45 protein-coding genes, 2 tRNA genes, 1 pseudogene and 1 riboswitch (2 of these 49 running past the window's edge) are annotated in these 57,671 nt (G+C 57.6%); of the genes and pseudogenes, 23 read left to right on the forward strand and 25 right to left on the reverse strand.

What is annotated here, in order from left to right; all coding sequences use genetic code 11:
• On the forward strand, positions 1 to 2,564 hold the 3' portion of the coding sequence (locus GSQ91_RS05355; RefSeq protein WP_158820229.1) for a TonB-dependent receptor domain-containing protein. 1,027 nt of this gene lie to the left of the window's left edge; the window shows 2,564 of its 3,591 coding nt (coding positions 1,028-3,591); its start codon lies off the left edge, out of view; the stop codon is at positions 2,562 to 2,564.
• An 84-nt stretch (positions 2,565 to 2,648) separates the two neighbouring features.
• Here GSQ91_RS05355 and GSQ91_RS05360 read toward each other — a convergent pair whose 3' ends face one another.
• Positions 2,649 to 3,365, reverse strand: a complete 717-nt coding sequence (locus GSQ91_RS05360) for a siderophore-interacting protein (RefSeq protein WP_158820230.1) — start codon at positions 3,363 to 3,365, stop codon at positions 2,649 to 2,651.
• Positions 3,366 to 3,658: 293 nt separating this feature from the next.
• On the opposite strand from GSQ91_RS05360, the gene GSQ91_RS05365 reads away from it, so the two are divergent.
• Together GSQ91_RS05365 and GSQ91_RS25660 are read left to right on the forward strand one after the other, a co-directional pair.
• Positions 3,659 to 4,381, forward strand: coding sequence for a ferredoxin--NADP reductase (locus GSQ91_RS05365; RefSeq protein WP_158820231.1), 723 nt, complete (start codon positions 3,659 to 3,661; stop codon positions 4,379 to 4,381).
• A 575-nt stretch (positions 4,382 to 4,956) separates the two neighbouring features.
• Complete coding sequence (locus tag GSQ91_RS25660; protein ID WP_216845067.1) at positions 4,957 to 5,121, forward strand: hypothetical protein; 165 nt, start codon at positions 4,957 to 4,959, stop codon at positions 5,119 to 5,121.
• A gap of 49 nt (positions 5,122 to 5,170) precedes the next feature.
• On the opposite strand, the gene GSQ91_RS05375 is transcribed toward GSQ91_RS25660, so the two are convergent.
• From GSQ91_RS05375 to GSQ91_RS05385, 3 genes are all read right to left on the reverse strand, one after another.
• Positions 5,171 to 5,246: transfer RNA gene (locus GSQ91_RS05375), tRNA-Lys, on the reverse strand.
• Between the two features lie 236 nt (positions 5,247 to 5,482).
• The gene (locus GSQ91_RS05380; RefSeq protein ID WP_158820232.1) at positions 5,483 to 6,337 is read right to left on the reverse strand and encodes a menaquinone biosynthesis family protein; all 855 of its coding nucleotides are present in this window, start codon (positions 6,335 to 6,337) and stop codon (positions 5,483 to 5,485) included.
• A gap of 71 nt (positions 6,338 to 6,408) precedes the next feature.
• On the reverse strand, positions 6,409 to 7,002 hold the full coding sequence (locus GSQ91_RS05385; protein WP_158820233.1) for a biotin transporter BioY: 594 nt from the start codon (positions 7,000 to 7,002) through the stop codon (positions 6,409 to 6,411).
• A gap of 467 nt (positions 7,003 to 7,469) precedes the next feature.
• On the opposite strand from GSQ91_RS05385, the gene GSQ91_RS05390 reads away from it, so the two are divergent.
• From GSQ91_RS05390 to GSQ91_RS26185, 5 genes are all read left to right on the forward strand, one after another.
• Entirely contained in the window at positions 7,470 to 7,865 is a 396-nt protein-coding gene (locus tag GSQ91_RS05390) for a septum formation initiator family protein (protein WP_158820234.1), read from the forward strand.
• 454 nt (positions 7,866 to 8,319) lie between these two features.
• Positions 8,320 to 11,952 (forward strand): carboxypeptidase regulatory-like domain-containing protein, encoded by a 3,633-nt coding sequence (locus GSQ91_RS05395; protein ID WP_158820235.1) that lies wholly within the window; start codon positions 8,320 to 8,322, stop codon positions 11,950 to 11,952.
• A gap of 256 nt (positions 11,953 to 12,208) precedes the next feature.
• Complete coding sequence (locus GSQ91_RS05400) at positions 12,209 to 15,469, forward strand: carboxypeptidase-like regulatory domain-containing protein (protein ID WP_158820236.1); 3,261 nt, start codon at positions 12,209 to 12,211, stop codon at positions 15,467 to 15,469.
• A gap of 56 nt (positions 15,470 to 15,525) precedes the next feature.
• Positions 15,526 to 16,752: a DUF3472 domain-containing protein gene (locus tag GSQ91_RS05405; RefSeq protein WP_158820237.1), complete on the forward strand. Its 1,227-nt coding sequence runs from the start codon at positions 15,526 to 15,528 to the stop codon at positions 16,750 to 16,752.
• Between the two features lie 35 nt (positions 16,753 to 16,787).
• Complete coding sequence (locus tag GSQ91_RS26185; protein WP_371417087.1) at positions 16,788 to 16,838, forward strand: hypothetical protein; 51 nt, start codon at positions 16,788 to 16,790, stop codon at positions 16,836 to 16,838.
• A gap of 52 nt (positions 16,839 to 16,890) precedes the next feature.
• Here the strand turns inward: GSQ91_RS26185 and GSQ91_RS05410 are convergent.
• Positions 16,891 to 17,553 (reverse strand): annotated as a pseudogene (locus tag GSQ91_RS05410) (ABC transporter substrate-binding protein); the annotation flags it as partial.
• A 263-nt stretch (positions 17,554 to 17,816) separates the two neighbouring features.
• On the opposite strand from GSQ91_RS05410, the gene GSQ91_RS05415 reads away from it, so the two are divergent.
• Positions 17,817 to 18,548 carry an alpha/beta fold hydrolase gene (locus tag GSQ91_RS05415; protein ID WP_158820239.1) on the forward strand — a complete coding sequence of 244 codons (732 nt, stop codon included), beginning with the start codon at positions 17,817 to 17,819 and terminating at the stop codon, positions 18,546 to 18,548.
• Between the two features lie 197 nt (positions 18,549 to 18,745).
• Here GSQ91_RS05415 and GSQ91_RS05420 read toward each other — a convergent pair whose 3' ends face one another.
• The gene (locus GSQ91_RS05420; RefSeq protein WP_254064368.1) at positions 18,746 to 20,533 is read right to left on the reverse strand and encodes a voltage-gated chloride channel family protein; all 1,788 of its coding nucleotides are present in this window, start codon (positions 20,531 to 20,533) and stop codon (positions 18,746 to 18,748) included.
• A 14-nt stretch (positions 20,534 to 20,547) separates the two neighbouring features.
• A riboswitch (Fluoride riboswitch) is annotated at positions 20,548 to 20,612 on the reverse strand.
• Between the two features lie 648 nt (positions 20,613 to 21,260).
• Between GSQ91_RS05420 and GSQ91_RS05425 the strand changes: the two genes are divergently transcribed.
• Positions 21,261 to 23,123 carry an ABC transporter ATP-binding protein gene (locus tag GSQ91_RS05425; protein ID WP_254064369.1) on the forward strand — a complete coding sequence of 621 codons (1,863 nt, stop codon included), beginning with the start codon at positions 21,261 to 21,263 and terminating at the stop codon, positions 23,121 to 23,123.
• Between the two features lie 15 nt (positions 23,124 to 23,138).
• On the opposite strand, the gene GSQ91_RS05430 is transcribed toward GSQ91_RS05425, so the two are convergent.
• From GSQ91_RS05430 to GSQ91_RS05465, 8 genes are all read right to left on the reverse strand, one after another.
• Complete coding sequence (locus GSQ91_RS05430; protein ID WP_158820240.1) at positions 23,139 to 24,020, reverse strand: alpha/beta hydrolase; 882 nt, start codon at positions 24,018 to 24,020, stop codon at positions 23,139 to 23,141.
• Between the two features lie 86 nt (positions 24,021 to 24,106).
• Positions 24,107 to 24,436, reverse strand: coding sequence for a DUF190 domain-containing protein (locus GSQ91_RS05435; RefSeq protein ID WP_158820241.1), 330 nt, complete (start codon positions 24,434 to 24,436; stop codon positions 24,107 to 24,109).
• A gap of 21 nt (positions 24,437 to 24,457) precedes the next feature.
• Positions 24,458 to 24,841, reverse strand: a complete 384-nt coding sequence (crcB, locus tag GSQ91_RS05440) for a fluoride efflux transporter CrcB (RefSeq protein WP_254064370.1) — start codon at positions 24,839 to 24,841, stop codon at positions 24,458 to 24,460.
• Between the two features lie 42 nt (positions 24,842 to 24,883).
• Positions 24,884 to 25,852 (reverse strand): UDP-glucose 4-epimerase GalE, encoded by a 969-nt coding sequence (gene galE, locus GSQ91_RS05445; protein WP_158820242.1) that lies wholly within the window; start codon positions 25,850 to 25,852, stop codon positions 24,884 to 24,886.
• 15 nt (positions 25,853 to 25,867) lie between these two features.
• Positions 25,868 to 26,908 (reverse strand): UDP-glucose--hexose-1-phosphate uridylyltransferase, encoded by a 1,041-nt coding sequence (locus GSQ91_RS05450; RefSeq protein ID WP_158820243.1) that lies wholly within the window; start codon positions 26,906 to 26,908, stop codon positions 25,868 to 25,870.
• The gene (gene galK, locus GSQ91_RS05455; protein ID WP_254064371.1) at positions 26,905 to 28,008 is read right to left on the reverse strand and encodes a galactokinase; all 1,104 of its coding nucleotides are present in this window, start codon (positions 28,006 to 28,008) and stop codon (positions 26,905 to 26,907) included. Before galK ends, GSQ91_RS05450 begins: the two co-directional genes overlap by 4 nt.
• Positions 28,009 to 28,102: 94 nt before the next feature.
• Positions 28,103 to 28,294: a hypothetical protein gene (locus GSQ91_RS05460; protein ID WP_158820244.1), complete on the reverse strand. Its 192-nt coding sequence runs from the start codon at positions 28,292 to 28,294 to the stop codon at positions 28,103 to 28,105.
• Between the two features lie 83 nt (positions 28,295 to 28,377).
• Complete coding sequence (locus tag GSQ91_RS05465; protein WP_158820245.1) at positions 28,378 to 30,177, reverse strand: sodium:solute symporter family protein; 1,800 nt, start codon at positions 30,175 to 30,177, stop codon at positions 28,378 to 28,380.
• 197 nt (positions 30,178 to 30,374) lie between these two features.
• Between GSQ91_RS05465 and GSQ91_RS05470 the strand changes: the two genes are divergently transcribed.
• The 3 genes from GSQ91_RS05470 to GSQ91_RS05480 all read left to right on the forward strand — a co-directional run bounded on the left by GSQ91_RS05470 (position 30,375) and on the right by GSQ91_RS05480 (position 32,078).
• Entirely contained in the window at positions 30,375 to 31,331 is a 957-nt protein-coding gene (locus GSQ91_RS05470; protein ID WP_158820246.1) for a ring-cleaving dioxygenase, read from the forward strand.
• Entirely contained in the window at positions 31,328 to 31,975 is a 648-nt protein-coding gene (locus GSQ91_RS05475; RefSeq protein ID WP_158820247.1) for an alpha/beta hydrolase, read from the forward strand. Before GSQ91_RS05470 ends, GSQ91_RS05475 begins: the two co-directional genes overlap by 4 nt.
• A 27-nt stretch (positions 31,976 to 32,002) precedes the next feature.
• Positions 32,003 to 32,078, forward strand: a tRNA-Glu gene (locus GSQ91_RS05480).
• A 14-nt stretch (positions 32,079 to 32,092) separates the two neighbouring features.
• Here GSQ91_RS05480 and GSQ91_RS05485 read toward each other — a convergent pair.
• A complete protein-coding gene (locus GSQ91_RS05485) occupies positions 32,093 to 32,878 on the reverse strand; it encodes an SDR family oxidoreductase (protein ID WP_158820248.1) in 786 nt (261 codons plus the stop codon).
• Positions 32,879 to 32,899: 21 nt separating this feature from the next.
• Positions 32,900 to 33,667: an SDR family NAD(P)-dependent oxidoreductase gene (locus GSQ91_RS05490; RefSeq protein WP_158820249.1), complete on the reverse strand. Its 768-nt coding sequence runs from the start codon at positions 33,665 to 33,667 to the stop codon at positions 32,900 to 32,902.
• A 536-nt stretch (positions 33,668 to 34,203) separates the two neighbouring features.
• Here GSQ91_RS05490 and GSQ91_RS05495 point away from each other — a divergent pair.
• Both GSQ91_RS05495 and fucP read left to right on the forward strand, forming a co-directional pair.
• Positions 34,204 to 35,508 (forward strand): L-fuconate dehydratase, encoded by a 1,305-nt coding sequence (locus GSQ91_RS05495; protein ID WP_158820250.1) that lies wholly within the window; start codon positions 34,204 to 34,206, stop codon positions 35,506 to 35,508.
• Between the two features lie 58 nt (positions 35,509 to 35,566).
• On the forward strand, positions 35,567 to 36,907 hold the full coding sequence (gene fucP, locus GSQ91_RS05500; protein ID WP_158820251.1) for an L-fucose:H+ symporter permease: 1,341 nt from the start codon (positions 35,567 to 35,569) through the stop codon (positions 36,905 to 36,907).
• 275 nt (positions 36,908 to 37,182) lie between these two features.
• On the opposite strand, the gene GSQ91_RS05505 is transcribed toward fucP, so the two are convergent.
• A complete protein-coding gene (locus GSQ91_RS05505; protein ID WP_158820252.1) occupies positions 37,183 to 39,717 on the reverse strand; it encodes a fibronectin type III domain-containing protein in 2,535 nt (844 codons plus the stop codon).
• Positions 39,718 to 39,944: 227 nt separating this feature from the next.
• Positions 39,945 to 41,567 (reverse strand): DUF4955 domain-containing protein, encoded by a 1,623-nt coding sequence (locus GSQ91_RS05510; protein ID WP_158820253.1) that lies wholly within the window; start codon positions 41,565 to 41,567, stop codon positions 39,945 to 39,947.
• 220 nt (positions 41,568 to 41,787) lie between these two features.
• Here GSQ91_RS05510 and GSQ91_RS05515 point away from each other — a divergent pair, with 220 nt between their 5' ends.
• The 6 genes from GSQ91_RS05515 (at position 41,788) to GSQ91_RS05540 (ending at position 48,027) form a co-directional block, all read left to right on the forward strand.
• Positions 41,788 to 43,800, forward strand: coding sequence for a TonB family protein (locus GSQ91_RS05515; protein ID WP_158820254.1), 2,013 nt, complete (start codon positions 41,788 to 41,790; stop codon positions 43,798 to 43,800).
• A gap of 168 nt (positions 43,801 to 43,968) precedes the next feature.
• Positions 43,969 to 44,655 (forward strand): response regulator transcription factor, encoded by a 687-nt coding sequence (locus tag GSQ91_RS05520; RefSeq protein ID WP_158820255.1) that lies wholly within the window; start codon positions 43,969 to 43,971, stop codon positions 44,653 to 44,655.
• Complete coding sequence (locus GSQ91_RS05525) at positions 44,652 to 46,052, forward strand: cell wall metabolism sensor histidine kinase WalK (RefSeq protein ID WP_158820256.1); 1,401 nt, start codon at positions 44,652 to 44,654, stop codon at positions 46,050 to 46,052. The genes GSQ91_RS05520 and GSQ91_RS05525 overlap by 4 nt, the downstream gene beginning before the upstream one ends.
• 123 nt (positions 46,053 to 46,175) lie before the next feature.
• Complete coding sequence (locus GSQ91_RS05530; protein WP_158820257.1) at positions 46,176 to 47,210, forward strand: YncE family protein; 1,035 nt, start codon at positions 46,176 to 46,178, stop codon at positions 47,208 to 47,210.
• Positions 47,211 to 47,519: 309 nt separating this feature from the next.
• Positions 47,520 to 47,753 carry a BrnT family toxin gene (locus GSQ91_RS26190; protein WP_254064375.1) on the forward strand — a complete coding sequence of 78 codons (234 nt, stop codon included), beginning with the start codon at positions 47,520 to 47,522 and terminating at the stop codon, positions 47,751 to 47,753.
• Positions 47,668 to 48,027: a BrnA antitoxin family protein gene (locus GSQ91_RS05540; protein ID WP_158820258.1), complete on the forward strand. Its 360-nt coding sequence runs from the start codon at positions 47,668 to 47,670 to the stop codon at positions 48,025 to 48,027. The genes GSQ91_RS26190 and GSQ91_RS05540 overlap by 86 nt, the downstream gene beginning before the upstream one ends.
• 6 nt (positions 48,028 to 48,033) lie before the next feature.
• On the opposite strand, the gene GSQ91_RS05545 is transcribed toward GSQ91_RS05540, so the two are convergent.
• The 7 genes from GSQ91_RS05545 to GSQ91_RS05575 form a co-directional block, all read right to left on the reverse strand.
• Positions 48,034 to 51,129: an efflux RND transporter permease subunit gene (locus tag GSQ91_RS05545; protein WP_158820259.1), complete on the reverse strand. Its 3,096-nt coding sequence runs from the start codon at positions 51,127 to 51,129 to the stop codon at positions 48,034 to 48,036.
• Positions 51,129 to 52,397, reverse strand: a complete 1,269-nt coding sequence (locus tag GSQ91_RS05550) for an efflux RND transporter periplasmic adaptor subunit (RefSeq protein ID WP_254064372.1) — start codon at positions 52,395 to 52,397, stop codon at positions 51,129 to 51,131. The genes GSQ91_RS05545 and GSQ91_RS05550 overlap by 1 nt, the downstream gene beginning before the upstream one ends.
• Before the next feature lie 3 nt (positions 52,398 to 52,400).
• Positions 52,401 to 53,762 (reverse strand): TolC family protein, encoded by a 1,362-nt coding sequence (locus GSQ91_RS05555; RefSeq protein WP_254064373.1) that lies wholly within the window; start codon positions 53,760 to 53,762, stop codon positions 52,401 to 52,403.
• Between the two features lie 200 nt (positions 53,763 to 53,962).
• A complete protein-coding gene (locus GSQ91_RS05560) occupies positions 53,963 to 54,409 on the reverse strand; it encodes a hypothetical protein (RefSeq protein WP_158820260.1) in 447 nt (148 codons plus the stop codon).
• A gap of 159 nt (positions 54,410 to 54,568) precedes the next feature.
• A complete protein-coding gene (locus GSQ91_RS05565) occupies positions 54,569 to 55,024 on the reverse strand; it encodes a PDZ domain-containing protein (protein WP_158820261.1) in 456 nt (151 codons plus the stop codon).
• 13 nt (positions 55,025 to 55,037) lie between these two features.
• Entirely contained in the window at positions 55,038 to 55,736 is a 699-nt protein-coding gene (locus GSQ91_RS05570; RefSeq protein WP_158820262.1) for a retropepsin-like aspartic protease, read from the reverse strand.
• Between the two features lie 111 nt (positions 55,737 to 55,847).
• Positions 55,848 to 56,276, reverse strand: a complete 429-nt coding sequence (locus tag GSQ91_RS05575; RefSeq protein WP_158820263.1) for a MarR family winged helix-turn-helix transcriptional regulator — start codon at positions 56,274 to 56,276, stop codon at positions 55,848 to 55,850.
• A 56-nt stretch (positions 56,277 to 56,332) separates the two neighbouring features.
• On the opposite strand from GSQ91_RS05575, the gene GSQ91_RS05580 reads away from it, so the two are divergent.
• Positions 56,333 to 57,115, forward strand: a complete 783-nt coding sequence (locus tag GSQ91_RS05580) for an alpha/beta fold hydrolase (protein ID WP_158820264.1) — start codon at positions 56,333 to 56,335, stop codon at positions 57,113 to 57,115.
• 508 nt (positions 57,116 to 57,623) lie between these two features.
• Positions 57,624 to 57,671: the beginning of a type IV toxin-antitoxin system AbiEi family antitoxin gene (locus tag GSQ91_RS05585; RefSeq protein WP_158820265.1), read on the forward strand. 807 nt of this gene lie beyond the right edge of the window; only the first 48 of its 855 coding nucleotides appear in the window; the start codon lies at positions 57,624 to 57,626; its stop codon lies beyond the right edge, outside the window.

The following is a 57,671-nucleotide window of genomic DNA, read 5'->3' on the forward strand; positions in this document are numbered from 1 at the left end:
TGACAAATTATCTAGCGAACACCAGTGGACACAATATCTATGATCCTCTGACAACACACTGCGTCGTCCCAGGTCAGAATCCATGTGAGAGTTACGCGAGGAATCCGTTCCCAAACAATACGATTCCGGCGAACAGAATCAGTCAGATCGGCCTCAATATCTTGAAGCTCTGGCCTCATCCCAATGTTCCGGGTAATACCTATAGCAACAACTATATTGGGGATAATCCCGGCCGGTTCCAGTACAACCAGCCGATCGTTCGCGTTGACTATGCGTTCAGCGACAGAACCCGCATGTATGGGATGTTCGCGTGGTGGTCAGGTACATCAGACAGTAATTCGTCCGGTCTGCCAGGTGGAATTGCGCAGGGAAATATCAATAACTACAAGTCGAGCTTGACACAGGTCCTCGATTTGACTCATACGTTTACGTCAACGCTCTTCGGAGACATTCGCGCTTCCTATAATCGAGCATTGAATACCAGCTACGACGGCGCGCTTGCTGCTGGTCTCGATAACAGTCTTACAGCGGAGAGTCTAGGGCTAAGCATGCCCCAGATTCCGACGACATCCAACCGATATGCTCCGGAGATTGGTATCTCCAACTGTTGCACTGCGAACATTATCGGAAATACCGTCAATCCAAATATGTATGAGACCTATGAATTGGCGCCTTCTGTGAATCAGGTGTTAGGGCGCCACAACTTGCATTACGGCGCAGATTTTATGCTATTCCACGACATACCTGGGGGCGACGGACAACCCAACGGGAACTTCTCCTTCGCGAGCCAATACACGCAAAAGGATCCATTCAACAATGTTGGAGACGGAGACGGTATAGCGGAACTCCTACTAGGGGTACCTGACAGCGGCTCTGTGGACGACTTCCTGACCGCTTACGAGAGCTACAACTACTATGCAGCCTACGCACAAGATGATTGGAAGATTCTTCACAACCTGACGATCAATCTCGGTCTGCGATGGGAGACTGAGAGTTCGCCGCGTGACCGCAATAATCGCTTGACGGCAGGTTTCTGTACGACATGCGTCAATCCGGTTAGTAATCAACTGGATTACTCTGGTGCTGCTGCCTCTCTCCCTAATCCGATTTTGGGAGGATTACAGTTTGCGAATGGTAACTTCACTGCTTACCAAAACTACTGGGGTAGCCTGCTGCCCAAGGTTGGCGTGTCGTACGCTTTGGGGGACAAGCTAGTTGTACGTGGCGGCTGGGGGCTGAGTTCAGCACTCGGCGTCGAACTAGGCGCACAGTCTACCTGGCAAGAAACAACAGGCTATACTGCCTCCCTTAACGGTGGCCTGACGCCAAGTGGTTATTTCGGCACGGGTAATCCGTATCCTAACGGCTTTACGCCTCCTCCGGGCAATTCCCAGGGGTTGGAATCGGGTATTGGGAATGGGGTTCAATATGATCAGCGCGATCGGAGGATTCCTCGCGTGCAGTCGTATTCCTTTGGGTTCCAAGGGGCGGGCCCATTTCAGTCTGTGTGGGACCTTGAATATGTCGGAGCCCATACGACTCGGCTTCGCTCCACCATCCAGTTGAACTCCATTACCCCTGCAGAGTTCGCGGATGCGCATGTGAACCCAGGCAAATACAATGCTCAGGTTCAGAATCCTTTTTACGGTATTGCGGGACCAGCCACCACGCTCGGTAGCAGCCAGACGATTTCGGCCGTAAGGCTACTAGTTCCATTTCCCGAGTTCGACTATGTCGCCGACTATGCCGATCCGCAGGGATACAGCAACTACAACTCGTTGCAGGCGAAATTTGAGAAGCGCCTCACGAACTCAAACGTTCTGATGAAGGGTCTGAGCGTTCTAGCTTCGTTCACTTGGTCCAAGATGATGACGGCGACGGACAGGCTCAACGATAGTCAGGATAGCTTGGTAGACGTCAATCCGACGTACCATATTGACCCCTACGACCGCGGTTGGGACTTTTCCTTCAGCGGTCTCTACACCTTGCCCATCGGCAAGGATGGTCTCATTGCCAGCAACGCTCATGGCCTTTTGGGACAGGCTCTCGACAGTTGGCAGTTGGACTGGATATTTCAGAACGATGGTGGCCAGCCAATCGGTTATCCCAATACCTATGTCTACAACTGTGGCGGACCCTACAATATTCGTCCTGCACATAAGACCTATTACAGCTATCTGAATAACTCTGATAACTATAACGCCTTTACGAATGGCACTCAGCCGAGTTGCTTCACACCCTTAGCCCAGTACACCGCCATAACGGCGATGCCTAACACTGGTGTGGTCCGCACCCCCTGGGCTCAACAAACGTCCTTGGGCGTGGAAAAGCGTTTCAATATCACCAACGACATAAAGCTTCAATTCAAAGCAGAGGCTTTCAATCTTACGAATACACCTATCTTCGGCGGGCCCAACACAGGGAATGTCACCGACCCGTTGACGCGGAATAATAATGTCGCAGATCCAAATGCTCCGGGCGCTTGGTCGGGATACGGGACGGTGGGTGCAAATCAGCAGAACAGCCCTCGACAGATACAGCTTTCATTAAAAGCTCTTTTCTGATCGGGACGATCCATCTTCGCCGAAATGGGCCCTCATAGGCTGCTACGTGAGCTATGGGGGCCATTCGAGAGTTTGAGCTGCGTATCAATCCATGCCGGTTTTTCCCGGAGACCAGTAGGCCCTCACCTTACTATTTGAAGGTTCGATGCCTGCCGCTCTTAAGCGCTTTCGAATGCTTTGAATTGACCGCGCCTGCCCAGTAAAGACCCACTGCGGCGACCCCAGCGTGGATGCATCCTCGACCAGCCTCGTAACGATCTTCTCCAGGTGAGAGCCGTCGTGGGTTTTTTCAAATAGCGCAATATTCTCAAGCCCCAACTTCGCCGTCGCAATCTCCACCTCTGGCGGAGAGGTGACTTCTAATAGGAATCTCAAAGCATTCTTCGTGCAGCGGTGAAAGGCTTGAGCGGCCGCTAGAGAAGTCTCATCACCAAAGAACAGTACTGGCTCTTTGAATGCCGTGAAATCGAGTGAATCTTTTGGCCGCATCACCTGGCAGATATCGCCAGTTTTGAGAGTTGCGGCCCATGCAGAGCCTGGTCCTCCGCCATGTAGATAGAAGAGAAAGCGAGCAGATCCCGCCTCAGGGTCCAAATCCATAGGAGTGTAGGCCCGCTTCGTCAAATTCCCGAGGTATATCTGTACGGCTTGTCCCGGCGTCCACCGCACGCCCTTGAATTTCTCCCCTTGCATGCGTATCAGCCTAAAACGGCTGCCGATAACTTCGGATTCGGTGACCATCATTGGATGAAAGAGGAATTTTTCTATTGCGCTCGAAAGGAAACTGGATAGTCCGGACATGGATCCCCTATGCGCTTGATGGAAGCCGCTACAAGTGTTAACGGATGACGGCGATGAATATTGTGTATGCCTGGATCGCTCGGCAGTTGAGTGTCGGCCTTCACTTCGGCGGACCCTACGCGCCGCTGACAGTACCAGTAGGCGAATTTCAGAGTTTCTCGGCTAACGACAGACATTCATACCTGCAGACACCCTCGTCTGCTATATCCCGATTAGCCGATTCGTGAAGACTGCCGATCATCCATTGGACCGCATCCAAGGGAGATAGCGTTCTCTCCGCGTGGAGGTTTTCGATGCCGGGGCACAGAATCAAGCTCACAAAAGCCGAAGAAGTTGCGGAAGGAACGATGGCGTTTCACTTCACCCGGCCTGCCGCATTTGAGTTCCAAGCGGGACAGACCATAGATATCACCCTGATTGACCCGCCAGAAACAGACGCGGAAGGCAATGTCAGAACGTTTTCGATCGCAAGTTCACCCTTTGATGATCAGCTCATGATTGCCACGCGTATGAGAGACACGGCATTCAAACGCATATTGCGCAAGGCACGCCCCGGCTTGGAGGTTGACATCGTAGGCCCGGACGGATCGCTGACGCTCCACAAGGATGCAACCAGGCCGGCAGTCTTCCTTACCGGTGGTATCGGGATTACACCTTTTCTGAGCATCGTTCGCCAGGCGGTGAACGACAAATCGAAGCGCGAGATCTATCTGATCAATTCCAACCGCAGACCGGAGGATGCTCCATTTCTCGACCTCCTGAAAGAATTGGGTGCGCAATACCCGCACTTTCATTTCATAGCCACTATGACCAAGATGGAGACGTCCCATCAAACATGGGCCGGAGAGACAGGGTTGGTCGATGCAGCAATGCTATCGCGGCATCTTCCCCACACGATAAGACCTGTCTATTACGTCGCGGGACCACCGGAGATGGTGACTTCCATGCGAAAGCTGCTGTTGACCGCCAAGGTAGATGAAGAGGACCTTCGTACAGAGGAATTCTCGGGTTATTAAGAGCGGGTTGAGGCGGTTATACGTCAAGTTGTCGCTCCTGCAGATGTGGGCATAATCGTTTCAAATATTGGTATTACGCCTGATTTATCGGCAATCTACACACCGAACGGAGAAGTAAGTTCGTTGCAGAATCTCATTTTCCATCTTCCACTATCCAAGAAACCTGATGGACTGTCTGGTCAATTGACGGAGATGACGGAAACAACGGATCATACAAACCAAAGTCCCGCGGTTGCCGTCTGACTTGGTGGAAGGGCGTTCAGATGACAGCAAATCGAAATCGTACTGGTCCTGAGGGTCCAAACTCTCCTTGGCTTGGATTTGTAAAGCTCCTGTTAGTTGTCGTCTTGACGGCGATGCTTTTTCTGCTCGCCAGGAGTATGGTGCGTCACCACTTTTTCGACGGCGGCCAGATGAACCGGCATGACGCCGCTAGACCATAGCAGCGCTTGAAGCCAACGGGAGAGACTTGGAATTTTCCCAGATTCCACATAGCACCAATCCATCCCCGGGTGACGACGTTTATCGAATCACGCGACTACGAGGAATCTCTCGCCCCGTCCGAGAAGCCGCCCATGCATCTTCTGCACATCCTCCCGACTGACAAGATGAAAGCAACACTCGTCGATACCACACCCATCACCAACCAGCAGCGGAAGGCGCACCAGGAAATGGAACCACTGCGGACTGCGATCAACCAGCGAAAAAAGGTCGATCAGGTTTTGGAAAACGCATCGTAGGAGCAAACAAACCGGTAACGGTAAGTGCTTCAGAGATTGGGGAAAAAAGTGGTGGACGCGGTAGGGATCGAACCTACGACCAGTCGATTAAGAGTCGAATGCTCTACCAGCTGAGCTACGCGTCCAAGCCTTGAACTTCACTCCGGGAGAGTGAAGAGCGAACATTTTGGCTCGCTAAGGAATGCGCGGGAGAACATCACCGCACGAAGAAAAGTATATCACGATCCGGCGCGATATTTTGCGTTTTCGATTGTGTGGAAAGAGATGCAGCCACTTGCTTTGATTGAAGGGCAGTTGCTTCGGATTTCCAAGTTCGAGTTACGAGTTGCGAGCCTTCTGGCTCGCAACTCGTACACGAAAATTAGCCGACGAAGTCTACGTTGGACTTGTGCGGAATGATGCCGCGCTCGTAGCCCATGTCGAGGATCTTGCGAATGGCCTCGCGGCCGTCTTCGCCGTAGTTCAGCGTCCGCTCGTTGACGTACATGCCTACGAAGCGGTTGGCCAGCGCGGGATCGAGATCGCGGGCGAACTGCATGGCGTATTCGAGCGCTGCTTCGCGGTGGTCGAGCGCGTGCTGAATGCTGTCGCGCAGGGCATTGGTTGTGATGAGCTGAACCTCTGTGCCCAGAGAGCGGCGGATAGCATTACCGCCTAAGGGCAAGGGGAGACCTGTCTGCTCGCGCCACCAGACGCCGAGGTCGAGGATCTTCTTGAGGCCGTCGCGCGTGTAGGTGAGCTGGCCCTCATGGATGATGAGGCCGGCGTCGAACTCGCCTGCCACCACGGCGGGAATGATCTTGTCGAAGTCGACGGTGACGGTTTCAATCTCGGGGGCGAATAGCTTGAGCGTGAGATAGGCCGTGGTCAGTGTGCCGGGAACGGCGATGCGAAGCTTCTTGACCTCGTCGAGCGTGTAGGCCTTTGAGGCGACGATCATGGGGCCGTAGTTCTCGCCGACAGAGCCGCCGCAAGCCATCAGGGTGTAGTGCTCCTGCAGGTAGGGATAGGCGTGGAAGCTGATGGCGGTGACGTCGTAGAACTGCTCGTTCATCGCCTTGCGATTGAGCGTCTCGATGTCGGTGAGAGTGTGGTTGAAGCGATAGCCGGGGACGCGCACTTTGTTGGTTGCGAGTCCGTAAAACATGAACGCGTCGTCGGAGTCGGGGCTATGGGCGATGCTGATGTCGTGAATTGCAGTTGATGCGGAGGTCATTCTGTCCTTGCTGATGGTGAGGTCGATCGTAACGGATCCCTCGGGTGATGCTGTCGAAGGAGCCGGAAGAATCAGTTGCGTGATGTGCGAGCGAGAGCACTGTAGATGCTGGCTGCTGCCAGAATCTTAATGGCTTCGCCAGAAAGGAAGGGCGCGATACCCGCTGCCCAACCCTGATTGAGAGAAAGATGCGCTAACACCATCAGCCAGCCCGCGCCGGAGGCGTAGAGCAGGGCGACGGCGGCAGAGCAGCCGACCACGGCGGCGAGAAAGCGCGGCGTCCTGGTGGAGAGCAGGCGCGTGAGGCCACCCGCGATTGCAGCGACAAAGGGATACGCGAGCAGGTAGCCGCCCGTGGGGCCGAAGAGCTGTGCGACGCCGCCGAGGCCGGTGGGGCTGAAGACAGGAAGTCCGAGGGCGCCCTCAGCCAGGTAGGCCAGCATGGCAAAGAATCCGGCGACGGGCCCCAGCGCGAGGCCAACTCCCAGAACCGCGAGCGGCTGCAGGGTCAGCGGAACCGGCGTGAAGGGCAGAGGGATTGACATGTGCGACGCAGCGGCTACGACGGTTGCCGCCGCGAGCCCGATCAATAGCTTGCCGGGCAGGGTCGCCGCAAAACCGGAGAGCGAGTGGGACGCTGTGGGCTGGGTGAGTGCGGTTTGCATAGGATTAGTCCTCTCTGTAGTGCTCTGGGCTATGGTCTTGCGTGGCCGGAGGTGTGCTGTCTACCAGGCGTCCTGGGCGCCGGCGGAGACCTGTCCGACGGATGTACTGTGCGATCGAAATGGTGGCCCACAAAAGAGCTATCAACGCCAGGATCGAGATGGCAAAGAGGACATGCATGAGCCTTGCTAAGGATAACAAAGACGGGGACGCTGGGCCGGTGTATCGGTTTTTGCTTTTCCTTCCATTGCCTCTTCCGATCGCTAAGGGATGTTCCTTCGGAAGGATTTCCTGGAGGCTTTTCGGTGGCCGTCGAGGGTGACGAGAGGCTTCAAGGCCGTCCGGTGCTTCTCAAGAAGTCCCAGAAAGATGTAACAAGTGTGGTTCCTTCGTTTGCTTGTGGAAGCACCATCCGTTGCAATACGCCATACTTGTAATGGTTTAGATGTAGTAGCTAAAGGGCCTCGTGATGGCAGTCCATGGACAATCCGAACACATTCCGCGCTGGCAAACGGTTGCTGGAACGGCGCGCGAACGTGTCTATGGCTGGCGGCGCAGGGTGGCTACTGTAGCGGTCGGTGTTCTGGCCCTGATGATGGGGTATGACGTTATCTTCGGTAATAACGGGCTCACAGCCTTCCAGCGCAAGCGCGAATTAGCCAAGTCTTTGCAGCAGCAGATGCAGGTGCTGCAGACCGAGAACGAACGCCTGCGCGGACATGTGGATCGCCTGCAGAACGACCCTGGTGCCATTGAGCACCAAGCCCGCGAGGAGCTTCACTACACGCGCGCGGGCGAGGTCATCTATACGCTGCCGGTTGCCCCAAATGCTCCAGCTACGCAGCAGTCACCCAGCAATCAGTAATTGCTGATGTTGGCGCTGGTGCACCTCTGAGTCTCGCGAAGCTCCCCAACTTCCGCTGACCTGAAGACAAATCCGCAATCTCCCCTGATTACGGTTATTAGCCAACTCCCAAACTTCGACCATGTTCGTAAGCATGCGGAAGAGGATGTTTGGCGGCGAAGCTGTGGGTCCTGAGCCCCTCCTTCGGGATGTTTCCCCCTCCTCTGGTCTGAAACGAAAACCTATAAAATTCAATGATTTCTGAAGATTTTTACGGTTTACACACGAGATCTTAAAAAATCTGTAAGGAAATTCCTTGACAGCCTATTTCGTTTCGTATATATCCTCGTTAACCGTTTCCAATCTTTTTATTGCGTGTTATATCGTTTCTCGCGCCAAAGGGTAGACCCAACAGATGCGTAAAACCTTTTTCCCCGTTTCCGTTGTTATTGCTTTCGTAGCGATGATTTTGAGCATGCCCTGTCGAGGACAGGAGTATCGTGCGACCGTCACAGGCAGCGTTACCGACGCTTCAAAAGCGGTAATTCCGAAAGCAACCGTAAGCGTTCGCAATCTAGACACTGGGGAAGTAACGACAGTGCAGAGCAATTCTGCCGGCGTCTACGTCGTGTCCTTTCTGCATCCTGGGCAAAAACTGGAGGTCTCCGCGGAAGCTCCTGGATTCAAGAAGGCGATCTATCCGCCTGTGGTGCTGACGATCTCTCAGACGCAGACGGCAAACTTCGTGCTTCAGGTTGGTTCTGAATCACAGGAGGTGACGGTCGACAGCGAGAGTTATCAGATCGGTCTCGATTCGGAAAAGGCTGATCGCGGCTTTGTGGTGGACAACAAAACCATCACCCAGATGCCCCTGAATGGCCGCAATCCGCTATCGCTGCTGGATTTCGTTCCTGGCGTGACCAATGAAGCCGGCACCGGCAGCGAAGGCACGCCGAACAACATGTACAACGTCTCCTTCTATACGGTCAACGGTACCCCGACGCAGAACACCGAATACACCATCGATGGAATGCCGAATAACTCAACTCCCTGGTACTCCGCCAGTGGGCCTTCGACCATCCCCTCCGTCGATGCTATTCAGGAGTTCAAGGTTGTTACCAATCCATACGACGCGCAGTATGGCCGCACGGCCGGCGGCGTAGTGAGTATGGAGTTGAAATCCGGAACGAAGGATCTGCACGGCTCCGTATACGAGTTCGGCAAACGCGGTTATATGGATGCCAATAGCTGGGCCAATAACTATGCGGGTCTGAACCGGCCCGCGCACACCGAAGATCAGTACGGTTTCGAAGTAGCTGGCCCTGTTTATATTCCGCATATCTATCACGGACGCGACAAGACCTTCTTCATGTTCAATTTTGAACGGTTCAAAGAGGTGCTCCCCAATTTTCAAACGTATGACATTCCAAATGCGGCATGGCTCCAGGGAGACTTTTCCAACTTTGTGGATGCATCAGGCGCTTTGATGCCCGTCTTTGATCCCTCTAGCGCGACCACGGCCAACCCAACCCGGCAGATCTTCCAGAATTCAGCTGGACAGTACAATCAGATCGACCCAAGCAGATTCAACCCCATTGCCGTGAATGCGGTGAAGCTGATGCTCGGCGCGGCACCGCCCACGTCGATCCGGTTTCCCAACGAATTGCCCTGGGAGCAGATCTGGGTGGATACGATTCCGAGCACCAACAGTTCTCAGAACTACGTCTTGAAGATCGACCAGATTATCGGTAGCAAAGACCATCTGTCGGGTAGCTGGATTCGCAGCTACAACCCTTCGGAGTCGTGGGATTCACCGAAGAGCGCTCCCGAATGGTTTGATGGCAGTACCTTTACCGAATACCACATGAACGCCGGCATCGACTGGGAGCATACCTGGCGCAGCAACCTGATCTCTGACGTGCACTTCAGCTATCAGCGCTATTGGAGAACGGATGGTCCTCCTGCTGCCGACCTGAGCTATGATCCCACGCAGCTTGGTTTCTCCTCCGCTCTGGTGAGTGAGCTTCCTCTTAAGGTTGGTTTCCCGACGATTAACTTCAACATGCAGCAGCAGCCCACGGCTACCGGCAATGGCTATAACAGTTGGCTTGCCATGTCGAGAGATTTTTATTACATGCCGGATGACACGTACAGCATAGCGCCCACCATTACCTGGACTAAGGGCAGGCACAACATCCGCGCTGGGCTCGACTTCCGTAACTCACATTTGAATCAGATATACCAAGGTGACAACTCGATGGCGATCGCTGCCAACGGCCAGGCTACCTCGGAATACTGGAATCAACTTGCTTCAAACGATATTCCATCCTTGCCGAATGGCACTCAGCTTTCGCAGAGTTTTAGCGGAAATGCTGTTCTTGATTTTTTGATCGGGCAGCCGAACAGCGTAGCTGTACAAAATGAGGTTTTTCCTTACTACAACACGCGATACTATGCTCCCTGGATCCAGGATGACTGGAAGATTACACCCAGACTGACTTTGAATCTCGGATTCCGTTATGACTTGAACGGCCCACCCACCGTGCGCCATAACTGGTTGAACACAGGTTTCGACTTCAACGCCGTAAACCCAGTGAATAGTTTGGTTGCTGCTGGATCAGGCCTTCCCACGCTGAAGGGTGGTATCACCTTTCCTGGCACTTCTGGAACCAACCTGCCTTGGGCGCGAGACTATACCAAGTGGCAGCCACGTCTGGGCTTCGCCTGGTTGCTTCGCCCTGGTACGGTTCTTCGCGGCGGCATGGGTCGGGTTGTGATGAACACAACGGATACGCCTCCCGCAACTGGATACTCTTACAATCCTGTTTACAATAATTCCCCTGATGGTGGTCGCACTTACTTTGCCAACAATCTTGGCAATCCTTATCCGAATGGAATTCCCGCTATTCCAGGGGCCTCGCTGGGCCTGACGACAAATCTTGGTCAGGGTATCGCGTTCGCTAATCCGAAATACAAGCTTCCCTCAGTCATCGATGGATCTTTGGGGCTGCAACAGATTATGCCCCATGACGGCAAGCTGGAGATCAGCTACGTTATGACGCGGGCTTATGGCATCGACGAAAACTATAGTGATCTCGACGCAAACTTTGGACTCTACAAGAGCTGCAATGCGACCACCGGTACGGCGTCGAACCCATATCCACAGGGACAGTGCCAAGATCTGGCAACCAATCCTTTTTACGGGGTACCAGGATTTACCGGCTCTTTTGAGACGTCCTCGCAAATTGCCAAAATTTATCTTGCGAATCCTTACCCGGAATTTACCAGCATCGAAGAGACTCAGAACAACTGGGGGAGAACCTGGTACAACTCGATGCAGACCACCTACCAGCAACGTCTGGGATGGGAACAGATCAATGGTTCCTGGACCTGGTCCAAGTCGATGCAATCGGGAGGATATCTCGATGATATTTATCTAATTCCCATGCGCAGCATCGCTCAGACGGATCGCAAGAACCGCATCACAGTCACCAGTGTGTTCAATATTCCGATCGGACGAGGAATGAAGTACTTCTCCGGCATGAGCCGTCCGCTCGATGCCGCTATTGGTGGATGGGAACTGGCGGCTGACTCGTTTTGGGAGACTGGACAGCCCGTTGGGCTTAACCAAAGCTACAACGTTATTGGCAATATTCGTGCCCACGGACCAAAGCATAGTACCTCGGACATCATTGATGAGGGTGTGAATCAGTGTGTTGAGTTATGGCATGGTGCGACTCCGACCACTCCTGGCTACTACAGCCTCTTCACCACAAACGGGCAGACGGCATCAACCTGCACGGGAGGCGTTGCCTGGCAGCAGGTAGCTCCCTACGCACCCAAGACGGCCCAGCCCTATACAGACCAAATTCGCGGACCTGGGACGGAGCAGATCGATGTCAATCTGTCCAAGAACTTCAAATTTACCCAGCGGATCAGCATGCAGCTCCGCATGGAGGAGTTCAACGTACTGAATCATCCCACCTGGTACGGCCAGGTGGATATGAACCCCACAGATACGAACTTCGGAACGGTGAACAAGATACTCACCGGAGGACAATCTAATAGCCCGCGTACAGGTCAGTTGGGGGCAAAGATTCTGTGGTAGTGGGAGTTGGGAAACGCATCTATACCTTTCTCTTAATCCCTCAGAACTAGTGCGGAGCTGTTTTTGCTATTGCTCTAATGTAGACGAAATCCTGCCTATGGGCCCTCTTAGTGCCTGGGCAAAAGCCCAGGCCTATCTTTAAAAAAGAAAAGCGTATATCAGGAATTTATTAAGCCTGCCACCTTATCCGAAAGTATCCATCTTGAGGCTGTACCTATTTATTAAATTTGCTCTATTACCTTAGTGGAGGTTCCATATGTCTCTGTCACTCGAAATCGCCCATTGCCGCATTTCGCAGCAGATCAAGGGAACATTCTTTTTGATCGCTGCGGCATTCCTCTTGTTTTTCGGGTACCTCCAACCTGTATCTGCACAATCGATCAATGCCACCCTTAAGGGAACAGTTGCGGACTCCTCTGGCGCTGTTATCTCGGGGGCGGAGCTCACGCTCCTGGAGCCGTCAACAGGGCAGGTGATCCGGCGTGGGACTTCGCAGGCCAATGGTGATTTTGAGTTTGATGAAATTAAGCCCGGTACCTATAAATTGCAGAGCAACGCGAAGGGGTTCAAGTCATTCGTTGCGCAAGACATCATCCTCGACGGTGGACAGATCCGGCGCGTCGACCCTCTGATGGCGGTTGGAAATGCCGTAGATGAAGTGACCGTCGACTCGGGTGCCGCAGTGATTTCTACCGAGTCCGCAACCATCACAGATATGTTCACGGCAGCGCAGCATGACGAGTCGCCGCAGGTGACGATCTATCCAAGCACGAATAATCAGTTGACAACGCTTGTGGGTGTGCAGGGCGGTGCCGGCAGTCTCGTTGCCAATGGAGAGCAGCAGTCGCAGCAGACGCAGACCTTCGATGGAATTTCGAATGATCTGCAAGGCGTGCAAAACAATAATTCCAACTTTTTTGAGCAAGTGAGCGCGACTACCTTCAATGCGCCAGCTGAAAGTCCAGTACCGATTGAAATCAATCAAGTGACCAAACGAGGGGCAAATAGCTTCCACGGTCGCGCGACTTACAGAATATTTAGTTCAGCATTACAGGCGACAAGCTACTTCAATACCAGCAAGACTCCATACCTGCAACATGAGTGGGATCTTGAAGCGACGGGGCCCGTTTGGAGGGACCGGACCTTCTTTTTCGGAGGCTGGTTCTCGCAACGCATTCCGCTCGGCAATCAAAACCAGGCAAACGTTCCTACCACTGATTGGCGCAATGGTGTCTTCTCCACGACGATCATCGACCCTAGTACGGGTCTCCCCTTCGCGAATAACACAATCCCTACGTCGCGGATCAGTTCGGTTTCCACTGCAATTCAGAACAACTATCTTCCTGCTCCTAACGTCAATACGAACGTGCCGGTGAACAACTATTCGTTCTATTTCCCGTTCAACAGCGATCTGTATAAGGGCGATTGGCCGATCGCTCGTATCGACCACAATCTGACGAAAAACAACACTTTATTTGTGCGCTGGTTGATGCGGCAGACGCCCTATGTTTTGAATAATGGCCTTCCCAGCCTTATCTGGACAAGGCAGAGAAAGCATCAGCAGTGGGCTGCTGGGGACACGCATGTCTTTTCTGCGCAGCTTGTGAATAACTTCCGATTCGGCTACTCGACGGACAACATTGTCGATGGATTGCCCGAGCATGGCGTCACTCCTCCAAACGGAAGTCAGGTGTTATCCACGATGGGTTTGGAAGGATCCAACCCCAGCCAATCGACTGGTCAGGGATTTCCGAATATCACCATCTCTGGCCTTACTCAGCTCGACGATGTGGCTGGTGGCGTCAAGGCGAACAACCATATTCTGACGTTCAACAATACTGTCGACTGGCAGCATGGGCTTCATGCCGTGAAGTTTGGCGGCAACGTCGAACACTACAGTAACTTCTATGGTTTTGTGAATGACTATGGAACTCTGACGTTCAACGGAACCTATACGGGCAACGCTTATGCGGACTTCCTCTTAGGCCTTCCCCAGCAGACCCAACGGACCAGCCCTCTTAGCAATCAAACGCAGACGCTGACCGAATACGGTCTTTTCGCGCAAGACTCATTCACCGTTACACATAAGCTAAACCTAAGCTACGGCGTGCGGTGGGACCTGTACGGTACACCGACTTCCACCGATCATCTGATGTACAACTTTGATCCTTCAACTCCTGCTGGTTCCTCTGCGGGCATCATCGTCGATCCAGCGGGCCTATCAAAGGTCAGTTCTCTTTATCCAACCAACCTCATTCCTGTCACTGCTGGAAGTGCTGGAGCTATCTCTGACAAGAGCGATTTCGTTCCTCGTATCGGTGCCGCTTATAGGCTGAATGATCACTCGGTGATCCATGCGGGATATAGCATCTATACCACTCGGCTTGGTGGAGCTACGTTCAATAACTTTGAGCCCATCAATCCGCAGCTCGGGTCCACTGGTCCTTTCAGCATTAGCCAGGTCTATAACAACGTGGTTACGCCTGGGCAGGCCCCACTTCTCTCCTTTCCTAATCCGTACCCTTCCAGCACGAGCAGTGCCTCGGTCCCGAGCCAGAGTGTGAATGGGTATCCACGAAACATCAGTCATGGGCACCTTCAACAGTTCGGTGCCAGCTATGAATATGAGATCAAGCACATAGGCCTACGCGCCTCTTATTTGGGATCACGCGGATCGGGAATCGATTATTCGCTGAACGTGAACCTGCCCGAGCCAAGCCTGCAGACGTTTACTGCGAGCCTGAGGCCGTATCCGAATATTGTGGATGTCAATTTGCTTCGCTTCGATGGCGGAACTCATTTCAATGGGCTGCAGTTTGCCGCCAATCGCCGTGCCGGAAGCCTCACCTTCGACGGAAGCTACTCTTACTCACGTAGTATGGCCAACTATCTGGACACCCAAAATGCTTATGACGTATTGAGTCATTGGACGAACGATGGGGTGACGCGCAGGCACTATGCGTCGGCCAGCATGATATGGGCTCTGCCGTTTGGCAAGGGGCACCGCTATCTCGCCACAGACGGACGTTTCATGGACAGCATTGTGGGTGGCTGGTCGACCAGCGTCCTGACGTATCTTGCATCAGGTCTCTGGTTTTCGCCATCCTTTGATGGGCCAGATCCTTCCAATACCGGAACCTTTGGTGGCTTGCCTGATCTGGTAGGGAACCCCAACAATGTTCCTGGCGGAAAGAAGGTCACGGATTGGTTCAATACGGCAGCATTCGCCATTCCGCAGACCGGGCACTTTGGTAATGCACTGCCGAATAGCCTGGAAAGTCAGCACTTCTATATGACACACGTTTCCTTGAGCAAGACTGTAGCGATTACAAATCGTGTGAAGTTCAAGTTCAATACGCAGATATCGAACGTCTTCAATCATCCGCAGTTCAACGCACCGAGTGGAGATATCTCTGCGGCATCCGGCAACCAGTTCACGAGTCAATTCGGAACTTTCGATTCTCTCGAAGGCGGCCAAATACGGCAGATCACGTTTCAAGGAGGTTTTGTTTTCTGATGAAGTTACGAGCATTACTTATGGTTTGTCTGTCGATGGTACTTTGTGCAGCTGACGTGAAGTCGTCAGCTGCACAGACCGTGCCCTCTCTGGTAGTACCTGGATTCACTGCGTACTCGGAGCCAAATCCAGAAGCATTGGATATAGGGGATAAGAGCCCCATCAAAGGCTGGGCGGATGCAAATACTACGGTGGCCTGGTATGGACAGATTCGTGCAACAGGGAAGCTGGATATAGCGGTCCGCCTGCAACTGCCGAAAGGCGATAGCTCGAAGCTGCGCCTGAAGGTTGGCGACTACGATCTCGCGGTCAAAACTGTCCGCGGTTCGGCAGATGTCATCACTGTTTCTTTTGGATCGATGCAGATTGAAAAAGCTGGAGACTACCGTTTTGCGTTGTCGGGACTGAAAAGATCCGGACCGGTGTTCGGTGATATCGATTCGCTGCTCCTGACTGGAGAGGCTACGAAAGACGCGCTGTTCAATCTGACTCCACAGCGAGGCGCACCTTCCGTTCATCTCAACTTCCCCTTGCAGGACGGCGTCAAGGCCAAGTGGTTTTATAACGAGGTCACGGTAAAGACAGACCCTATCTGGTCCTACTATGAGGCGTGCGGTTTTGCGCGCGGATACTTTGGGATACAGGTCAACAGTCCAACGGAGCGCCGCATCATCTTCTCAGTTTGGGACAGTGGGAATGAAGCTGTGGACCGCGGCAAAGTTGCCGCCGACAACCGAGTCCAGTTGCTGAAAAAAGGCCCGGACGTTGTGGCTTCCGACTTTGGCAACGAAGGCACGGGCGGCCACAGCCACATGGTCTATCCCTGGAAGACGGGCGATACATACCGCTTCCTGGTGAGCGCGGAGCCGGATGGCACGACGACGGTTTACACCGGCTATTTTTACTTTCCGGAGAAGCATGCGTGGGGACTGATCGCCAGCTTTCGCGCTCCCAAGGACGGAGAGTACCTACGGCATCTTTACTCGTTCAACGAGGACTTTGAAGGTGCAAATGGGCAGCAGAAGCGACTCGCTGATTTTGGCAATCAATGGATTAAGACGACAGACAATCAGTGGATGGAGTTGACCAAGGCGCGTTTTACGCACACCGCGCGCGGGATCTACAAAGACCGTATCGATCGCGGGGCAGGCGTTGTTGGCGACCAGTTTTATCTTACGAATGGCGGCTTCAAAGCGGAGACGATCGAGTACAACGATGAGATCAGCAGACCTGCAACCGGGAAGCAGCCTGATGTTGTGTTGCCGGATACGCATCTTCCCTAAGATGAAAACCGCTCAGGCTTCCAGTTGAACGAGTCGTGCGGGCCGTTCGAAGCGTGTTGGATGAATGGCGTGTGCGAGGCAGCTGAGTCCGTCCAGCAACGTGTGAGCGGGCGTGTTCAGGAACTCATCGGGCACGCAGAAGACTCGGCGCTCTCGGACGGCGCGAAGGTCGTGCCATCCGCGCTTCTCAATCACACGACGAAGTGGGACGCGATCGCCAGCGCCGCACCAGGCGAAGACCAGTACGTCGGGGTCGGCGGTGGCGATGGCTTCAGCCGTGGTGTGTGCGCCGGGAGTGCCGATAAAGTCTCCACCAGAGGCTTCAACAAGCTCTGCAACCCAGGTCTGTGAGTGGATGAGAGGGTTGCCCCACTCTTCGCAGTAGACGCGTGGACGAGGAAGGTCCGATGTCTTTGCCCTTGTGGTGTCGAGCACGTTGTTGAAGTGTTCAACGAGGGATTCTCCCTGCGAGACGGAGTCCGTCAGGCTTGCCAGCAGGCGTATGTCGGAGACGATGTTTGCGAGATTGTGTGGCGCGAAGGCTAGTACCGGCAGCGACGCTTTGAGGATGGCGGCCAGCGACTCCATACGATATGGAACGGATGCGATGACGAGTGTGGGTGCGGTGGCGACGATCTGTGCGGTGTCGGCGGTCCATGAGTCCTGCAGTACCGGAAGCCCACGCGCGGCGAGTTCAGGGAGAGCTTCGAGGCAGTAGCGTGTATGCGCGCAGAGGCAATCCAGGCGGCCAAGTGCCGCTAGTGTGAGGGTGATCGAAGGCTGGAGCGAAGCGATGCGCATAGTGGTAGAGATTTCATAGTACGTGCGGAAGGTGCCGAGACTTTAAGCGAACCCAACTCACAGGGGCAGCTTCCGAAGGGACTGTAATGGCCAACGGCAATTGAAGGCACGGTTCGGTTCCCCGCGAGGTGCGTCAAATTGATTCAGTCTGACGGAACCAACGGTTACGCATAATCGTACAATTTCGCATGAGGATCATCTACTCGACTCTTCTCATGCTCTTTTCCGTTTCCCGCCTTCTAGCGCAGGAGGCCGTGCCAGTCATGGTCAACACTGGCACCGGCAAAGTGGAAATGGTTGTTTCTGGCGCAGGCCATCCTACCGTTGTTTTGGAATCCGGTTTTAGCGATACCTACGAATACTGGGATGCGGTCGTGGCGACCCTATCTACCAAGGTGAAGACAGTACGATATAACCGCGCCGGCATCGGGCATTCCCCTTTGACAGACAAGCCGCGAACTGCTGTGGAGATTGCGACGGAACTACATACAGCTCTGGCCAATGCGAAGATCGCTCCTCCCTACATTCTGGTTGGGCATTCGGCTGGAGGGATGTACGTCCGGGTCTTTGCACACCTTTTCCCAGCAGATGTTGCTGGAATGGTGCTCGTCGACCCCGCCCCAGAGGCTTTCTATTCAATGGTGGCCCAGGAAGATCCGGCTCTGTGGAAGATGATGCAAGATGATCTAAAGAATATGCCACTCGGAGCAGGGGCACAGATGAGCGAGAATGCCAAGACCGTGGAAGAGGTGAAAGCTGCGTTTCCTCTGCCGCAAGTTCCTGTCGTGGTGATTTCAGGAACGAAAGTGCAGCCTCCAGTCTTCACTCCCGAACGCCGGAGAGAAATGACGTCCCTTCAGACGGCGCTCGTGCAGCATATACCCGGGGCTCAACAAGTGGAGGCTACTGGATGTGGTCACAATATTCCCGGCGATTGCCCTTCAATCATCAGTGACACCATATTGACAATGGCCGCGAAGCAGATGGGCAAGTGATTTCCTCAATCACTTTGCACACAGGCTCCGAGACGTGGCTTGGCTCGGCACAACCAAACTGACGAAAACTCTTCATCGCGCCTTATCGTGCGCCGCGACAAGATGCACTGTCTCAAATCCTGAGAACGTGAGGGCGAGCATTCGTGTCGCTCTGCCAGCTCCTGAGCCGAGTTTTGTAACGACCTCATCCATGTTTGCTACGCTTCTTTGTCCGGCTTGCCGAAGCCTTCGGCGTGCTCCATGTCGAGCGCCTGCTCGAGTTCTCCGCGTTCGATGGCCGCTTCGATGCGTGCCTCTTCGCCACGCAGAAACACGGTGCGCACCTTCGTGAGTCGATCGCGGTTGTGCTTGAGGAAGGCTTGCAAATCTTCCTCTTCGCCGACCAGTTCGAGGCATTGAGGCAGACGGGCAGGCGGAATCTCGCCGGTGTCCATGACGAGATCTTCGTTCTTGAGATAGCCGCCGATCACGCGGTGCAGCAGTGCCTGTTCGATGCCGTGCTCCTTGGCCTGTTGCAGGAGATAGCCGCCGAGGCTCTGTGGTGCGAGCCGTTTCCACCACGAGCCAGAGCTGTGCATCTCTGACGCGGAGAAGTAGAGCCGTAAAACGCTGAGATGTTCCATATCGCTCCCTTGAACATAGCCGAAATCGTTGATGCTTTCGAGGAGATCCGCCTCGTCTTCGCCGCTCGCATGGTTACGCATTTTAGTGATGACTGCCAGTGACATGCCTTCGTCGAGGTTCATGCTGAGATGTTTGCTTTTGCCGACGCGCTGGGCCTGGTAGATGCTGGAGTGTCCGGAGAAGAGATAGCTGATGACGCAGGCGATGGCGGCGTAGGCTCCGGCCTCCGCGCCGAAGAGTTCAACGGCCATGAGCGTCGAGGCGATCGGCGTATTGGCGGCTCCGGCAAAGACAGCGACAAAGCCCATGCCCGCAAGCAGGGACGAGGGCAGGGGCAGTATGCCGGAGAGGGCATTGCCGAGTGTAGAGCCGATGTAGAACAGCGGCGTGACCTCGCCGCCTTTGAAGCCGCTGCCTAGCGTGACGGCGGTGAAGAGAAACTTCGCCGCCCAGTCGTAGATGGGAAGTTTGTGATCGAACGAGGCGACGATGGTGGGGATGCCGAGGCCGATGTACTTCGTGGTGCCGAGAGCGAAGACTGCGGCGCTGACGAGTATGCCTCCAACGGCGGGCCGCAGCGGTGCGAAGGCGATGCGTCTGCGGACGAAGTGTGCGATGGCGTGCGTGACCTTGGCGAAGGCCATGCCCACCAGGCCGAACGCCACGCCCGCAGCCATGGCGGCGAGGATGCCTTTGATGTTCATCTGCGGAACGCTGGTTACGCGATAGAGCGTGTGATGCACTCCCCAGGCGTGGGTGACAAGGTCGCCGACGAAGGCGGCGATCATGCAAGGGGCGAGTGCTTCATAGCTGAGGCGGCCGATGGCGAGCACTTCGATGCCGAAGATGGCCCCTGCCAGGGGTGTTCCGAAGACCGAGCCGAAGCCGGCGCTGATGCCCGCCATTAGCAGGATGCGGCGGTCGCGAGGAACGAGGCGCAGCGGCCGGGTGAGCTGGTCGGCTAGCGAGGCTCCGGTTTGCAGCGCGGTGCCTTCGCGGCCGGCGGAGCCTCCGAAGAGATGTGTGAGAAAGGTGCCGAGCAGAATGAGCGGCGTCATCCGAAAGGGAATGACGGACTTGGGGTCGTGGATCTCTTCGAGGAGAAGATTGTTTCCAGCTTCGACCGAGCGGCCGAGGTAGTGGTACATCAGGCCGACAAGCACGCCCACCGGCGCTAGCAGAAGGATGATCCACTTGTGGCTTTCGCGCACATTGGTAGCGAAGTTGAGTGAGACCAGCAGCAGGGCCGACGCGCTGCCAGCGAGAACGCCGACGACCGCAGAGATCGGTATCCAGCGAGCCAGATCGAGCAGCAAACGAAGTTGTTCGGAGAGATAACGGCGACGAGATGTTTCGGACAAAGTACCTCCTACCTGGATGAGTAGGAGTTATTAGCGCCGCAGTGCGGTGCGTCCGGCGAACTCCATCGCCATGGCTGTTAACCAGAAGATAGCAGGGCGTTTGAGCGAGCGTCAATTACGCGAGGGAGGGGCCGACGTATTTTATTCATTGTGGAATTGCGTTTGTTTTTCTGGTTTGTCATTCCGAGCGTAGCGAGCGAACCTGCTGTCTCCCGTTCTTTGTTCGTACCACCTCAAGGTCGTAGGCCAAAACTGCAGGGGTGCGGTTTGCACTGACGCATAACGTTTGTGGTGGCACTGGCGAAGAACGGGAGACAGCAGGTTCGCTCACTACGCTCGGAATGACAACCAGAAAGGCAAAAGGCAAAAGGCAAAAGCAAAAGGCAAAAGGCAAAAGGCAAAAGCAGATTCCCTGCGGGAATGACAAGCCAGAAAAGCAAAAGCAGAAAAGCAGAACTCTGGTAAGCTACTATTACTCGACATCTCGACGAAAGGAAGAAACCATGAACACACTCAATATGCCCACCATGCCAGCCGAGCTCAAGCCGTCGGTCGCGTTTCTTCCTGACGTCTCGCGCAGCTAGACCCCCTTTTCAGTTCGATCTAAAGGTCTTCAGCGCAGTCTGAGGGCGGCCTTCGGCACGCCTCTTTTCCTTTTCAACCTCTCAACTTTGATCAGCCTGTGGGCCTCGTGTCCGCGGCCTTTGATTCTTCAGTGAGCTTTTTTATGAGCAAAAATTTAAGCAAAAATGCAATGCACGAAGTACTGTCTTTTCTGTTCCGCCACTGGCGGCGCGAAAAGTGGCTGGTGGTGTGGGTGGCGCTGTCCATGATTGTGGCTACAGCCGCAGACCTGTTGATGCCGGTGTATTCGGGCAAACTTGTGGACGCGATCGCGATGCATGCAGTAGCGCATTCGCTTGCACTGCGTGAGGCGGTGCGCGCCATCGTGATGATGGCGGTGCTGGGCGCGATGCTGACGGTGCTACGGTACGTGGCCATGGCGGGGATCATCCGGCTGACACTGCGGCTGATGTCGCGTTTTGCGGGCGAGGCGTTCTGGCGGGTGCAGCGGTTTTCGACCGACTGGCATGCCAATAACTTCGCTGGCGCAATCGTGCGTCGGGTCACTCGCGGCATGTGGGCCGTGGACATGATGGACGATATCCTGCTGCTGGAGATGCTGCCTGCGCTGCTGGTGCTGGTGGGTTCGTCTCTGCTGCTGGGGCTGCGCTGGCCGGGCATGGGTGTGATGGTGGCGGTGGGTGCTGTGGTGTATATCGCGGTGTCGGTCTCGCTGTCTCTGTATTACGTCGCCCCGGCGGCGCGGCTATCCAATGCGCAAGATACTCGGATTGGCGCGGCCATGGCAGATGCGCTTACGTGCAATGCGCTGGTGAAGGCGTTTGGCGCAGAGAAGCGTGAAGACTACCGGCTGGCAAAGGTGCTGGGCAAATGGAATAACCGGACGGCGCTGACATGGGTGAAGGCGACGCGCAACGGAAGCCTGCAGATGTTTCTCCTGCAAGGGTTGCGCACGCTGGTACTGGCCTACGCGGTGTGGCTGTGGTGGCACGGCCGGGCGACAGCCGGCGATATGACCTTCGTGCTGACCAGCTATTTCATCGTGCATGGCTACCTGCGCGACATTGGGCAACATGTGCGCAACCTGCAGCGCTCGGTCAATGAGATGGAGGAGATGGTGCAGTTCCACGCGCAGTCGCTGGGCGTATTAGATCGCGCAGATGCAAAGCCGATCCATGTGAGGCAGGGCGAGATCGTCTATGACCGTGTGACGTTCCGTTATGGAGCGCAGGCAGAGCCGTTGTTTCAGGATTTCTCACTGCGGATCCATACCGGCGAGCGCGTGGGGTTGGTGGGCCATTCTGGATCGGGCAAGACGACCTTCGTGAAGCTGCTGCATCGGCTGTACGACGTGAGCGGAGGGAAGATCGTAATCGACGGTCAGGATACCTCGTGCGTGACGCAGGACTCACTCCGCGCGCAACTGGCGCTGGTGCCGCAGGAACCGATCCTGTTTCATCGGACGTTGGCGGAGAACATTGGGTATGGAAGGCCGGACGCGCCGATGGCGGAGATCGAGGAGGCAGCACGGCTGGCCAACGCCCATGAGTTCATCCTGCGTCAGCCGAAGGGGTATCACACGATTGTCGGCGAGCGCGGCGTAAAGCTGTCTGGAGGCGAGCGGCAGCGTGTGGCGCTGGCACGGGCGTTCTTGGCGAACACGCCGGTGCTGGTACTGGATGAAGCGACCTCGAGCCTGGATTCAGAATCCGAGGCGCTGATCCAGGAGGCGATGGAGCGTCTGATGGCGGGCCGAACGTCGATCGTGATTGCGCACCGGCTCTCGACGGTGCGGATGCTCGACCGCATTCTTGTCTTTGATCGCGGAAGGGTGGTCGAAGAGGGAACGCACGAGGAACTGGTGCGGCGCGACGGCGGCACGTACAGGCGGTTGTTTGAGCGGCAGGCACTCGGCCTGATGGTGGAGGACGATGAGAAAGTATTCGACGATGAGAAAGAGTTAGACGCCGAGTTCGATTTCTCGGATGGCGCGGGAATTCATTGAAGTGGCTAGGAGGAGCTAGAGGTGTTTCTTCAGGAAATCGAGCGTTGCATCTGCATTGGGCTGGAACCAGGTAGCTTTGGCCCAATAGGTATGAGGGCCCTTGTCTGCAGTAAATACGGTGATTGACCTGTTCATTCGTTTGTAGCTGGCTACGAACGCGATGAACTGGGAGTACGGTACATCTTTGTCCTCATTGCCGTGGCCTATGTACATCGGCGGAGAGTTGGCGTCGATGTGGGCCTGCGGTGAAGCCTGTAAGCAAAGCTCTTTTTGTGCAGCGCAGGAGCTGCCAAGGTATTTGTTGATGGACTCGTCGTTCTCTGGGGGAGTGGTGAGATCAAGGGCGGCGTTGTAGAGGATCGCTGCTTTTACCGTCGAAGAGAAGCCTTTGGAGCCGCCGTCGCCTTCGTAGCGGCTGTCCCCGTTGGTCAGCGCAACCAGCGCCGCGAGCTCGCCTCCTGCGGAGCTTCCAGCGACTGCGATCCGTTCGGGATCCACATGGTAGGTGGCTGCGTGTGCGCGGAGCCAGCGAATGGCTTCCTTGCTTTCATGGAGAGCAACCGGGAAGTGGACCTGGGGGCTGAGGTCGTAGTCGATAGCCATGCCTACATATCCATGCGAGGCCAGCTCTTCGATGATCCTGGTCATCTGGGTACGGTCTCCGCCAATCCAGCCACCGCCGTGGATGAAGACGATTGCGGGATACGGACCGGTTCCGTTGGGGATGTATAGATCGCTCAGCAGAGGGCCTGATTTGCCTTGCGCGTAAGGAATCGCATCGGAACGGCTGACGGTATCAGTAGATGCTGGTTGAGTGGGCTGTTGTGCATGGAGACAAAGAGAGACGCAGAGAATAAACAAGGAATAGCGACTTACTTTTTGGAAGCAGGCTCTCATGTCACCCGAGGTTATCCGCGGTACGTTTCATTTGTCCAGTAAAGGCGTGATGCGAAAGAGTGCGTCACGCAATGAGACCGGGCACTCTAGCCAGCAGCCTTCACGACGGTTGTCTCCTGCACTTCGATCATGCCGGTGCGGGCGAGCTCGATGAGCTTCGGCATTAGCTCATCGGCTTTCTCGCGGGTTTCGATGAACTCGATCTTCACGGGAAGGCGATCGGCTAGAAAGAGCGAGGTCGTAGTGTGCAGGTGATGATCGGAGCCGAAGCCCGCAAAGCCTTTGAGGGCCGTGGCACCGGCGACGCCACTATTGAAGAGAAAATTCAGAATGCTGGAGCATACGGACTCGCCATGATGGGAGGCGCCGTCCGTTAGGTAGATGGAGACTTTGACTGCTTTTCCCGGTATCAACATACGAACCTCCATGAAGCGCGGCTAGGAGATCGATCTGGCGGCTGCGGCCCCAAACGCAACCGCTATAAATCCTGCAACGAGGCTGATGACGACATAGGCGAGCCCAATCCAGAATGCGCCGGTGGTGAAGTTCGTCCAGATCTCCCACTCGAAGGTGGAGAAGGTGGAGTAAGCACCGATGAATCCAATGGGAACGAGATACCGCCATGCAGGATTGAGCCCGGCATGGCGATTCAGGTACTCGATCGATAGACCGATGAGAAAGCACGCGGTGATGTTAATCACCAGCGTGCCAAGGGGAAAGCGCGGACCAAAACGCTCGGCAGTCGCAACACCCACGTAGTAACGCAGGATGGAACCTAAAGCGCCGCCGATCGCGATGAACAGGTATCGTTGCAAGCTCACGCCCCTCCGACACTTCGGCAAATATACAACTTAACGCCCTCCTCAGGCGTAGCGTTGCTGGTGCCACTCCCATGCGCTGGCAAGAATGCTATCAAGTTCTGGATACTGCGGATGCCAGCCGAGCTCTGCCTTGGCTTTTTCGGAGCCTGCGACCAGACGTGCAGGGTCGCCGTCGCGACGAGCCTTGACCTCTGCTGGGATGGGGTGGCCCGTGACGCGGCGTGCGGAGGCGATGACCTCTTTGACTGAAAAGCCGCTGCCATTGCCGAGGTTGAGAATCAGGCAGTCACGCTCGCTCAGCGCCTTGATGGCGAGAATGTGAGCGTCGGCGAGGTCGCGTACGTGGATGTAGTCGCGAATGCAGGTACCGTCGGGCGTGGGATAGTCGTCGCCGTAGATGTTGATGCTGGCGCGGCGGCCGAGCGCGACGTCGAGGATCAGGGGAATGATGTGGGTCTCGGGCTCGTGGGCCTCGCCGCGGCCGGGGAGCGCACCCGCTACGTTGAAGTAGCGCAGCGAGGCGTAGCGCAGGCCGTGGACGCGATGGAACCAGCCGAGCATCTGCTCGACCATCAGCTTGGACTCGCCGTAGGCGTTGGTCGGCGCGAGGGCGGCGGTCTCTTCGATAGGCGTGGACTTCGGCTCGCCATAGACCGCGGCGGTCGACGAGAAGACGAGGCGGTTGGTGCCGGTCGCGTGCATGGCCTCGAGTAAAGATAGAGTCGAGGCAGTGTTATTGCGGAAGTAGATCTCCGGCTTCTGCATCGACTCACCGGCCTCGATCAAGGCGGCGAAGTGCAGCACGCCGTCAGGCTTTAGCTCGCGCAGCAGGGATTCGACGCGAGGGCGGTCGGCGATGTCGGCTTCGACGAACTCCGCGCCTGCGGGCAGTTCGTTGCGCTTGCTGTGGCAGAGGTTGTCGAGTACCGTGACGCGGTGGCCGGCTTGCATCAGGATGGTCGAGACGGTTCCGCCGATGTAGCCTGCGCCGCCTGTAACTAAAAGGTTCATTCCTTCTCCGTGGGGTTAAGTTGTCTGCATGGCGAGGCGCAGCGTCTCGGCTGCGGACTCCGGTGTGATATCGCGTTGCGGCGACCCTAGAAGCTCAAAGCCAACCATGAACTTCCGCACGGTTGCCGAGCGCAGCAGCGGTGGATAGAAGTGTGCGTGGAGGTGCCACTCGGGATGCTCTTCACTATCGGTGGGTGCGGGGTGCAGGCCCATCGAGTAAGGGAAGGGCGTGTCGAAGACGCGGTTATAGCCGCGCGTTACCTGCTGCAGGATGGCGGCGAGGCCATCGCGTTCGGAGCCTATGAGCTCCGCGAGTGAGGCGACTCTGCGCTTCGGCAGCACTAGCAGCTCGAACGGCCAGACCGCCCAGAAGGGCACGAGCGCTACCCAGGTGTCGTTCTCCGCCACGATGCGTTCGCGCTGACTCAGCTCGAGCTCGAGATAAGAGGTGAGCAGCGAGACACGGTGCTGCTCGAAGTACTCGAGCTGGGCGGCGAGTTCGAGTGTGGGCTCGTTGGGGATGTGCTCGGTCGCCCAGATCTGGCCGTGCGGATGAGGATTGCTGGCGCCCATCATGCTGCCGCGGTTCTCGAAGATCTGCACGTAGTGCACCTCGGGCCGCGCGCCGAGTTCGGCTGCCTGGGCGTCCCACATGTCTACGACACGGCGGATAGCGGGCAGCTCCATGGTCGCGAGTGTGAGGTCGTGGCGTGGGTCGAAGCAGAGCACACGGCAGATGCCGCGCTCGGTCTCGGCACGCAGCAGCCCGGCTTTATTCTGATCCATGGACGCCACTGGAACGTCGAACTTCAGGGCGGCGAAGTCGTTCTCGAAGACGTAGGTGCCGGTGTAGGCGGGCGTCTTGTGGCCGCCTGCGCGTGTGTTTCCGGGGCAGAGGTAACAGGTGGGGTCGTACTCCAGCGAGGGTGGGGTAGCCTTTTCTTCCGTCTGGCCCTGCCAGGGACGCTGGGTGCGGTGCGGTGAGACGACGACCCAATCGCGCTTCAGGGGGTTCCAGCGGCGGTGCGAGGACTCGAGAAAGATGGGGTCGATCATGCTTGTGCTTCCTTTGCCGGAGTGCCGTTGCGAAGCACGGCTCCATCGACAGCTTCGCAGATGTAGGTCTCTGCTTTGATACTAAAGCGTTCGAGGAAGGCTGCCGACAGGGCCTTCGCAAAGGCTTCGGCCTTGTCCTCGCTGACGAGGTTGACGGTGCAGCCACCAAAGCCGCCGCCGGTCATGCGTGCGCCGAGGCATCCCTCCAAGGTAACCGCGGTGTCTACGAGGAAGTCGATCTCTTCGCAGCTGCACTCGAAGTCGTCTCTCTGGCTGGCATGGGCCGCGATCATCAGCTTGCCCAGGTTGGCAGCGTCACCGGCCACCATCGCGGCCTTCGCCTCGCGGACGCGGGCGTTCTCGGAGATGATGTGACGGCAGCGACGATAGGACTCCGGCGTCATCTGCGCGGCTTTGGACTCCAGCTGCTCGAGACTGGCGTCGCCTAGATCGCGCAGCTGAGGGAATGCCGAGCGCAGGACATCCTGCCCGGCTTCGACCTCGCGGCGGCGAAGGCCGTAGTCGCCGTTGGCGATCGAATGCTTCACCATCGAATTGCAGACGACGATCCGCTTGTCGGCAAGCCCCGCGTGGTTCATCGGGATGTGTTCGTAAGAGAGTGAGCGTGTGTCGAGCAGCAGCGCGTGGCCTGCTTTGGCAGCGGTAATGACGAACTGGTCCATGATGCCGCAGGGCGAGTGGACGTAGTCGTTCTCGGCGAGCTTGCAGAGCATCGCGATCTCTTCGAGCGGGAGAGTGGCGCCAGCGTGTGCCAGCATGGCCAGGGCTGAGGCGACCTCCAGCGAGGCCGAAGAGCTGAGGCCTGCTGCGTAGGGAACATTGCCGTGCAGCTTGAGTTCAAACGCAGGCGGCGTGATGCCGCGCAGTTGCAGCTGGCGCAGTACGCCGACGGCGTAGTCGCTCCAGTTTCCAATTGCCTCGGAGCGATCGTCCAGCGGTATCTCTCGGACTTCCTTGGCCTGCTCGCTATGGAAGCTGTACTGCGAGGTGTCGCTCGAGGTGATGACGGCTGTAGTGGAGAAGGGAATCGCCATCGGCAGTACGAGCCCGCCGGTGTAGTCCGTGTGTTCGCCGATCAAGTTGACGCGGGCGGGTGCAATGTAACCGTGTTCATTTAAGTGCGTGTGCAGGGCTAGCTCCTGGGGCCGTTTCGGCGAATTAATGGTTTGTCTGTTACTTTTTACGGCCCGCTATGAACATGATAAGTCCAAACAGGAGCATTACCAGACCCCAGATGAGGTTTAGATTGATGCCCTGCGAACTGGCGTACATCGCGCTACCGCGTGTGAATACGCCGTAAACGGCCATAATGCCGCCGATAATCAGAAAGATAAGGCCGAGGGGAAGGCGAATGTCGAGTCCCATAATTTGTACGCTCCTTCGCTTGGTGAACTTGTGAACTTGATTGCTTCGAGCAGTTTCGGTGAGGTACGGCTACAAACGGCCTCTTACGCAAACACCAGATTGAGCGCAACCAATACCGCGAGAACGCCGAGTGCGAGGGTCAGGGGCTTCTGGTACCAGGTCAGATGGTGCTCCGGTGCCTTTGGCGTGAGCGAGTAGACCAGGCCGACGAGCTCCGGCTCCGGCCGTGGCTTGGTGAAGAGGCTGACCACGGTGGTTACCAGCAGGTTTACGCCGAACGCAAAGATTGCTGTCCAGAAGTTTTGCGCCATGTCACTGGGGTAGGTGTGGACCACGTGGATCCAGCCTCCGTGAATACCAGGCACGGCGTCCGCCGGAATCGTAAGGCCGTGATGCACAAGGGCCGCGGCGGTGCCGGTGAGCAGTCCGGTGAAGGCTCCGTGTCCGGTCGTCCGCTTCCAGAACATCCCCAGGAGGAAGGTTGCAAACAGCGGTGCATTGACCAGGGAGAAGATCAGCTGCAACGCGTCCATGATGTTGTTGAAGTTGGTCACTGCATAGGCCGCGGCAATGGAGAGCAGTATCCCCCCTATGGTCGCGATGCGGCCCATCCAGAGGTAATGCGCGTCGCTGGCGTCCTTCTTGATGTACGACTGGTAGATGTCGTAGGTCCACACCGTGTTGAAAGCGGTTACATTTCCGGCCATCCCTGACATGAAACTTGCCAGCAGGGCAGTGAGACCGAGGCCGAGGATGCCCGTGGGGAAGAAGTGCAGCAGCATGACGGGGATTGCGAGATCGTAGTCGTAGACCGGGTTCCCGTTGGTGTCGAGGATGGGGTGTCCGCTGATCGGGTCGACCTTCTGCGGGATGATGCCGTGCGGGTGGGCCTCATCGAGGGGAAGCGCGTGCCCTGAGGCCTGCTGCGTGATGGACGTCGGCTGCATGGCGCTGGAGTGCGACGTGACGCTGACCGCGATCAGGCCGGGCAGGATGACCAGGAACGGGAAGAACATCTTCGGCACGGCGGCGATGATGGGCACGCGCCGCGCGGAGTCCTGCGACTCGGCGGCCATGGCCCGCTGGATGACGAGGAAGTCCGTGCACCAGTAGCCGAAGGAGAGTACGAAGCCCAGCCCCATCACGAGACCGACGACTTCAACCCCGAGCGAGTTGGTGGAGGCGTGCGTCATGCCTCGCCAAGAGTGCGTCATGGTCGTGGGCAGCTTCTGCTGAATCCCATGCCAGCCGCCGACGTTGCGCAGGCCGATCCAGACCAGCGGGAGGAACCCGGCGACGATCAGGAAGAACTGCAGGACCTCGTTGTAGATCGCGCTGGTGAGCCCGCCGAGGAAGATGTAGCCGAGCACGATGACCGCGGAGAGGATGATCGAGACGTGGAAGACCCAGGCGTCCGGCACGATGCCGTGCAGCAGGCCGAGCGTCTGGATGAGCAGCGCCATGGCGTACATCGAGATGCCGGAGCTGAAGACCGTCATGATGGCGAAGGAGAAGGCGTTGACCGCGCGGGTCTTCTCGTCATAGCGGAGACGGAGATATTCAGGGACGGAGCGCGCCTTCGAGCCGTAGTAGAAGGGCATCATGAACAGGCCGACGAAGAGCATTGCCGGAATAGCGCCGATCCAGTAGAAATGGCTGGTGATGATGCCGTATTTGGCTCCGGAGGCCCCCATGCCGATGACTTCCTGCGCACCAAGGTTCGCGGAGATAAAGGCCAAACCGCAGACCCAGGCCGGAATAGAACGCCCGGCGAGGAAGAAGTCGGTGCTGGTGCGCATGTATCGCTTTAGCGCGAAACCGATGCCGAGCACGAAGACAAAGTAGACCAGCATGATGAGCCAGTCGATGGGCGAAAGGTGCATGTTCGAGCCTCGTAGGACAATTGGGCAATGTTCGAGAAGAAATTGCTCGAACTCGTTAGTCATAATACGTGGAGGGTTGCACAACTGAATAGTTCGCGTGCTGAAGCAAATCGGCCAGATCGGAAATAAGGCCGATTTTTTGCCTATGAATCCAATTTCTTGTTCTTGAATCCTAAGAGGTGAAAGGAAGTGCAAGTATGCCGCAACTACCTATTGTGGGGCTGCATCATGTAACCGCCATCGCGTCCGATCCGCAGCAAAACCTGGACTTCTATACCGATGTCCTGGGGCTGAGGTTCGTCAAACGAACGGTGAACTTCGACGACCCCGGAAGCTATCACTTCTATTTTGGCGACGATGCCGGGACGCCGGGCACGATCCTGACCTTCTTCCCGTGGCCGCGAGCAGCGCGTGGTCTCGCCGGTGCAGGCGAGGTGACGCATACTGCCTTCAGTGTGCCGCTCACGTCGCTGGAGTATTGGGAGAAACGACTGTCTGAAAAGGGCGTGCTCGTAGAGCACACCGGCAAGCGCTTCGAAGAAGAGGTGCTGACCTTTGCCGATCCTGATGGGATGAAGATCGAGATTGTCGGCCATGCTGACGCTGGCGAGGCCAAGGCTCCGCGCTTTGCTACTGTGCCTGCGGAGCATGCGATTCGCGGCTTCTTCGGCGTGACGTTGCTGGAGCAGAGTCCGGAAGCGACGACAACCATCCTGAACATGATGGGCTTTCACAAGATCGCTGAAGAGGGCAAGAGGCTGCGTTTCGCGACCGAAGGCTCGGCGCTGGGGAATCATATCGATCTGCTGATTGAGCCCGGCGCTAGTTATGGCCGTCCTGGGGCTGGTTCTGTGCACCATATTGCGTTCCGTGCGGCGGATGAAGCCTCGCAGAAGGAGTGGCGCGTGGAGATTGAGAAGCATCTGGACGTAACACCGGTGCTCGACCGCGACTACTTCCACTCGATTTACTTCCGCGAGCCGGGCGGTGTGCTGTTTGAGTTGGCGACAGACCCTCCAGGCTTTGCGGTCGATGAACCGGTTGAGTCCTTAGGAGAACAGCTGCGCCTGCCTCCGTGGCTTGAGCCGAGGCGTGCCGTGATCGAGCAGCGGTTGCCCACGATCGAGCTGCACAAGTGGAAGGAGACTGCATGAGCGCCGATCCACACAAAGAGGGAAGAGTGCATCACTTCGGTGCCACGCTCGAGGAGGCTGCTGGTGCTGTGATCCTGTTGCACGGACGCGGCGGATCGGCCGAGGACATCCTCTCGCTGGCCGAGGCGATGTACAACCCGCGACTGGCCTATCTGGCCCCGCAGGCCGCAGGCTCCACGTGGTATCCGAACTCGTTTCTTGCGCCACGAGAGAGCAATGAGCCATGGCTCAGTTCCGCTCTGCGCAAGGTGGAGTCTGTCCTCGACCTGGCTATCGCTGCCGGGATTCCGCGCGAGCGCGTCGTCATTGGCGGATTCTCCCAGGGCGCGTGCCTCTCTACGGAGTTCGTCGCGACGCATCCGGCGCGCTATGCGGGCGTGATTGCCCTTACCGGCGGCCTCATCGGGCCGTTGGGGAGCGATGTCTCGCACGCCGGCGATCTGGAGGGAATGCCTGCCTTCTTCGGCAGCGGCGATCCCGATCCGCATGTGCCGTGGAGTCGCGTGCAGGAGTCGGCCGACGTGCTCACAGCCATGGGCGCGAAGGTGACGGTGCGACGCTATCCCGGGCGACCGCATACGGTCTCGCAGGAGGAGCTGGAGTTTGGGCGGCGGCTTCTGCAGGATGCGTTCGCGGCCGGGTAGCCGTCTAGACTGGAGATGTGCGTTAAAGTCCCCGTCGTCTAGTGGCCCAGGACACTGCCTTCTCAAGGCAGAGACATAGGTTCGAATCCTGTCGGGGACGCCATTACTTCATGATCTCTAGGTCAGCGCACGATCGAGATGCGTATATCCGCCATCGACGATCAGGTGCTGGGCTGTCGTGTGGCCTGACTGCTTTGAGGACAACAGGAACACCGTCATCGCCGCAATCTCAGCGCCCTCCGTCATGCGGTGCCCCAGGGGAATCTTGTCGGTGATGGACTTGAGCGCGCCTGCCGGATCATCGCGAGTGTCGAGCCACCGTTTATAGAGCGGCGTCAGAACCTCAGCGGGCAGAACGCTGTTCACTCGAATGCCGAACGGAAGCAACTCCGCTGCCCACTCGCGCGTGAGCGCAAGCTGCGCGCCCTTCGCCGCTGCGTAGGCTGAGGTCCCGCCTTGCCCTGTAAGCGCGACCTTCGAGCTGATATTCACGATGGAACCCTTCGCGGCCTTCAGCATGGGCAGGGCATAGTGAGCCATCGCATAGTAGTGAACGAGATTCTGGCGAAGACTCTCGAGGAAACGGTCGGGGTCGCCGCTGGCCAGGCCGACTCCGTCGTTTGCGCCAGCGTTGTTCACCAGGCCATCGAGCCTGCCGTACTTCTGCTGCACATACTCGACAGCGTGCAGGCACTGCGTGGTGTCTCCGAGGTGCGCCTCGACGAAGTCGCATGGCTTCTGCTCGCGATGCATCTCTTCGAGAAAATGCTTCACATTGTCCGAAGCACGGCTGACGACGACGGCTGTTGCCCCTTCATCCAGACACGCACGGGTTACAGCTTCTCCGATGCCCGCACCGCCGCCCGTCACTACAATGACATGGCCCTTCAATCCCAGATCCATACCGTTTCCTTTACCCGAGTTCTACCGCAGATTGAAGAAACCGCCGTCGATTGGATAATCGACTCCGGTGAGGAACGAGGCATCGTCCGAACAGAGATAGAGAGCCAGTACCGCTATCTCCGCGGGAGTGCCCATGCGTCCAATCGGTTGCGATTGCTCCAGCACCTTCATCTTCTCGGCTTCCTGTCCGGGATAGTTTTTCGCAAGGAAGCCATCCACGAATGGTGTGTGAACTCGCGCCGGCGAGATGCAGTTGCAGCGGATGCCCTGCGCAATGTAGTCCTTGGCCACGGAGAGCGTCATCGACAGCACCGCGCCCTTTGTCATCGAATAGGCAAACCGGTCGGAGAGCCCGGCGGTCGCGGCAATCGACGCCATATTGAGGATCACGCCGTGCTTGGACTCGATCATGGACTTGATCCCGGCCTGCATGCACAGGTAGGTTCCGCGGACGTTCACCGCATAGAGCCGGTCTATATCCTCGGGCGAGGTGGAAAGCAGATTGCCCACGTGTGCAATGCCGGCGCAGTTGACGAGAATGTCGACAGAACCGCCGATCTGGCTGAAAGCCTTCTCGACGCTGTCCGCGCGCGAGACATCGCAGGCTACGCCTGTGACGCTGCCGGAGGTCTTCTCCGCAATCGCTTTTGCGGCATCCGTCGTCTTCTGTGCATCGAGATCGAGCAGCACGACTGCCGCATGGTGTGCTGCGAACAACTCGGCTATCGCCAGGCCTATGCCGCTGGCGGCCCCCGTCACAACGGCCCGTTTACCCTTAAGATCAAACACGTGAACTCCTATCGAAGATGTTATCGATACCGCCTGAGTTTTACTTGTACAACAATACTGTTGTCAAATATGAAAATATAAAATCATTGGCAAAATGTATGTTGAAATGTCCGGATTGAAGATGCGCATTCGATCGGGGAGGGGATTCTCTGTTCTCGCGGCATGCCCCGCCGGCGGGAACAGGGGCTTTTTACACCCCGAAAGGTGTAGCTGAATTGAAAGAAGATCGGCTGCGAGGATTTTTGTGTGGAGTCGAAAAATTGCTGTTTATTTTTACTTTATTCATGGGCTTGAATTGGACTGGGCACTTCTGAAAAGCAAGCTGCAGCAACTGTAAATTTACTCGGGGGAGCGGCAAGAACAAGCCAAAATTACAACTTTTTACTATTTCTCGCGACCCTGTTCGGTGTATTCTTTAGTGCAAGTATGTTTTCATTGACGAAAAATGATTTGTTTCGCTACAATTTGTGCGAATTGCAACCGGTTACGCGTGTCAACCTCAATTTAACCGTTATTTCAGAATCCCGAGGCCGCTCTTGAAGCCCATTACTATTACCAACACACGTGTTATCGATGTACGTTTCCCTACCTCCCGCGAGCACATCGGTTCCGATGCCGTCAATAAGGATCCCGACTATTCGGCGGCCTACTGCATCCTCGAAACCGATGCCGGGATCGAAGGGCATGGGCTCACCTTTACGCTGGGCCGCGGTACGGAGCTCTGTGTCAGCGCGCTTCGTTATCTGACTCAGTTTGTGCAGGGCCGCACGCTGGAGTCGCTCACCTCCGATCTCAATGCGATGTACCTCCAGCTGACGGGAGATACACAGTTTCGCTGGCTTGGGCCGGAGAAGGGTGTCATTCATCTCGCTTGTGGCGCACTCATTAACGCCATTTGGGACCTCTATGCCAAGGCCGAAGGTAAGCCGGTGTGGCGGCTCCTTGCCGATATGTCGCCGGAGCAGATCGTTTCGGCGATCGACTTCCGCTATATCGCCGATGCACTCTCGCCGGAAGAGGCTCTCGCTATTCTGCGCAAAGGGAAAGAGGGCCAGCAGCAGCGGCTCGCAGTGATCGAGGCCAACGGTTATCCGGCCTATACGACTTCAGCCGGATGGTTTGGCTTCAGCGATGAAAAGATTCGCCGCCTCTGCCGCGAAGGCATCGCCGATGGATGGACTCACTTCAAGCTCAAGGTTGGCGGCGTGCCCGAGGACGATCTGCGGCGCGGGCGCATCGTGCGCGAGGAGATTGGCTGGGAGAACCGCATGATGGTCGATGCCAATCAAAAGTGGGGCGTTGAGGAGGCTATCAGCCGCACACGTCAGCTTGGCGAACTTAAGCCCTGGTGGATGGAAGAGCCGACCAGTCCGGACGACATCCTTGGCCACGCCCGCATACGCCGTGAGGCGGCTCCGACCCGCATTGCTACGGGCGAACACTGCCACAACAGCGTCATGTTCAAGCAGCTATTCCAGGCTGGCTCTATTGATGTATGCCAGATCGACAGCTGCCGGGTAGCGGGAGTGAATGAGAACCTCGCGATCATCCTGATGGCCGCGAAGTTCGGTGTGCCGGTCTGCCCGCATGCTGGCGGTGTCGGCTTGTGCGAGTATGTGCAGCATCTTTCGATCTTCGATTTCCTGAGCGTCTCGGGCACGATGGAGAACCGCGTGATCGAGTACGTCGATCACCTGCATGAGCACTTCCGCTATCCCGTAAAAATTCGCCGTGGACATTATCTTGCGCCGACCGATCCTGGGTATAGCTGCGAGATGTTGCCCGAATCGTTGGAGAAGTTCAGCTTTCCCGGGGGAGAAGTCTGGAAAGAGCCATCGTAGCGTCACATCGACTACGATCGTTCTCCCAGCTTTCCCGTTCCTCACCTGAGGTCTCATCTTGAATATCGCCGTCGACACACCCACCACAGTAGAGCGTCCCTCCAACGGTAAGCAGCCCGGCCTCTTTCCAGCCGGCCACATGTTGCCCTTCATGTTGGTTACCGTGCTCTTCTTCATCTGGGGAATGTCGAACAATCTCACCGACATCCTGGTGCAGCAGTTCAAGAAGTCCTTTGAGCTCTCGCCGCTACAGGCACAGTTGGTGCAGACGGCGGTCTTCTTCGGCTACTTCTGCATGGCGCTGCCTGCGGCGCTGGGCATGCGGAGGTGGGGATACAAGGCGGGCATTTTGGCGGGGCTCTGCCTGTTCGGGACAGGCACGCTCATGTTCTGGCCAGCGGCCGTTATAGGTCGCTACTGGCTTATGTTGACGGCGCTGTTTGTCGTCGGCTGTGGCTCGGCGACGCTGGAGACGGCGGCGAACCCCTTCATCGCCCAGACAGGAGCCCCGGAGACCTCGGAGCAGCGCCTGAATTTTTCTCAGGCGTTCAATCCTCCCGGTACGATCACGGGTGTTCTGATCGGCACGTTCTTTATCTTCTCCGGCGTTGAGCTTTCGGCTGCGCGGGTGATGCAGATGAAGACTGCCGGCACCTATGCCGCGTATCTTCATGGCGAGATCATGCGAGTCGTGCCGACCTATGTCACGCTCGGCTGCATCGTCTTCCTGCTTGCGCTGTTGATCGGCCTGACAAAGTTTCCCGCGAACGTCCGCGAGCGCGATGCCAGCGAGGAGCATGGCCTTCTCTCGCAGCTTGCATCTCTGTTGCGTACCCCAGGCCTGCGCGCCGCCATCATCGCGCAGTTCTGCTATTGCGGAGCGCAGGTAAGCACCTGGTCGGCTTTCATCCCCTATGTGAAGCAGTACACCAGCGCCAGTGAGCGAACGGCAGCTCTGTTCCTGACCGGAAACCTTATCGCCTTTGCCGCCGGTCGCATTATCTCGACGGGGCTGATGCGGTGGTTCGCGCCCTCAAAGATGATGGGAGTCTACGCGCTGATCAACATTGGATTGATTGCGGCGGGCATTCTGCACCCGGGACGCATTGGAGCGGGCGCTCTTCTGCTTACCAGCTTCTTTATGTCGGTCATGTTCCCCACAATCTTTGCGCTGGGCGTGAAGGGGCTTGGGGCCCGTACGAAACTGGGCGGCTCCATGATCGTGATGTCGGTGGTGGGCGCGGGGATTGTGCCGCCGCTGCTGGGGCTCATCGCGAAGCATTTCGGCAGTTACGCGCTGGGGTATGTTGTGGTCATCGCTTGCTATGTGGTGGTCGCGGCTTACGGGTTGCGTGCGCATCCGACGCACAGTGTGCACACCGTGCCTGTGATGCCGTAAGGCGCCGATCCTCAATAGTGTGATGTCCGAATGAACTACCTCAGAACTGTCATCTCGACCGGAGGCGGCGCTCTTTGCCGCCGTAGCGGAGAGACCTGCAGCTTGTCTGAGCTAGCTCTGGTGCCTGTGCGAGCAGCCTGCAGGTCTCTCCACTGCGCATGACGATAAAGCCATCATGCTCCGGTCGAGATGACACGGTATGGGTGGGATAGAAAAGCGGGACTGAAGTCCCGCTCTTCAAAAAGGCAACGGCAATCACCCAAAATTACCCACGACTACGGCACATCCGCCCCATCCTTCGTCCACGCCACGTCCCCTTCTCCCGAAGGATTCACCGCCGAGACGCCGAACGTGTACTTCGTTCCCGGTGTCAGTCCATCCAGCGAGACAAAGGTAACGTGGCGGCCTTCGAGAGTCAGCACCCGACGGCCTGTAAAGACCTGTTTGCGTCCACCTGGCTGGATGGTTACCACGTAGGCGAGGACACCTTCCGCGTTCTCTTTCGGGTCGCCGAAGTGGATGCTCGCTCGGCTACCTTCTACATAAGCCTTGACCGACTGCGGCGCTCCCGGACGGTTGAGTGGCGCCGTAGCTGCCTCGACCGGATGAGAGGGAAGTGACTCTGCGCTGCTGCCATTCGCGTTCGAAGCGATGACCGTAAAGGTGCGAGGCTTCGACGCCGGTGTGATGGGCAGCTTTGCATACGCGAGTTCATCGAACTGGGCGGCTGAGATTGTGATCTGGAGACCATCGTCGGAGTGGATGGTGTAGTGGTTGACGAGCGCGCCACCGTCGAAGACAGGAGGCCGCCACGTAACGTAAGCGTCGGTTGGAGTTTCGAAGGCAGAGACTGCAGTGGGAGGCTCAGGCGCGGCCTTGAATCGCATCGCTGCAGCGAGGTCTCGGAAGCTGGCTTCCAGTCCCGCACCGTTGAGCAGCTCGGACGGAGCCTGGTTCAGCGCAGTCACAATGTGGTTGCCCTTCTCTGTAACCTGTTTGCCTGAGACATCGGGGTCGCCCTGCTGCCACCAGTTGTCTTCAATAGCGAGCGGATCGCTGTTCTCACCCTTCGCGCCATCGTAGTAGTCCTTGTGGCGCGAGCCCCAGTTGTCGTGGTTGGTATTGAACATCACGTTGTCGCGAACCGTGATCATGGACGAGCCGTTATCGGTATAGATGGCATGGCCGCTACTGTATTGATCGTCGACCACATTGCCTTCCACGCGCTCGCCGTCGGCGATGGTCTCGCCGGTACGGCCCTGGGTGTAGATGCCACCGCCGTCGGAGAGCTTGAGCATGAAGCGCGTGATGCGGTTGCGCTCGATGACATTGCCGGTGGAGCGATTGGCCACGCCCGCCAGCTCGATCTTGTCCGGCCATCCGCCCCAGCCGATCGAGATGCCCGCATAGGGAACATGGTCGATCTGATTATGCGCGATGTGCGTGAAGCGGGCGTAGCCGATGACGATAGGAATGCCGCCATGGAACTCCGCGCCTACATTGCGGAACAGATTGTTTTCGAGGCGATTGCCGACAGCGAACTCCGCGTCGGGTGCCATTGGCTTATCGACCCCTGCGAGTTGCAGGCCGTTGCCGGAGATGTCGGTGAAGATACAGCCTTCGACGACATCGCGATGCGCGCCGTCGTTCAACGACAGTCCTGCTGCTCCGAGATGCGTAAAGGTGTCGCGCGTGAAGTGGAGGTTGTCGGCGAACGAGGCCGAGACGTTGCCGTGCTCAGGCGTCCAGGCCGCGAAAGGGCATGTGCCTCCGGGAACGAGGGTGCAAAGCGCCTGCTTCGTCGCGCCGTCAGGTCCGGTCACGCGATAGTTAGCCTGGATCTCCGAGAAGCCCTCTGGAGTGCTGGGCTCATGCCACGCAGCATACGCAAAGGTGATGCCCTCAATCGTGACATCATGTACGGGCGCTGCCTCGCTTCCGTTCAAGGCGAGCAACGATTCGAGCACCGGCACTTCGACGTCTGCGCGGTGCAGGTCTTCACCCTTGCGCGGCGTGTAGAAGAGCGTATGAGTTATGCGATCGAAGTAGAACTCCCCCGGCGTGCCCAGAAATTCATAGGCGTTTTCGAGAAACGTTGGCTGCTTGCCTACACTCGCGGGGCCAACCAGGTTGGCCGTGCGAGCCCCGTTCGGAAGCATGACGCGTTTGGTGGAGTTCTGCCAGCAGGGTTCCGCCATATCGATCGAAGCCCCGTGAACCGCAGCCACAGGGCAGCGCGGCTCCGTCCACGATCCTATGCCGACGGAGGGTTCGCCCCACAGAGCGTTGCCTCCGGTGTAGACGAACTCGAGTTCGTCAGGATGCCGCCAGTGCGAGAGCAGATCGCTATCGGCGGTGTAGCCGGTGCCGGTCATCGTTAGCTTTACAGGAGAGCGTCCCTTGGCGCGGCTTGCTCGAACGCCATCGACGTAGATCTGACGCGGCGGTGCAATCTCTGCGGGTACATTCGCTGACCATAGTTGCCGCTTGGCGTCTGCGAGCTTCCACCCCGTGATGCGCGTGCCGCCGCTGAGTGTGACGCTCGCATGGGCAGAGGCTTTGAGCGAGAGGCCGGAGTCCCCGGGTGTTAGCACCAACGGCGAGGCCAGGTGATAGACACCGCCCTTCAGCTCGACGGCATGCTCCTGTGTCTGGCGCGCGAGTGCGATGGCATGCTCCACAGAGCGCACGGGAGCGCTCTGCGTCCCTCGTGCCTGATCATTACCGTTAGGGGAGACGTGAACCACCTGCGCCTGTGTGGCAACGGTGAGTGTGGCGACGAGTAGAGAGGCGGTGAAGCGAAGCGTCATGAGGTGAACCTGTCTGGAAGATGTTGGTGTTGTTTGTCTTTCGTCGTCATCCTGAAGCGAAGCTGAAGGATCCCCGAATTGGTGCCGCCACAGACACAAGGCGTGATGCAAAGAATGTTTGTGGTGCGCTTTGCCTCTGTGCCGCAATAAACTCGGGGGTCCCTCGCCTACGGCTCAGGATGACGACGAAAAACAAGTGGGCCCACAAGCTGTTTCGAACGTAGCGACTACTCGTAGCCGATATTTTTGAGCGCAGACTTCCCGAGCCGCTCGGATAGCTGCGCGAGATAAAGGCTTTGCGGTTTAACCGGAGTGCCGGATGAATCAATAATGCCCTGATGCAGTGGAACAGCAGCGGCGCCTTCGAAAGCAGGCTGAGGAGGATCCAACTCTTCGCCGCGGTTGCCGATCGACCAGTTGGCCGTCCCCGGAGGAGTATTCGTTGCGAAGGACTTTGCGGTGCAGTTCCAGATCACGGACCAGCCGATGGCCCATCCATGCCCTGAACCCATCATGCCGCGGTTCATGAGATCGATGCTGCCCTCAGGGGCTTCGCTGCTGTCAATCAGGAGACCGGTCGACCAGCGCTGATGGGGCTGGACGTGACTGTCTCCAGTGAAGTGGCAATGGAGCAAAACCACAGGTCCCTGCTGTTTTGCCTGGGTCGCGAAAAAGAAGGTGTTATCCCCACTGCCGGTGCAGCGGTCGAACAGAATCTGCTGGCCGTTGGACTCGAAATCGAAGGGCTTTGCGGCGCCGACGATGGGAACGCGATTAACAACATCGGTTTTGACTACGGTGATGCGCTCGGTGCCTTCATTGATTCCCACGGAACTGGTGGTTTCCTGGAAGGAAAGAGCTTTGACCCAGCTATCGACGGCATCGTCCATCTTGAGTCCATCAAACTCAGGCTGACCGAGCGTGATGCTGCGTCCCGGTGCGGTTATGCGCAGGTCCTCGACTCCAACTTCGGAGACCTGTCCGCTTACTTCGACTTTGGTAACCGTGACCGAACCTGCGCCGAGATACTTGGCGTCATAGGAGTCCATCAGCGGCACTTCGAGCGTGACCGTATTACCGGAGATCGAAGAGATGCGGCGGCGAACCTCAAGCGAGCCTGAGATCCAATGCTCAGGTTTTCCCTTGCGATTCCCGAGCGTGTCCATGCCCATGAAGTGGACCCATGCGGGGGTGATGGGTTTTACGATCAGCAGCGTGTCTCCTGCGTGAAAGCCCGAAGCATCATTTACATGGAAGGTGTTGGTGCCGGACGGAACGTAGGCGTCAGTGAGAGTGGCTGGCTTGCCTGCCAGTTGCTGGTTCAACGTGCCGGCGATGCGAATCGCGAGATGCGGATCGCCGGTCATGACGATCGACGTTCCCTGAGCGTCGTCTCCAGTTCCACGCAGGACCACGCCAGAGGACGTGATCGAAATTGTGCCGGAGCAGTGAAACGTGCCCTTCGCCAGGACGACCGCTCCTCGAAAGCCATCGATCAGCGGCATCTTCGCTACTTCATCGACCGCCTGCTGGATAGTCGCGGTATCGTCCTTTCCGGAGGGGGCTACGGTGCGTTTGGCAGGCACCGAGGGCAGGGCTACGCCGCCGCCTTTGTATCCGGCCGAGGAGAAGTCTGCGATGTGGTCTCCGGTCTGGAGGTGGGCATAGACGAGTTTGCCGTTGGGACCAGGGGTAACCCAGTGGCTCTGGGCCATGAGACGGGGCGTGCTGCACAGCAGGGCTGTTGTGAGCAGGGGTAAAAATACCTTCGCGGCTTGTGGGGAGCGGGATGCGGAGACGGGGAAATCCTGCACCTCTCGGTATTTTTTGTGTGGCAAAGACGATGTCATCTGTGGCAACCTGTTTTGCCCCGGAGCGGGCGCACAGAAACTGTACGCCATCGGCATAACAATCGCCCACAAAAAAGATGTACTACTGGCAAAAATAGTGCACATTGGCGCGGATACCGCACTGCGGGTGTTGGGGGTGAGTCTGTCGTGGAATCTTCAAACAGAGGTCTCGATCGTGCTGTAGTATTTCGTACAAATCCAGTTCTACAAAATCAGTGCCATGAAGACTTGTCCTCAGTGCCGCAGCACGTATCCGGATGACTATCAGTCCTGTCCGCGCGACCAACAGTTGCTGACCGCGGCGATGCCGGAGATCGGGCCGGGCAGCATCCTGCGCGGCAAATACGAGGTGTTGAGCAAGCTCGGAGCGGGCGGCATGGCGACCGTCTTCAAGGTGCGGCACCTTGCCTTTCATCAGACGGCAGCGCTTAAGCTGGTGCACCCCGAATTCCTCTCGGACCCCGCCTTTCTGAAGCGTTTCCGAAATGAAGCCGTGGTCGCCTGGCAGCTGAAACATCCCAATGCCGTGCGGATCGACGATCTGGACTTTACCGAGGACGGCCGGCCCTTCATCGTGATGGAGTACATCGAAGGCATGTCTCTGTACGACATGCGCAAGCAGAAGTCAGGGCCCTGGCCGGCGGAGCGCTGCCTGACCATTGTGGCGCAGGTGGTGAGCGCACTTGGGGCAGCCCATACCGTGGGCATTGTGCATCGTGACATCAAGCCCAGCAACATCATGCTGACCAATGGACCGGACGGCCGTGCCCTGGTCAAGGTGTTGGACTTCGGTATTGCCAAGACCAGCGACCGGGCGTTCGCGGGTATGACCTCGGTGATGACCGCTGCGGCTATGATCGTCGGCACGCCGGAGTACATGTCGCCCGAGCAGGCCAGCGGAGGTCCGGAGAGCGCGATCGATGGCCGGGCGGACCTCTATGCGGTAGGGGTGATCCTGTACGAACTCGTAACAGGCGCCCATCCGTTTCGTGCGGATACGCCGATGGGGATGCTGGTGCAGCAACTGCACACCGCACCCTCGCCACCCAGGACGATCAATTCCGACGTATCTCCAGCGCTGTCAGCCTTAATAGTGAAGGCTCTGCAGAAGAAGCCCGAGGACAGGTTCCAGAGCGCGGCGGAGATGCTGAAGGCCGTTGAAGACCCGGAGAAGTGGTGGCGCGAACAGCAACCGGCCGTGCAAGATCCGCAGCCGACAAATCCGGAGACTCCGACGGCAAATGTTGTTGCTCCGGAACAGCCGCTTCCGGTACAGGTCATGAACCCGCCGTCCACAGTCGCGCCGGCGACCTTTGTCATGAGCGTACCGGAGACGAAAGACATTCCTCCTCCGAACGTTCGTCTCTCGCCGAGGCCGGTGCGTCAGGCTGGGAAGCAACTCAATCAAAACCATGTCTGGCTGGCGGTTTTCGTGGTGGTGTTCCTCGTTGTGCTTGGAGTGGGAGGCTACCTGCTCTTTGGGCGCAAGAGAGTTGAGCCAGTTCCGCAGGCAGTTAATCCACCCGTTCCCGCTCCAGTGACAACTCCTGCGCCTGCGACACCGCCTCCGCCCCCGGAGGCCGCCGCACCCAGCCCCACTGAGCCTGCGGCGAATCCCGACTTAGGCTCGCCAGCAAAGGATGCGGAGACCTCGCCAGCACCGACAGCTCTTCCGCCTTCTGCAGCGGCTCCTGTTGTGGATGCCGCGAAGATTCAGGTTACGAAGCTCCTGAGGAGTGGCCAGAGCGATCTCCGCAAGCAGGACTTTCGCGAGGCTGCCCAGTCCTTTGCGTCGGCGTTGTTGTTGGACAAGAACAATGCTGAGGCAAGGCGAGGTCTGGCCGCAGCACAAAAAGGTGTAGCCGGGCTGAGTGTTGCTGGAGCTTCTCCAAAGCCTCCCCCGGTGGCAGGGCCTGCCTCAGGCGCTGGCGGGGCAGCAGGGCCTTGCGCTGGCGGCGGCAACATCGTCGGTGGGCAGATGCTCGAGAAGCCCGCCCCCACCTATCCGGCGGCAGCGATCTCGGCGCATGTGACCGGAGTTGTTACGGTGCGTGCCTTCATCGCAAAGGACGGCTCGGTCAAGAGCGCTACGGCGGTCAGTGGCCCTGAGCTACTGAAGGGCGCGGCAGTCGATGCGGTCAGAGCCTGGAAGTACAGACCGTTCCTGCAATGCGGCCAGCCGGTTGAGGCGGAGACCACGGTTAGCCTGAACTTTAATTTGGGTGCGCAGTAGGTATTTCTTCTTATCTTTTGGCTGCACCCGGCTTGTTTTGGCGCGACGAAACTGTAAATTTCCCAAGTAACAAAACTAAAGTTACAGAGAGAAAAATAAGCATGTTGTTCGGGTAGTTTAAATGGTTCTCCCCTCCGCAAACGTTCAGATGGTAGATTGCATTCTGATATGCGAGTGCTTATTGTTGAGGACGAAACTCGGATTGCCCATAACGTTGCGACAGCGTTGCGTGAGGGTTCTGGCTTTGCGGTGGACTGTTCCGATAACGGTACCGATGGCGCGACTCTGGCAGGGCAGGGGCACTACGATCTGCTGCTGCTGGACCTGATGTTGCCTGGCATGGACGGCCTCGGTATCGTCCGGCAGGTTCGAGCGCGTGGGGATGCTACGCCGATTCTTGTGCTGACGGCCCGCAGCGAGCGTGCGAATGTGATCCAACTTCTCAATGCCGGCGCCGACGATTACCTGACGAAGCCTTTCGACCTTGGGGAGTTGCTGGCGCGGGTCAAGGCGCTGATCCGGCGCGGCAAAGGTGTGGCCCATCCTGTGGTTGCCATCGGGCGGCTCAGTATCAACTCGATCGAACAGACGGTGCGATGCGATGGCCAGCTCATCGACCTCTCGCCAACCGAGTACCGGATCTTCGAATACCTCATCTTCCGTCCGCGCGCCATCGTCTCCAAGCGGGAGCTGCTCGAACACCTCTACGACTACCGCTGGGAACATCACTCCAACGTGATCGAAGCGCATGTCTCCAACCTGCGCAAGAAGCTGAGAGTGATGGGAGAAGAGGCCACTGTCGAGACTCTTCGCGGCCGCGGATACCGCCTGTATGCGCCGGAGAAGGAAGCTTGAAGCCACGCTCGCTGACGCGTCGGCTGATCGGCGGTGTGCTGCTGGCAGAGTTTCTGTGTGCGGCAACGTTCTCGGGTGTTGCCATCGCCCATGAGATGCATGGACGCAGGCGCGCCTTCGACGTGATGCTGCGTGGCCGTGCCGACTCGTTGATGGGCGCAGTTCAGGATGCCGAGGACCCGGACGATAACGTCATGGTGGATCCGACGGAGCTGACACTGCCTGCTGAAGACGCCTACGCCGTAGCGAACCCCGCAGGCCGCGTGCTGGGGCACTCTCCGGAGTCGTCTCCTGAATTGCTTGCGGTGCTGGAATCGGCCTATCCGGATGGCTACTTCAACTTCAAGGTAGCGGGGAAATCTTACCGGGCGTTGCGCACGCCGGGAATGCGCGTAATCGACAGGGAAGAGAAGAAAGGAGCCGTCCGCTGCCCGGTGACGGTCCTCTACGCCGCTCCTACTGCTCATCTGTGGCATGAGACCGTGGAGGCCGTTCGCTTCTATGTGATCGCGGGAGTGCTGCTGCTGGTTGTGACCGGACTGGCTCTTGTCTGGCTGCTGCGGCGCTGGCTGTCGCCTCTGCGAGAGCTCGCGGAGCGCGCTGGCCATGTGTCGGCGCAGGCGTGGGGGTTCGTGCCGCCGGAGGCCGCCCTGCACACCCGCGAGCTGCAGCCGATCGCTTCGTCGATCCAGAAGCTGTTGCATGGGCTCCGGCAATCCTTTGAACGACAGCGCCAGTTCACGGGAGACGCCGCCCACGAATTGAAGACTTCGATTGCGGTACTGAAGTCGAGCCTGCAACTTCTATCGCTGCGCCCGCGAACGGTCGAGGAGTATCAAGGTGGCATCGAAGAAGTAGTCGTCGATACAGAGCGCATGGAAGACCTCACAGAGCGGATGCTGGCACTCGCTCGCCTGGAGGAGGCACCTGTGCGCGGCAGGGAGCCCGTCGACCTGGCGCTGGCTGCGCAGTCTGTTGCGGAGCGGCTGCGTCCTGTGGCGGAGTTGAAGCAGGTTCCTATTGAAGTCACTGTCCAGAACGCGCTGCCCGTCACCATGCCGCTCGACGATGCGGAGATCCTCTGCTCCAACCTGATGATGAATGCGTTGCAGTACAGTTCACCCGGCAGTGGCATCGCCGTGCGCGTAGAGAGCCATGCAGGTGTAACCATGCTGCTGGTAGAGGATCATGGCGAGGGCATCCCTGTTGAGGCTCTTCCGCATGTCTTCGATCGTTTCTACCGGGCCGATGTCTCGCGAAGCCGCAACAGCGGTGGCGCGGGGTTGGGGCTCGCGATGTGTAAGGCGATTGTGGAGCGCTGCGGTGGAACTATCGAGATCGCGAGCACGCCAGGGGTAGGCACGCAGGTGAAGGTGACACTACCGGCAATAGTGTAGAGCGAGTCGCAAATCTGGGGATATTTCTTCACTGTTTACCGCATCTTCAGCGGCGTTTAAGTATTTCCAAAGATGATGAGTGGTGGGCAGCTCTATGTCTGCCGAGCTGTTCAGGAGAAATCAATGTCCTTGTTGCCTTCCCGTATCGGTGTGCGCTTGTTTACGACCCTTGGCTCTGCGGCGCTATGCTGCACACTCGCCCACGCTCAGCAGCCTTACAAAGTTCTCGACCACTGGAAGATCGGCGGCACAGGAGGCTGGGACTACCTGCTCGCCGACCCCTCGGCACACCTGCTGTACGTTACTCATGGCCCACGCGTGGAGGTGATTGATACCGACACCGGCAAGCCAGTCGCCGCGATCACCGGCTTGAAGGGGACGCACGGGATCGCGCTGGATTCCGACGGCAAGTTTGGCTACATCAGCGATGGCGGGAGCAACGACGTCCTTGTCTTCGATCGCCACAGCTTCAAAACCGTGACGACGGTCCCCGCTGGCACGAATCCGGACGGCATCGTGTTCGACCCGGCGACGAAGACGGTATGGGCGTTCAACGGCCGCAGCAACAACGTTACGGTCATCGATACCACCACCAACCAGGTCGTTGCAACGCTGCCGGTCCCCGGCAAACCAGAGTTCCCTGTTGCCGATGGTCAGGGTTCGGTCTACGACAACATCGAGAGCACCAATCAAATCGTCCGCTTCGACTCTCGCGCGAAGAAGCAGACGGCAGCATGGAAGCTCGAGAACTGCGACTCGCCCTCGGGCCTGGCACTCGATAAAGAGCATCGCCAGCTCTTTGCGGTGTGCGACGGCAAGAAGATGGCGGTTGTCGATGCCGACAGCGGCAAACAGCTCGCCTCCCCCAGCATCGGTGACAGTCCGGATGCGGCCGGCTTCAGCGCGAAGCATCGGTTGGCATTTAGCTCGAATGGCGAAGGCACATTGACAGTCGTCGATGCCGCGCACGATTTCAAGGTGATCGAAGATCTGCCAACAGAAAAAGGTGCGCGGACAATGGCGTATGACTCCGGCAAGGACCGCATCTACGTGGTCACAGCGCAGTTGGGTCCGCGCCCTGAGCCGACGCCGCAGGTGCCGCGGCCAAGACCGGCGGTGATTCCGGATAGCTTTACGGTGATTGTGGTTGGGCGGTAGGGACTGAGTTCTACTTCACCTGGAACAGGACCTGTCTCATCCGGCCGCTCTGAAAAAGCCTTGACGCAATGGGCGCGGCGGTTCGCAATGGCGCGCGACGACATTGGTGTTTCGTTATAAGCACTCCAGCCGTCGCGTATCGTTGCGAACCGTAGCGCCCATTGCGTCAAGGCTTTTTCAGAGCAGATTCCCTGTCTTTTCTTTTCTTAAAAATACGAATAGTATATACATGGTGCGATACGAATGGGATGAGCGGAAAACCGTCTAAACCAGCGCAAGCATGGCGGAATCTCATTCGAACTGGCAGCACTGGCCTTTGAGGACGAGCGCTGCCTGATCGGCCAGGATTGTGTCGATGAAACCGGAGAGCAGCGCTGGCACCTGATTGGCGCCGTCTCGATTGAATCCGGAATCACTGCCGTTTTGCTGGTTGTTCACGCCTATAGGGAGAATATCCATGGGGAAGAAGTCATTCGCATCATCTCAGCCCGCCGAGCTGAAAAGCATGAGTTCCGAAGATATCAAGAGCAGACAGTGGACTGAAAAGGAGCGGCAAGCTCTGCGCAACGCCAGCGAGCGCCAGGCTTCGAGCGACGAGTCGAGTCTCGATTTTTCGGAGATACCACGGCTGACCGAGAAGCAGCTCTCAGCTTTGGTAAAGCTGCGCGACGCCAAACGAAAAGTGGCGGTCAGTGTCCGTCTCGATCCGCAGGTGCTCAGTTGGTTGCGTGCCAAGGGCGACGGGCACCTCACTCGCATCAACGATATTTTGGTCAACTTGATGGAAGCCGAGCGTCGCATTGGCTCGAGACGATAGTGTCCCTCAGGCTTCCCGTTCCCGATTACGGGTAAGCAGGTAGTACACCACCGGTGTTACCACCAGGCTCAACAGCATCGAGATCGCCAGGCCTCCGATTACTGCAATTGCCAACGGCTGCAACATTTGGGATCCAGCGCCAAAAGCGAAGGCCAGCGGCAACATACCGCAGACCGCGGCGACGGCGGTCATCAAGATAGGCCGCAGCCTCCGCTGCGCAGCCAGCAGCATGGCATCGCGAGCGCTGGCTCCCTCCGCGCGGAAGCGTTCGTCGGCATCGAGCAGCAGAATACCGTTCTTCGCCACGATGCCGATCACCATGATGAGTCCCATGAATGAAGCGACATTGAAGGTGATGCCGGTAAGCAGCAACGCGAAGACGACGCCGACGGTCGACAACACGGAGGACGCAAGGATCGCGACCGGAGCCGAGAGATTGCGGAACTCCGCCAGCAGCACCCCAAAGACAAGCACCAGCGCCAACAGGAGCACGCGCAGCAGATCCGCAAAGGACTTCTGCTGCTCCTGATAGGTTCCGCCGTACTCCACACGCACGCTCGGCGGCAGGTGCATCGCCGCGATGACTTTCTGTACCTGCGCCACACCTGTGCCAAGATCGGAACCTTCAAGACGGCCGGTTACGACGACGGTCTGCTGCAGGTTTTCGCGATGAATCTCGTTCTGTGGCGGCAGTTGCGTGATCTGCGTCATGGAGCCGAGCGTAGCGGTATGGCCTGTGCTGCTGTTGAAGACCGTGTTCTCGATGGCGTCGAGCGAGCTGCGTGTCTCGTCGCCCAAACGCACGCGGATGGTGTAGGGCCGGCCGTTTGCAATCAAGGGATCGTTCGGCGTCACGCCGTCGAGGATGGACGTCGCGTCCTCGGCCACCTCCGTTGGTGTGAAGCCCAGGCGAGCGGCCAGCACGGGGTCGACCTGGAAGTTGGTAGCGGGGCCGCTGATCGTATTTTCGACACCGTTCTGAACGTCGACCACGCCCTTCACCTTGCCGATAGCGTCGGCGACGCGTGGGCCGAGCTCATACAGCAGCTTCGAGTCGTTGGAGAAGAGCTTGATCTGGATCGGCTCAGGGGCGTTGGATAGGTCGCCGATCATGTCCTGCAGGACTTGCGTGAACTCGACATCCAGCGCCGGCTCGGTGGATTTTATCTGCTCGCGGACATCGTTCATCACATCGTCGATTCCGCGGCTGCGTTTGGACTTCAGCTTTACCGTGATGTCGCCAAAGTTCGCTTCCGTGACCGCCGCGAGTCCCAGCTGCAGTCCTGTGCGGCGCGACGTGCTTTCGACCTCAGGTGTGGCGTTCAATATCTGCTGGACGTGGCCGATCACGCGGTTCGTTTCAGCCAGGGAGCTGCCTGCAGGCATGGTGCAATCGAGAATGAAGCCGCCCTCGTCCATCTCGGGCAGCAGATCAGAGCCGAGCGAGCGATACGCAAAGAAGGCGCAGCCGCCCAGCACGATGCAGAGGAGTCCGAGTAGTTGCGGTTTGCGCAGCGACCACTCCAGGGCGGAGCGGTGCCACTGCATCACACGCGCGAGAACACGACCGGGTTCAGGATGTCCGTCTGCCTCCAGTGGGGTTGCGTCTCCTCTTCGGCCGCGCAGCAGTACGATGCCAAGGCTTGGAGTCCAGGTGAGCGCCAGCACCAATGAGGTCAGCAGCGAGATGGTCATGGTGATGGCCAGCGCGCGGAAGAAGCTGCCGGTTACGCCCGTCACGGCTACCAGCGGCAGGAAGACGACAACAGGCGTGATCGTCGAGCCGATCAGCGGGCGCATGATCTCGCGTAGCGCTTTGCGCACCGCTTCGATGCGGTGCTCGCCCGCGTCGCGATGCAGCACAATGTTTTCTACCACTACAATCGCATCGTCGATGACCAGACCGATAGCGGCAGCCAGACCTCCGAGCGTCATCAAGTTGAAGCTCTCGCCGATGATCCAGAGGAAGAGGATGGTGATGGCCACGGTGACCGGAATCACAAGGCCCGCGATGAGAGACGAGCGCCAGTCATGCAGAAAGACGAAGAGAATGACGCAGGCAAGAATGAGGCCGATGAAGATCGCATCGCGCACGCTGGCGATGCTCTCGCGCACGAGCTGCGACTGGTCGTAGAAGGGTTCTAGCGTAACGCCCGGCGGCAGCTTCTGCTTGAGTTGCGCGATTTTCGCCGCTACCTGGTCCGCGACGGCAACGGTATTGCCCGAAGACTGCCGCGTGATGTTGATCAGCACAGCGGCTTTGCCGTTCGCGGTCACCACGGTATAGACGGGCATCGTTGCGTTTACGACCTGGGCGATGTCGCCGACACGAACCGCGGCGCCGCTGGCGGTAGTCTTTACGACGAGCTGCCGCAGCCCATCGATATCGTGCACCTGCGCGCCGACGAGGCCGAGTACCAACTGATGGTCCTGCTCGTAGAGGCCGGGCGAGTCGATGATGTTCGACGACTGAATGGCATTCGTGAGATCAAGGATCGTCACTCCCGCAGCCTGCAGCTTCGCGAGGTTTGGGATGATGTGGAACTCCGGGACCTTGCCGCCTTGCACGGTTACCGTGCTGACGCCGGGCACGCGGTTCAGTGGTGGCGCAAGATCATAGGTGGCCAGCTCCCAGAGTTGGGTCTGCGAGACCGTGTCCGACGTGAGGCTATATCCCAGAACGGGAAAGGTCGCGAAGGTCAGCCTGTTCGTGGTGATCTTCGCCGTTGCCGGCAAGCTCTGCTGGACTGTGTTCAGCGCGGTGTTCACCTGCTGTAAGGTGTGGAACATGTCCACCGACCAGTCGAAGAAGAGGCTTATTTCGGCCGAGCCGCGGCTGGTGTTGGAGCGTACCGTGACCAGCCCTGGAACGCTATTCACCGCGTTCTCGATCGGCTTGGTGATCGTTACTTCCATCTGTTCAACGGGCATGACGCCGTTGTCGACACCGATGACCACACGTGGAAAGTTTGTCTCCGGAAACACGGAGATCGGCACGCGAAATGCGGCCCAGGCTCCGGCGAGCGTAAGCACGAAGATGAAGAAGAAGATGGTGCGCGTGGAGCGCGCCAGCCAGAAGGGCTGTGAGTCAGGCGAGGCCATTAGTCTTTGTCCCCGCTCTGGCCAGCGGCTTTCATCTCCACTTTTGTTCCTTCGTCGAGGCCGTAACCGCCAGAGGTGATGATGGTGTCCGACGTACCGATGCCGCTTGTGATCTGCACCTTATCGGGAAGGCGAATGCCGACCTGTACAGGCTTCAAGTGCGCTGCGCCGTCGCTGCCGATGACCATCACGCCGAGGCTTCCGTCTTTGGCGGGAATCAGTGCCTCCGTTGGAACCTGCAAGGCGTCCGGCACGGTCCTTCCGGCGATCGCGAGATGCACGGGCGTTCCGGCCTTCAACTTGCCGTCCGGATTCTTCAGGCGTACCCAGACCTCAACCGTAGTCGAGCCGGGATCGAGCGCCGGACTAATCAGAGAGACCGTGGCATCGACCGGCGCATCCATGCCTGGCACAGTGACCAGGGCCTTGTCTCCCACCTTCATCCGCTGCGTTACCGCTTGCGAAAGATGGACCTTCGCGAGCAGCGAGGAAGTGTCCATGATGGTGATGACCGGCGTGCCTGCCTGTGCAGTCTCACCGCTGAACAGAGGACGGTCGGTTACAACGCCGTCGATGGGGCTACGCAGCGAGGCGTAGCTCAACAGCGCCTCGGCGTTCTGGAACTTGCCCTTGGCCGAGGTCAGCTGGCCCTCCGCGCTCTTGCCGGCGGCGGTGTGGCTGACACTCTGAACGGATTGCAGATGCTTCGCCGCCGTGTCATACGCAGCCTGTGCCTGCACCAGTGCGGCCTCTGCGGTGTCGAGATCACGACCGGGGACCGCGCCCTCTTTGAACAGTTGCCTGCGCCCGCTCACGATGCTCTTGTTGAGATCAAGATTGGCCTTGGCCTGTGCGAGATCGAGTTCGGCTCTCTGGGTGTCTTCGGGGATCTGTGCTTTGGTGGTCTGGTCGTAGGTTGCCTCGGCTGCGGTGTAGCTGCCGCGATTGTCGAGTGCCGTCGCCGCAAGATCGCGGTCCTCGAGCGATACCAGGAGTTGTCCCGCATGCACGTGCGCTCCGCGCTGCACGTAGAACTCTTTTACCGGCGCGCTGATCTTTGGTGACAACGCGGCTTGTGCGAGGGGCGCAAGAATGGCGTCACCCGTGATCTGTTCCGAGATCGGTCCTGTCTCCGGCTTGGCAGCTTCTACTGAAACCGCGACCTCCGGCGTTGGCTCGGATTTCTTGCAGCCGGCTATACCAAGGCACAGCAGCACGGCAAGAAACTGCATGGAGAGATATTCGATATTTTTAGGTCGAAAGGGCATGGGTCAAAACCTTCCCGTAAGTGTCTGGAGGTTGGCCAGCGCAACTTGATAGCGAACGGCGCCATTGGCGCGTGCGGTTTCGGAAGAGATGAGCGTGCTCTGTGCGTCGACAACTTCGAGCACTGTGCCTTCTCCACCGGTATAGCGAAGCCGAGTCAAGCGCAGGCTCTCCTGTGCGGTTGCGACGCTGTTGTCGAGCGAGGCTAGTTGGTCGCGGGCGGTAGCAGCTTCGTCGTAGAACTCCGCGAGATCCGCGATCAACCGGCGCTGCGCGGAGGAGAGCGCCACCTTCGCGGCGTCGCGGCGAATCTCGCTCTGCTTCACCTTGTGTTGGGTCGCGAGCCAGTCCCAGACAGGGATGTCGAGGGTAGCGCTGGCGGAGTAGCCGAGGTTCTTTGTGCCATCCGGCCCTTTCGCTGCAAACTGCGGAGCGTCGACTCCGTAGGCGAAGTTCAGTCCAAGGTCTGGGAGATAGGCAGCGCGCGCTGAAGTTACTTCAGCCTGACTCGCATGCAGCGAGGCCAGCGCACGCTTCAACTCGGCGTTGTTCTGCGCTGCAGAGGCTTCGACGTCGCTGCGGTCTGGAAGCACAGGCGTTGCAGGTGTCTCGATCTGGAAGGCGGTGCGCGGGTCAGGGAAGAGGAGTACGCCGAGTTCCAGACGAGCTTTCGAAGCTGCCACCTCTGCGTCGGCCAGATCGCGGGTCCGCTGCTGCTGCTGCAACTGCGCTTTTACAACATCGGCATGGGCCGACTCGCGCGCGTCTTCCCGCTGCTGGGTGAGCGTCACGAAATGATTGGCTTCGTCAGCGGCATGTTCGATTGCTGTGAGCTTCTCATCAGCGGAGATCAATCCGTAGTACAGCGCCACAACGGCTGAGATCAGGCCACGGCGCGCGATCTCCATCTCCGCGGCAGACTTCGCAGCGTTGGCATCGGCAAGCGTTACGGCGCTGAACTGCTGCAGCCCCAGCCTCTCAGTCACGACGCCCTGGCTGGCGTATTCATGCACCGCGTTGTTGGCGATGAATCGCGGCGCGGAGGCGGTGGCTGTCTGTCCGATGCGATCGTTTGACCCATTCCCCTGCGTAAAGAGGTATTCATTGTGATAGGTCGCGGAAGGCAGCAGGCCCGCGCGCGCGATCGAACGGTCCAGTTGCGAGACGCGGCTATCGGCTGCGGCTGCCGCAAACGCCGGCTCGTTGGCCTCAGCACGGCGAATCGCTTCATCCAGCGAGATCGTCGTGGGTGCGGTGGTTGCCGCATCAGGTCCCGATTGTGCTGCGGAGGGCCTTGCGCAGGCGAGCAGCGCAAGGCAGAGGGTGAATCCTGTGCGATAGTTGCCGATTGAGCAGCGAAGCATCATTCGAACAAAGATTACAGGTTGCACCTTAATGTTTGCTGAAGAAAGACATCAAGAGCTTCGCGAACGCATGAAAAGGCAGAACAGTACGGGAGTTCATAGCAAAGACAGAAAAGCAGAGCCTGACCGGCTCTGCTTTCTGGTGTGCTGCGAACGATACGTCTTGATCCAGTCGCTTGCTTTCAAGACGAATGGACTGATTTCTACCGGCGACCGCCGCCATGACCGCCGCCGCCACCACGCGAAAATCCAGCGGCGTGTTCCCCGCCGGCATCATGACCGGCATTGCCTGTGTGGCCTTGCCCGTCCCGCGCTTCGTTCCCGTGGAAGTGGTTGAACGACTGCTCTCCACGAGCTGGTAGCGGGCCATGATAACCATTACGAGGATCGTAGCGGTTATCGACATGCCCATAGAAACCACGATGACCGTGGAACCAGGGGCCGGCTCCTATGAAGATACCGCCAGTGAACCAATCCGGACCGTAGTATCCGTAGTGAGCACAGTCATACGGCGCATAGTCGAAGTATCCGTAGGGGCAGTCGGGGGCTACACCGATATCAACCGAAACTTGAGCCGGTGTTTTCGCGCTGTTGGCGAACAAAAATCCAGCAGCAAGTGTAAGCAGACCGAGAAGTTTGGAAACGCGCATCTTTCACCTCGCAATAGAGGCTACTCCATAATCAGCAGCCTGTGTCTAAATTAGATGGCCTACACCTGTTCCCAGGCTGCTTAGCCTGCACCCGAATCTTATCGATTACTGCAGGAACGGTTTTGCGGCGCGGATACTGTGCTCTGACGATGCCAGTCGTCAGAAATAGTCGGCCAGCTTCACTTGCCGGATATCGCCACTCTGCATGGTGAACGTCAAGGTAGTTCCACTTGCGCTGTACCTCAAATTAGCGAGCGAGGTCTCGGGCCACGCCTGCACCGACTTTCCGTTGATGAGGGTGCCTTTGTCTCCGACCTTAAATCCGGCAGCCTGCGCCGGACTATTCGGTGCGACGAATTCTACCGCAAACCCAGCGTCCGCCTTCGTCAAAGAAAGTCCCAACCGATCTTTGGCGAACTGTGCTCGCGCGGCATCGGGGTAGGGCACTGCGTAGAGTCGCTCATGGGAATAGTCGAGAATCAGGCGAAAGTGAGTGAGAACCGGAAGGCCAAGATCGCCGGCGATTGCGGTGGACGTGGTTCCGGCCACACTGGAAGGTATCAATGCAGCAGGCATATTCACGAACGTGACGCCAGCGAACTCAGCACGGTTCAAAGTAGCAACTGGTTCAACGACGAATCCGCCGGTACCGGCAGCTAATCTCTTTGAAAGTCGTCGGGCCCCCCAATAATTTGTGCGACTCATAGTAGGGCTGGTACACGAGTATCTCTCCGGAGTTGCCCAGACCTAATTCAAACTGGGCTGGCGGCGCACCTTCAATGGATACAGGGACCAAGTGCAGATCCTCGACCGGAATCAGCGGAACCTCCACCGCTCCATCCGGCTTAGCTTGGCTGGCAGGATCGCGAAAGGCGATACGGTGATGAGCGAAGTCGATATCCACAGTGAGTTCATTGAACGCATCGTCACCCAGCAAGAACGGCAACGGGTGCCCTATATGCCTGGCAAGTGGCGCGAAATCGACGACCGCGGCAGAGGTGTTTTGCAAGGTCAGGTCGCCGATCTGAATTTGCAGGCCATCAATCGTGGTGGAACCACTGCCAGGGTGAAGACCGACCGAGGCAGCAAATGTCTTGTCGATATCCGAGACAGGAAGACCCGTTGCGAGTTGGACCATTGTGTCGTGGCCGTTGATCTTAACCGGAACGAAGATGCGTTTCCCATCCTGGAACTCGAAGTTGATCCAGCCTGTTGACAATGCGCCGTCCTTGAAAATCGCCTTGTGAGCTGGAGCCGGGTTTGCCGCGCACGAAATATCCAGAGTGCCAAAGGCAAGAACCAAAGCAGCCATCGAAGCCAGTCTCATTTTTGATTCTCCCAAAGTGATTGAGTTCATAGACTGTCCCAAAGTCTAATCGGTCAACAATCAGCGCAGCCGTGCCCCCGGAAGGGGATCGAATCCGGCCTCGGTTCTAGCTTAGGAAAGATCGTCGTCAGGACGTTCCACAAGCTTCGTCATCAAGTCCAGCAGCACAGAACGCTCCTTCGAGCTAAGGGGGGAGAATGCAATTTTCAGGAACTCCAGATAGATTTCGTAGCCGCTATCGAGCATCTGTTTGCCGTGCGGGGTTAGGCGGTGATGCAGGGCGCGCCCTTTGCCACTCTCTCGTTCCACAAAGCCAAGCCGTATAAGCCTGGTCGTCAGGGTGCCGAAAGCTTGATCCGAGTTGAAGGTAAACTCCGCTAACGCATGCGCCGAGGCCTCCGGATTTCTGTGTATCTCCCGTAACGAATTCCACTGAACCAGGCTGATGCCCAGGCGGTTCAGTCGCCTGTCCAATGACCTGTGATGACGTGCTTGCACTCTCTTGATGGAAAGGCCAAGATGCTCATGTTGAGTTGACATATAAACATGTTTATATAACTATGTTGATTAGTCAAGTTTTAGAGGAGCTATTCAACATGCAGAATGCACAGCAACAGTTCAAATTGTTTTCGGAAAGCCTTCAGCTCTCGGTCGAAGATCGCGGAACGGGCAAGGTCTTTTTGGTTCTTCACGGCGGAGCTGGTCCTGCATCCGTCGCTGGGTTGGCCGAGGCGCTCGCAAAGGACGCACGGGCCATTGTTCCCACGCATCCTGGTTTTGCGGGCCAGCCTCGGCCTTCCTGGTTTCGTCGCCTGGATGACCTGGTTCTGGCGTATCTTGCGCTGTTGGAGCGATTGGACCTGAACGACGTCGTTATCATCGGCAACTCCATCGGTGGCTGGATCGCAGCCGAGATGGCGCTGCGGCACTCGCCACGGATTGCTGCTATTGTTCTTCTCAATGCTGTCGGCATCGATGCCGATCCCGAAGGTCGCGGAATTGAAAATCCGATGGCTGTTCCTCCAGAGAAGAGAGCGGCGTTGGCCTTTCATGACCCAAAGCGATTCGCCTTGTTACCGCAAAATCCAACAGCCCTGGCCATCATGGCGGAGAATCAGAAAGCTTTGATGACGTATGCCGGTGAACACTACATGCACGATCCTGGCCTAAGGGCGCGGCTGGCTGGAGTGGATGTACCGGCTCTCGTGATCTGGGGAGCGAGTGATGGGATTGCGGATATCGAGTACGGTCGCCGTTTTGCCGAAAGCATTCCGGGCAGTCGCTTTCAGGTCATCGCCGAAGCGGGGCATTTTCCTCACATCGAGAAGCTCGATGAGGTGCTCGGATCGATTGGTGCGTTCTCGGCCGTCGAGCAATAGCCCGGGCGTTCACCGAAGAGCGTGAGTTGCTCTTCAGTGGCACAACGTCGGCACAAAACCGACAAGGGAAATGAAATGCGCTTATGGCAAAGGTGGATACCATTGCCATAAGCGCATTTGAGTCTCCGTAAATTACAGAGAAAAGATTTTGGAGGCGCGGGTCGGGATCGAACCGACGCATAAAGGTTTTGCAGTTTTGGCAATTTCATCTAAATAGTTGATAAGTCTGGGCTTTTTCGTCGAATGTAGTGCCCCAGAAAGGGTGGTTTTAGCACCGTTTTATACCTTATTGGCTGCCAATTGGATGCCACAGATTTCGGAGTTTTTGCGTTGCCCACTGCCAAGGGAAGGTGTCTCGCAGACAATATGTCCTGCTGTAGACTCCATCTCCAAGTAGACCGCTCGATGGGCCTAGTTTGCGATATGACGTTTATGTGCGTTCAAGACGCACAATAGCTGGATTTTATGAACTTGACATTGGGTTTATGTTTGTATGAATATGTGCGTCATGGACGCACAAAGGTCATCTCGACTAAACCGCCTTCTCTTAAGCTTA

This window comes from Granulicella sp. S156, from assembly GCF_009766105.1.
In the GTDB taxonomy this organism is placed as follows: domain Bacteria; phylum Acidobacteriota; class Terriglobia; order Terriglobales; family Acidobacteriaceae; genus Granulicella.

Coding starts and splice junctions, on each gene's coding strand:
- GSQ91_RS05360 (WP_158820230.1), bottom strand. CDS start 3,365: ATGTCCGGACTATCCAGTTTCCTTTCGAGCGCAATAGAAAAATTCCTC.
- GSQ91_RS05365 (WP_158820231.1), top strand. CDS start 3,659: ATGCCGGGGCACAGAATCAAGCTCACAAAAGCCGAAGAAGTTGCGGAA.
- GSQ91_RS25660 (WP_216845067.1), top strand. CDS start 4,957: ATGCATCTTCTGCACATCCTCCCGACTGACAAGATGAAAGCAACACTC.
- GSQ91_RS05380 (WP_158820232.1), bottom strand. CDS start 6,337: ATGACCTCCGCATCAACTGCAATTCACGACATCAGCATCGCCCATAGC.
- GSQ91_RS05385 (WP_158820233.1), bottom strand. CDS start 7,002: ATGCAAACCGCACTCACCCAGCCCACAGCGTCCCACTCGCTCTCCGGT.
- GSQ91_RS05390 (WP_158820234.1), top strand. CDS start 7,470: ATGGCAGTCCATGGACAATCCGAACACATTCCGCGCTGGCAAACGGTT.
- GSQ91_RS05395 (WP_158820235.1), top strand. CDS start 8,320: ATGCCCTGTCGAGGACAGGAGTATCGTGCGACCGTCACAGGCAGCGTT.
- GSQ91_RS05400 (WP_158820236.1), top strand. CDS start 12,209: ATGTCTCTGTCACTCGAAATCGCCCATTGCCGCATTTCGCAGCAGATC.
- GSQ91_RS05415 (WP_158820239.1), top strand. CDS start 17,817: ATGGTCAACACTGGCACCGGCAAAGTGGAAATGGTTGTTTCTGGCGCA.
- GSQ91_RS05425 (WP_254064369.1), top strand. CDS start 21,261: ATGAGCAAAAATTTAAGCAAAAATGCAATGCACGAAGTACTGTCTTTT.
- GSQ91_RS05430 (WP_158820240.1), bottom strand. CDS start 24,020: ATGAGAGCCTGCTTCCAAAAAGTAAGTCGCTATTCCTTGTTTATTCTC.
- GSQ91_RS05435 (WP_158820241.1), bottom strand. CDS start 24,436: ATGTTGATACCGGGAAAAGCAGTCAAAGTCTCCATCTACCTAACGGAC.
- galE (WP_158820242.1), bottom strand. CDS start 25,852: ATGAACCTTTTAGTTACAGGCGGCGCAGGCTACATCGGCGGAACCGTC.
- GSQ91_RS05450 (WP_158820243.1), bottom strand. CDS start 26,908: ATGATCGACCCCATCTTTCTCGAGTCCTCGCACCGCCGCTGGAACCCC.
- GSQ91_RS05460 (WP_158820244.1), bottom strand. CDS start 28,294: ATGGGACTCGACATTCGCCTTCCCCTCGGCCTTATCTTTCTGATTATC.
- GSQ91_RS05465 (WP_158820245.1), bottom strand. CDS start 30,177: ATGCACCTTTCGCCCATCGACTGGCTCATCATGCTGGTCTACTTTGTC.
- GSQ91_RS05470 (WP_158820246.1), top strand. CDS start 30,375: ATGCCGCAACTACCTATTGTGGGGCTGCATCATGTAACCGCCATCGCG.
- GSQ91_RS05475 (WP_158820247.1), top strand. CDS start 31,328: ATGAGCGCCGATCCACACAAAGAGGGAAGAGTGCATCACTTCGGTGCC.
- GSQ91_RS05485 (WP_158820248.1), bottom strand. CDS start 32,878: ATGGATCTGGGATTGAAGGGCCATGTCATTGTAGTGACGGGCGGCGGT.
- GSQ91_RS05505 (WP_158820252.1), bottom strand. CDS start 39,717: ATGACGCTTCGCTTCACCGCCTCTCTACTCGTCGCCACACTCACCGTT.
- GSQ91_RS05510 (WP_158820253.1), bottom strand. CDS start 41,567: ATGACATCGTCTTTGCCACACAAAAAATACCGAGAGGTGCAGGATTTC.
- GSQ91_RS05515 (WP_158820254.1), top strand. CDS start 41,788: ATGAAGACTTGTCCTCAGTGCCGCAGCACGTATCCGGATGACTATCAG.
- GSQ91_RS05520 (WP_158820255.1), top strand. CDS start 43,969: ATGCGAGTGCTTATTGTTGAGGACGAAACTCGGATTGCCCATAACGTT.
- GSQ91_RS05530 (WP_158820257.1), top strand. CDS start 46,176: ATGTCCTTGTTGCCTTCCCGTATCGGTGTGCGCTTGTTTACGACCCTT.
- GSQ91_RS05540 (WP_158820258.1), top strand. CDS start 47,668: ATGGGGAAGAAGTCATTCGCATCATCTCAGCCCGCCGAGCTGAAAAGC.
- GSQ91_RS05545 (WP_158820259.1), bottom strand. CDS start 51,129: ATGGCCTCGCCTGACTCACAGCCCTTCTGGCTGGCGCGCTCCACGCGC.
- GSQ91_RS05550 (WP_254064372.1), bottom strand. CDS start 52,397: ATGCCCTTTCGACCTAAAAATATCGAATATCTCTCCATGCAGTTTCTT.
- GSQ91_RS05555 (WP_254064373.1), bottom strand. CDS start 53,762: ATGATGCTTCGCTGCTCAATCGGCAACTATCGCACAGGATTCACCCTC.
- GSQ91_RS05560 (WP_158820260.1), bottom strand. CDS start 54,409: ATGCGCGTTTCCAAACTTCTCGGTCTGCTTACACTTGCTGCTGGATTT.
- GSQ91_RS05570 (WP_158820262.1), bottom strand. CDS start 55,736: ATGAGACTGGCTTCGATGGCTGCTTTGGTTCTTGCCTTTGGCACTCTG.
- GSQ91_RS05575 (WP_158820263.1), bottom strand. CDS start 56,276: ATGTCAACTCAACATGAGCATCTTGGCCTTTCCATCAAGAGAGTGCAA.
- GSQ91_RS05580 (WP_158820264.1), top strand. CDS start 56,333: ATGCAGAATGCACAGCAACAGTTCAAATTGTTTTCGGAAAGCCTTCAG.